The 57,671-nt window shown below is 46.2% G+C and carries 43 protein-coding genes, 3 tRNA genes, 1 rRNA gene and 1 pseudogene (1 of these 48 running past the window's edge); 15 read left to right on the top strand and 33 right to left on the bottom strand.

Annotated elements, in window-relative coordinates; translation table 11 throughout:
- The 4 genes and pseudogenes from ispG to ndk form a co-directional block, all read right to left on the bottom strand.
- On the bottom strand, positions 1–383 hold the 5' portion of the coding sequence (gene ispG, locus Q335_RS0106835; protein ID WP_038369626.1) for a flavodoxin-dependent (E)-4-hydroxy-3-methylbut-2-enyl-diphosphate synthase. 874 nt of this gene lie to the left of the window's left edge; the window shows 383 of its 1,257 coding nt (coding positions 1–383); it begins with the start codon at positions 381–383; its stop codon lies beyond the left edge, outside the window.
- A complete protein-coding gene (locus tag Q335_RS0106830; protein WP_028357979.1) occupies positions 383–907 on the bottom strand; it encodes a helix-turn-helix domain-containing protein in 525 nt (174 codons plus the stop codon). Before Q335_RS0106830 ends, ispG begins: the two co-directional genes overlap by 1 nt.
- The gene (gene rlmN / locus Q335_RS0106825) at positions 904–2,031 is read right to left on the bottom strand and encodes a dual-specificity RNA methyltransferase RlmN (RefSeq protein ID WP_028357978.1); all 1,128 of its coding nucleotides are present in this window, start codon (positions 2,029–2,031) and stop codon (positions 904–906) included. The genes Q335_RS0106830 and rlmN overlap by 4 nt, the downstream gene beginning before the upstream one ends.
- Positions 2,025–2,476 (bottom strand): annotated as a pseudogene (gene ndk / locus Q335_RS0106820) (nucleoside-diphosphate kinase). Before ndk ends, rlmN begins: the two are co-directional and overlap by 7 nt.
- 248 nt (positions 2,477–2,724) lie before the next feature.
- Between ndk and Q335_RS0106815 the strand changes: the two are divergent.
- Entirely contained in the window at positions 2,725–5,562 is a 2,838-nt protein-coding gene (locus Q335_RS0106815; protein ID WP_028357976.1) for a valine--tRNA ligase, read from the top strand.
- 354 nt (positions 5,563–5,916) lie between these two features.
- On the opposite strand, the gene ppa is transcribed toward Q335_RS0106815, so the two are convergent.
- The 9 genes from ppa to purN all read right to left on the bottom strand — a co-directional run bounded on the left by ppa (position 5,917) and on the right by purN (position 16,572).
- Positions 5,917–6,444 (bottom strand): inorganic diphosphatase, encoded by a 528-nt coding sequence (ppa, locus tag Q335_RS0106805; protein WP_028357975.1) that lies wholly within the window; start codon positions 6,442–6,444, stop codon positions 5,917–5,919.
- Entirely contained in the window at positions 6,441–7,850 is a 1,410-nt protein-coding gene (locus Q335_RS0106800) for a heme biosynthesis protein HemY (RefSeq protein WP_028357974.1), read from the bottom strand. Before Q335_RS0106800 ends, ppa begins: the two co-directional genes overlap by 4 nt.
- The gene (locus Q335_RS0106795) at positions 7,851–9,992 is read right to left on the bottom strand and encodes a uroporphyrinogen-III C-methyltransferase (RefSeq protein ID WP_028357973.1); all 2,142 of its coding nucleotides are present in this window, start codon (positions 9,990–9,992) and stop codon (positions 7,851–7,853) included.
- Between the two features lie 136 nt (positions 9,993–10,128).
- The gene (locus tag Q335_RS0106790; protein WP_169733506.1) at positions 10,129–10,917 is read right to left on the bottom strand and encodes an NUDIX hydrolase; all 789 of its coding nucleotides are present in this window, start codon (positions 10,915–10,917) and stop codon (positions 10,129–10,131) included.
- Positions 10,918–11,065: 148 nt separating this feature from the next.
- A complete protein-coding gene (rplS, locus tag Q335_RS0106785) occupies positions 11,066–11,437 on the bottom strand; it encodes a 50S ribosomal protein L19 (RefSeq protein WP_028357971.1) in 372 nt (123 codons plus the stop codon).
- 136 nt (positions 11,438–11,573) lie between these two features.
- On the bottom strand, positions 11,574–11,816 hold the full coding sequence (locus Q335_RS0106780) for a hypothetical protein (protein WP_028357970.1): 243 nt from the start codon (positions 11,814–11,816) through the stop codon (positions 11,574–11,576).
- A 16-nt stretch (positions 11,817–11,832) separates the two neighbouring features.
- Positions 11,833–14,085, bottom strand: coding sequence for a UvrD-helicase domain-containing protein (locus Q335_RS0106775; protein ID WP_028357969.1), 2,253 nt, complete (start codon positions 14,083–14,085; stop codon positions 11,833–11,835).
- Positions 14,086–14,444: 359 nt separating this feature from the next.
- Positions 14,445–15,761, bottom strand: a complete 1,317-nt coding sequence (locus tag Q335_RS09630; protein ID WP_051532377.1) for an RsmB/NOP family class I SAM-dependent RNA methyltransferase — start codon at positions 15,759–15,761, stop codon at positions 14,445–14,447.
- 130 nt (positions 15,762–15,891) lie between these two features.
- Positions 15,892–16,572: a phosphoribosylglycinamide formyltransferase gene (purN, locus tag Q335_RS09625; protein WP_038369624.1), complete on the bottom strand. Its 681-nt coding sequence runs from the start codon at positions 16,570–16,572 to the stop codon at positions 15,892–15,894.
- 444 nt (positions 16,573–17,016) lie between these two features.
- Here purN and Q335_RS0106760 point away from each other — a divergent pair, with 444 nt between their 5' ends.
- The 6 genes from Q335_RS0106760 to dut are packed head-to-tail and all read left to right on the top strand — an operon-like array spanning position 17,017 to position 23,742.
- Complete coding sequence (locus Q335_RS0106760; protein ID WP_425393518.1) at positions 17,017–17,991, top strand: bifunctional riboflavin kinase/FAD synthetase; 975 nt, start codon at positions 17,017–17,019, stop codon at positions 17,989–17,991.
- Positions 17,981–20,851, top strand: a complete 2,871-nt coding sequence (gene ileS / locus Q335_RS0106755) for an isoleucine--tRNA ligase (protein WP_028357967.1) — start codon at positions 17,981–17,983, stop codon at positions 20,849–20,851. Before Q335_RS0106760 ends, ileS begins: the two co-directional genes overlap by 11 nt.
- Positions 20,844–21,389 carry a signal peptidase II gene (gene lspA, locus Q335_RS0106750; protein WP_051532376.1) on the top strand — a complete coding sequence of 182 codons (546 nt, stop codon included), beginning with the start codon at positions 20,844–20,846 and terminating at the stop codon, positions 21,387–21,389. The genes ileS and lspA overlap by 8 nt, the downstream gene beginning before the upstream one ends.
- Positions 21,382–22,593: a bifunctional phosphopantothenoylcysteine decarboxylase/phosphopantothenate--cysteine ligase CoaBC gene (gene coaBC / locus Q335_RS0106745; protein WP_028357965.1), complete on the top strand. Its 1,212-nt coding sequence runs from the start codon at positions 21,382–21,384 to the stop codon at positions 22,591–22,593. Before lspA ends, coaBC begins: the two co-directional genes overlap by 8 nt.
- 7 nt (positions 22,594–22,600) lie before the next feature.
- Positions 22,601–23,260, top strand: a complete 660-nt coding sequence (locus Q335_RS0106740) for a DedA family protein (RefSeq protein WP_028357964.1) — start codon at positions 22,601–22,603, stop codon at positions 23,258–23,260.
- Between the two features lie 35 nt (positions 23,261–23,295).
- Complete coding sequence (gene dut, locus Q335_RS0106735) at positions 23,296–23,742, top strand: dUTP diphosphatase (RefSeq protein ID WP_028357963.1); 447 nt, start codon at positions 23,296–23,298, stop codon at positions 23,740–23,742.
- A 78-nt stretch (positions 23,743–23,820) separates the two neighbouring features.
- Here the strand turns inward: dut and tenA are convergent, their stop codons facing one another.
- Positions 23,821–24,492, bottom strand: coding sequence for a thiaminase II (gene tenA, locus Q335_RS0106730; protein WP_028357962.1), 672 nt, complete (start codon positions 24,490–24,492; stop codon positions 23,821–23,823).
- Between the two features lie 451 nt (positions 24,493–24,943).
- On the opposite strand from tenA, the gene Q335_RS0106725 reads away from it, so the two are divergent.
- The 5 genes from Q335_RS0106725 (at position 24,944) to Q335_RS09615 (ending at position 29,952) form a co-directional block, all read left to right on the top strand.
- A tRNA-Met gene (locus Q335_RS0106725) sits at positions 24,944–25,020 on the top strand.
- A gap of 364 nt (positions 25,021–25,384) precedes the next feature.
- Positions 25,385–26,581 carry an ABC transporter substrate-binding protein gene (locus Q335_RS0106720; RefSeq protein ID WP_028357961.1) on the top strand — a complete coding sequence of 399 codons (1,197 nt, stop codon included), beginning with the start codon at positions 25,385–25,387 and terminating at the stop codon, positions 26,579–26,581.
- An 8-nt stretch (positions 26,582–26,589) separates the two neighbouring features.
- Entirely contained in the window at positions 26,590–28,473 is a 1,884-nt protein-coding gene (locus Q335_RS0106715; RefSeq protein ID WP_028357960.1) for an ABC transporter permease, read from the top strand.
- A complete protein-coding gene (locus Q335_RS09620; RefSeq protein ID WP_051532375.1) occupies positions 28,470–29,261 on the top strand; it encodes an ABC transporter ATP-binding protein in 792 nt (263 codons plus the stop codon). The genes Q335_RS0106715 and Q335_RS09620 overlap by 4 nt, the downstream gene beginning before the upstream one ends.
- A complete protein-coding gene (locus Q335_RS09615) occupies positions 29,254–29,952 on the top strand; it encodes an ABC transporter ATP-binding protein (RefSeq protein ID WP_051532374.1) in 699 nt (232 codons plus the stop codon). The genes Q335_RS09620 and Q335_RS09615 overlap by 8 nt, the downstream gene beginning before the upstream one ends.
- An 82-nt stretch (positions 29,953–30,034) precedes the next feature.
- Here the strand turns inward: Q335_RS09615 and clpB are convergent, their stop codons facing one another.
- Positions 30,035–32,635 (bottom strand): ATP-dependent chaperone ClpB, encoded by a 2,601-nt coding sequence (gene clpB / locus Q335_RS0106700; protein ID WP_028357959.1) that lies wholly within the window; start codon positions 32,633–32,635, stop codon positions 30,035–30,037.
- Between the two features lie 249 nt (positions 32,636–32,884).
- On the opposite strand from clpB, the gene Q335_RS0106695 reads away from it, so the two are divergent.
- Entirely contained in the window at positions 32,885–33,496 is a 612-nt protein-coding gene (locus tag Q335_RS0106695; protein WP_028357958.1) for a PIN domain-containing protein, read from the top strand.
- Between the two features lie 15 nt (positions 33,497–33,511).
- Here Q335_RS0106695 and ftsB read toward each other — a convergent pair whose 3' ends face one another.
- The 7 genes from ftsB to Q335_RS0106660 all read right to left on the bottom strand — a co-directional run bounded on the left by ftsB (position 33,512) and on the right by Q335_RS0106660 (position 42,742).
- Complete coding sequence (gene ftsB / locus Q335_RS10160; RefSeq protein ID WP_084493577.1) at positions 33,512–34,024, bottom strand: cell division protein FtsB; 513 nt, start codon at positions 34,022–34,024, stop codon at positions 33,512–33,514.
- A gap of 14 nt (positions 34,025–34,038) precedes the next feature.
- Positions 34,039–35,328 carry a phosphopyruvate hydratase gene (gene eno, locus Q335_RS0106685; protein WP_028357957.1) on the bottom strand — a complete coding sequence of 430 codons (1,290 nt, stop codon included), beginning with the start codon at positions 35,326–35,328 and terminating at the stop codon, positions 34,039–34,041.
- 77 nt (positions 35,329–35,405) lie between these two features.
- Complete coding sequence (gene kdsA / locus Q335_RS0106680; RefSeq protein ID WP_028357956.1) at positions 35,406–36,260, bottom strand: 3-deoxy-8-phosphooctulonate synthase; 855 nt, start codon at positions 36,258–36,260, stop codon at positions 35,406–35,408.
- Between the two features lie 8 nt (positions 36,261–36,268).
- Positions 36,269–37,936, bottom strand: coding sequence for a CTP synthase (locus tag Q335_RS0106675; protein WP_028357955.1), 1,668 nt, complete (start codon positions 37,934–37,936; stop codon positions 36,269–36,271).
- 109 nt (positions 37,937–38,045) lie between these two features.
- Entirely contained in the window at positions 38,046–39,512 is a 1,467-nt protein-coding gene (locus tag Q335_RS09605; RefSeq protein WP_084493576.1) for an efflux transporter outer membrane subunit, read from the bottom strand.
- Positions 39,499–40,911, bottom strand: coding sequence for an HlyD family secretion protein (locus tag Q335_RS09600; RefSeq protein ID WP_156929901.1), 1,413 nt, complete (start codon positions 40,909–40,911; stop codon positions 39,499–39,501). Before Q335_RS09600 ends, Q335_RS09605 begins: the two co-directional genes overlap by 14 nt.
- Before the next feature lie 172 nt (positions 40,912–41,083).
- Complete coding sequence (locus tag Q335_RS0106660; protein ID WP_028357954.1) at positions 41,084–42,742, bottom strand: MFS transporter; 1,659 nt, start codon at positions 42,740–42,742, stop codon at positions 41,084–41,086.
- A gap of 419 nt (positions 42,743–43,161) precedes the next feature.
- Here Q335_RS0106660 and Q335_RS10155 point away from each other — a divergent pair, with 419 nt between their 5' ends.
- Positions 43,162–43,323 (top strand): DUF1328 domain-containing protein, encoded by a 162-nt coding sequence (locus tag Q335_RS10155; protein ID WP_028357953.1) that lies wholly within the window; start codon positions 43,162–43,164, stop codon positions 43,321–43,323.
- A gap of 114 nt (positions 43,324–43,437) precedes the next feature.
- On the top strand, positions 43,438–43,773 hold the full coding sequence (locus Q335_RS0106650; protein ID WP_028357952.1) for a hypothetical protein: 336 nt from the start codon (positions 43,438–43,440) through the stop codon (positions 43,771–43,773).
- 593 nt (positions 43,774–44,366) lie between these two features.
- Here Q335_RS0106650 and Q335_RS0106645 read toward each other — a convergent pair.
- The 11 genes from Q335_RS0106645 to rrf all read right to left on the bottom strand — a co-directional run bounded on the left by Q335_RS0106645 (position 44,367) and on the right by rrf (position 57,493).
- Positions 44,367–44,442 (bottom strand) — tRNA-Asn (locus Q335_RS0106645).
- Positions 44,443–44,610: 168 nt separating this feature from the next.
- Positions 44,611–46,437: a translational GTPase TypA gene (gene typA, locus Q335_RS0106640; protein ID WP_028357951.1), complete on the bottom strand. Its 1,827-nt coding sequence runs from the start codon at positions 46,435–46,437 to the stop codon at positions 44,611–44,613.
- Positions 46,434–47,189, bottom strand: a complete 756-nt coding sequence (truB, locus tag Q335_RS0106635) for a tRNA pseudouridine(55) synthase TruB (RefSeq protein ID WP_028357950.1) — start codon at positions 47,187–47,189, stop codon at positions 46,434–46,436. The genes typA and truB overlap by 4 nt, the downstream gene beginning before the upstream one ends.
- 6 nt (positions 47,190–47,195) lie before the next feature.
- On the bottom strand, positions 47,196–47,621 hold the full coding sequence (gene rbfA / locus Q335_RS0106630) for a 30S ribosome-binding factor RbfA (protein ID WP_028357949.1): 426 nt from the start codon (positions 47,619–47,621) through the stop codon (positions 47,196–47,198).
- An 11-nt stretch (positions 47,622–47,632) separates the two neighbouring features.
- The gene (infB, locus tag Q335_RS0106625) at positions 47,633–50,545 is read right to left on the bottom strand and encodes a translation initiation factor IF-2 (protein ID WP_211248253.1); all 2,913 of its coding nucleotides are present in this window, start codon (positions 50,543–50,545) and stop codon (positions 47,633–47,635) included.
- Positions 50,546–50,596: 51 nt separating this feature from the next.
- Positions 50,597–52,066 (bottom strand): transcription termination factor NusA, encoded by a 1,470-nt coding sequence (gene nusA, locus Q335_RS0106620; protein WP_028357947.1) that lies wholly within the window; start codon positions 52,064–52,066, stop codon positions 50,597–50,599.
- Complete coding sequence (gene rimP, locus Q335_RS0106615) at positions 52,063–52,557, bottom strand: ribosome maturation factor RimP (protein ID WP_028357946.1); 495 nt, start codon at positions 52,555–52,557, stop codon at positions 52,063–52,065. Before rimP ends, nusA begins: the two co-directional genes overlap by 4 nt.
- 629 nt (positions 52,558–53,186) lie before the next feature.
- Entirely contained in the window at positions 53,187–54,593 is a 1,407-nt protein-coding gene (locus tag Q335_RS10150) for a pseudouridine synthase (RefSeq protein ID WP_084493575.1), read from the bottom strand.
- A gap of 100 nt (positions 54,594–54,693) precedes the next feature.
- Positions 54,694–55,458: an SMC-Scp complex subunit ScpB gene (gene scpB, locus Q335_RS09590; RefSeq protein ID WP_084493574.1), complete on the bottom strand. Its 765-nt coding sequence runs from the start codon at positions 55,456–55,458 to the stop codon at positions 54,694–54,696.
- 722 nt (positions 55,459–56,180) lie between these two features.
- Positions 56,181–56,257 (bottom strand) — tRNA-Met (locus Q335_RS0106600).
- Between the two features lie 1,123 nt (positions 56,258–57,380).
- Positions 57,381–57,493, bottom strand: a 5S ribosomal RNA gene (gene rrf / locus Q335_RS0106595).
- Positions 57,494–57,671 lie beyond the last annotated feature (178 nt).

The raw sequence follows: 57,671 nt of genomic DNA, 5'->3' as shown, positions 1-57,671 counted from the left end.
ATATTGCCAGGGTTGATTCGGTATTTAGAGAGTGCTTGCGCGCATTCAGGAAATTGTGTCAGTAATTTATGACCATTGAAATGAAAGTCCCCCACTAAGGGCACAGAGCACCCCATACGATCTAATTGCTCGCGAATAGCAGGAACCTCTTTGGCAGCGTCGGGACTATTGACCGTGATGCGCACGATCTCCGAGCCGGCTTGTGCTAATTGTTTGACTTGAATGGCTGTGGCTATGGCATCGGCCGTATCGGTATTGGTCATGGACTGCACCACAACGGGCGCATCACCACCAATCTGTACTTGATTATTGCCCCACTGCACGGTGACTTGGTGGGTTTTGTGGCGGGGGTTAGGACCCACAGGAAATGCGTCTGTGTTCATTATTTAGAGGTGTTCAACCAATCATTTAAAAAATCTAAATGTAAATCAGCTGGATCGATTTTGCCTTGAAAAATCGCAAACGCCAAGATCGCAATTACGATAAGCCCAGCGATCAAGAGACATAAGCCCCAACTAAACCCATGGGCCGCTTCTGGGGTGGCGGCGACAGGATTCATTTTGTGGTCTAACGTGCTGAGCATTTCTGGCGAGCGTTTATTTTTGGGGGCACTCACCTTGCGTTCTTGCTCGAGCATCGCCAAGGCTTTTTCGACGTCAAGATCGAGGGTCTGAGCGTAGCGACGTACCATAGCGCGCAAGGCAAACGCCACTGGTAACTGATCCCAATCTTGTTGCTCTAGGTGTTTGATTTGTTTCCAACTGTATTTGGTTTTTTGTTCGATGTCTTCTAGGCTCCAACCTTTTTTGAGGCGTTGCGCATAAAACCAACTGCTAAGCGTTGACTGATCTTCTGGTAAAGGTGCCGATTCACGGGTAAGGTCTGGACTATTGGCATCTAAATTCAATTTCTGATCTCCATGATAGGAATGGCTTTGTTGGCTTGCATTTTTTGGCTAATTTTGGTGCGATCCTTAATGTCGCCCGCTAATTGACCACAGGCTGCATCAATATCGTCACCACGCGTTTTGCGCACCGTGGTGACAATGCCTGCATCTAGTAGCATACCAGTAAAACGGTGGATTCTATTATTGGAAGAACGATACAAACCAGACTCTGGGAATGGATTGAACGGGATTAAATTAAGTTTACAGTTCACCTGTTTGGCAATCTCAATGAGTTCTTTGGCGTGCTCTGGCGAGTCATTGACTTCTTGCAACATGATGTATTCAAAGGTGATGAAATCGCGCGGAGCAAACTCAAGATAACGTTGACAGGCCGCGATTAATTCTTTGAGGGGGTATTTTTTGTTGAGTGGCACCAAACGATCACGTAAATCGTCATTAGGGGCATGCAAAGACACGGCAAGTGCCACTGGACAGTCTTGCGATAACTTATCCATGATTGGCACCACCCCTGAGGTGGAGACCGTCACGCGCCGTCTGGATAGCCCATAAGCGTTATCATCGAGCATGAGCTTGAGCGCCGGCAAAACTTGGTGATAATTGAGCAAGGGCTCACCCATACCCATCATGACCACATTACTAATGATGCGCTCATCGGTATGATCAGGATTGGCCGCTTGCAGCGCCGCGCGAGCATGCCAGAGCTGACCGATAATCTCGGCGGTGGTGAGATTGCGATTAAAGCCTTGATGTCCTGTAGAACAAAAGCGACAGGCGACAGTGCAGCCAGCCTGACTGGAAATACAGAGTGTACCGCGATCATCCTCTGGGATAAAGACGGTTTCGATGGCGTTGTTTTGACCAATATTAAAGAGCCATTTACGAGTGCCATCTTTGGAGGTTTTGTCAATGAGGACACTAGGGGTGCTGAGTTCGTAGTCATTGTGTAAAAACTGACGGAAATCTTTGGAGAGATCCGTCATGGCATCAAAATCAGCTTGACCGCGTTGATGTACCCATTTGAGTAATTGCTTGGCACGAAACGGCTTATGGCCGTGCAGCTTGAGCTGCGCGACTAATTGTTCGTTGTCAAAATCGAGTAAATTTTGTTTTTCTGACATTAACATCCTTTTCGTGCCAAGTTTAAGTGGCGCTGATGGCTAGTTACTTCTTGAAGAAGTAAGCGATTTCAGTAGCGGCAGTTTCTGGAGCGTCTGAACCGTGAACCGCATTGGCGTCGATGCTTTCTGCAAAGTCAGCACGGATGGTACCTGCATCGGCTTTTTTGGGGTCAGTGGCACCCATTAATTCGCGGTTTTTGGCAATGGCGTTTTCGCCCTCTAGCACTTGAATGAAAACAGGACCAGAGATCATGAATTCAACTAAGTCATTAAAGAAAGGACGCTCTTTGTGAACAGCGTAAAAACCTTCGGCTTCTTCGCGGCTAAGTTGTTGCATGCGAGCTTCTACGACTTTAAGGCCAGCTTTTTCGAAGCGAGAGATGATTTCGCCAATCACGTTCTTAGCAACGGCATCAGGTTTAATGATAGATAAAGTGCGTTCTACAGCCATTTAAGACTCCAATTTAATTAATAAAAACAAAAGTAACGCAATGATTTTGCGCAGCTTCTTATTTTAACATGCAAAAACTCGCTTTAACATCTTAAAATATAGGCTTATCAAGAAACAAAAGCCGTCGTATAGTAGGTATTTACAACTTTATACGGACGATACAATTCTTTTACAATAAGACATTTTCGCCGCTCATGCCTTGTCTTTCTCAGGCGAGGATATAGCTATAGCAAAGGTTTTTAGCAATAATGAATCAAAAAATTCTGAGTCAAGAATTATCTAAGAGTTTTGACCCCAAAGCCATCGAAAATAAATGGTATGACAAATGGCTCGATATGGGGATCTTTGATGTCGGTCAGTATGTTCAAACCGCCTCCCCCATGAGCGGTCATTCCTACACCATCCAATTCCCACCGCCCAATGTCACCGGCACCTTACATATGGGGCATGCCTTTAACCAAACGATTATGGATGGTTTGGTCCGCTATCACCGCATGCAAGGTTGCAACACCGCCTTTATTCCGGGTACCGACCATGCGGGTATTGCTACGCAGATCGTGGTTGAGCGGCAGCTAGATGCCCAAGGCATCTCGCGCCACCAATTGGGTCGCGAAACCTTTGTCGATAAGGTCTGGGCCTGGAAACAAGAATCAGGTAGTACTATTACTAGCCAAGTTAAACGCCTGGGGGCCTCTGCCGATTGGTCGCGTGAGTATTTCACTATGGACCAACAAATGTCGACGGGCGTGATCGAGAGCTTTGTGCGGTTATACGAACAAGGCTTGATTTACCGTGGCAAACGTCTGGTTAACTGGGATCCGGTCTTAGGAACCGCGGTCTCTGATCTTGAGGTCGAAAGTGTCGAAGAAGACGGAAGTCTATGGCATATTAATTATCCATTGACTGAGCCTTGTAATGGTTTGACCCACCTCGAAATCGCGACGACTCGCCCCGAAACCATGTTGGGTGACGTTGCCGTCATGGTGCATCCAGAGGATGAGCGCTATCAAGCCCTGATTGGCAAAACGGTGCATCTGCCCCTAGTCGATCGCACCATTCCGGTGATTGCCGATGAATATGTCGACAAAGATTTCGGGACCGGTGTGGTTAAGGTCACGCCTGCGCACGATTTTAACGATAATCAGGTTGGCCAACGTCATCAGCTCGAATCGATTAGTATCTTGACGCTAGACGCCAAGATTAACGACAACGCCCCTGCGGCCTATCGTGGCCTGGATCGTTTTGAGGCCCGTCGTAAAATTCTTGAAGATCTAGATAAACTCGGGTTATTAGTGGCCACCAAACCACACAAACTGATGGTGCCTCGTGGTGATCGCACCAAATCAGTCATTGAACCTATGCTCACTGATCAATGGTTTGTGGCGATGAGTAAACCGGCCCCTGAGGACACCTATAACCCAGGCAAAAGCATTACCGAAGTGGCCCTCGAAGTGGTCAATCAAGGACGCATTAAATTTTATCCAGATAACTGGAAAAACATTTACAATCAATGGCTTAACAATATCCAAGATTGGTGTATCTCGCGTCAACTGTGGTGGGGTCATCAAATTCCTGCCTGGTATAGTGAGGATGGTCAGATCTTTGTCGCTCATTCCGAAAAAGAAGCGCTCAAGCAAGCTCGCAAGGCTGGCGTGCAAGGCGATCTCAAACGCGATCCCGATGTCTTAGATACCTGGTTCTCTTCTGCCCTCGTGCCTTTTACCACCATGGGTTGGCCCGAAAAAACCAAAGATCTCGCCCGCTACATGCCTTCTAATGTATTAGTGACAGGCTTTGATATTATTTTCTTCTGGGTGGCACGAATGGTCATGATGAGCATGCACCTAACGGGCGAAATCCCCTTCAAAGATGTGTACGTGCATGGCCTGATCCTTGATGACGAGGGCCAAAAAATGTCCAAATCCAAGGGTAATACCTTGGATCCCGTCGATATTATCGATGGCATTGAGCTCGACTATTTAGTCAAAAAGCGTACTTACGGTCTGATGAATCCGAAGATGGCTGACAAAATCAGCAAATCGACTCGCAAGAAATTCCCAGACGGGATTCAGGCCTATGGCGCCGATGCCTTACGCATGACCATGGCCGCTTACGCCACCTTAGGCCGTAATATTAGTTTCGATTTGCAACGCGTCGGTGGTTATCGCAATTTCTGCAATAAACTCTGGAATGCCACGCGCTTTGTCCTCATGAATCTCGAAGGACAAGAATTCCTCAGTGGTGATGCCGAGTTTTCTTTTGTCGATAAATGGATTGTTTCCGATTTACAAGTTCTCGAGAAGAATATAAATAAAGCGTTTGCCGAATATCGTTTTGATTTTATCGCTGATCAACTCTATCACTTTATTTGGGACGAATATTGTGACTGGTATGTGGAACTTTCTAAGGTACAAATTCAAAACGGTACTGACGCCCAAAAACGCGGCACGTATCGAACCCTAATTCAGGTACTCGAAACCCTATTGCGTCTAGCTCACCCTGTCATTCCATTCATCACAGAGGAGTTGTGGCAAACCGTAGGTGTTGTCAGTGGCAAATTATTCAAAGGCAATAGCACGTCCATTAGTGTCCAGCCCTACCCACTTCCGGATGATAAGCTTATCCACGAAGACGCCACAGAGAATATGACGCAACTCAAGCAACACGTCAATGCGGTGCGTGCGCTCCGTGGTGAGATGAATCTCTCACCCGCGCTCAGAGTGCCTTTAATTGCTACTGGAGATGCCCAACAATTAGAGGATTTTTCGCCATACCTCAAAGCGCTAGCCAAACTCGAAGCGGTCGAAATTATAGAGCGCTTGCCTGACCTGGGGGCTCCTGTACAAAGCCTTGGCAAAAATCAACTCATGCTGAAGGTTGAGATCGATAAGGAAGCAGAACTCAAACGCCTCAACAAAGAACTTAGTCGTCTTGAGGGAGAAATTGCCAAAGCCAATGGCAAGTTAAATAATGAGTCCTTTGTGGCCAAGGCCCCTGCAGCGGTGGTTGAACAAGAAAAAGAGCGTCGACATAAATTTAACGAATTGGCCAACCAAGTCCGTGAACAGATTCGTAAGTTGTCCTAATTTCTGACGCTACCGCATAAACCTACCGCCTGCTATGCAGGCGGTTTTTTATGAGAAGCGCTTGTATTTGCTAGTACTTATCAGCTTAGAATATGCTATAGACTGGCGGTTTGTTGTTTAGTAACGGCATGCAAAGTCATACCTTGGATGTTTGTCTAACCCGGCTACCTCTATACAAGCGTCTAATGGCCTCGTTCATGGCTGCTACGCTTAAAGCGCCTAATCTTCAGCTAAACCCGCTGGGACTGTCATTGATAGCTTTCCAACAAAAAAGGTCTTCGATCATGATCGAAGACCTTTAGATTGACCAAGAGGCCGTGTAAAACGACTAAGCGCTTACACTATGCAGTTTGCTTATTTAGAGAAGCGTTCCACACTGGCATTGATTTCTTTTTTGGCAGCTTCTGGACCTTCCCAACCAGTGACTTTAACCCACTTACCTTGCTCTAGGTCTTTATAGTGCTCAAAGAAATGCTTGATTTGTTCAAGCTCAAGTTCAGGTAAATCGTCAATTGATTTAATGTTTTTGTAAACTGGGAAAAGCTTGTCAACAGGCACGGCAAGTAATTTAGCATCCTTACCCGCTTCATCTTCCATATTCAGTACACCAATTGTGCGGCATTTGATCACACTACCGACTACTACCGGGAACGGTGTTTTTACCAAAACGTCAACTGGATCGCCATCTTCAGATAGTGTTTGTGGAATATAACCATAGTTATATGGATAATGCATTGCCGCCGTCATAAAACGATCAACAAATACCGCTCCGCTTTCTTTGTCGATTTCGTATTTGACAGGCGCTGCGTTGGCAGGAATTTCAATAACAACGTTGAATTCTTCAGGTAATTTAGAACCTGCTGGGACATTTTTTAAGCTCATTTATCTTCCTTTTGCTTACTAGTTTGGTTGTCTTCTATTTCTAGACCTGGAATGGGCGCACTATCAAAGTATTCGTCATCGGCATCCTGATAAACCACTGTGCTAGAGTTACCCTTAGGCTTAACGGTTTTAACAGGGGTTTGCATAGATTCAGCACCACCAGGAAAATCTTTAAGATCATCGGGTTCAGCTGGCAAAGGCAACTGCATATCGGGCACATTAAAGACCTGGCCAGAACTTTGGCGCCAGTGCAATTGCGCTTTTTTCTCTTCGCCAATTTTGTCATAAAGTGCCCCTAATAAGGCGTGGGTATGACTGGACGGCTCAAGCGCCAGGCTTTTTTCGAGATAGCTTTGCGCTTGCCCCCAGAGTTTGGAGAGCATGCACAAATAGGCGGCTGCATTCAGTAACTGTGGATTATTGCGCTCGATACTGAGCCATTTTTGGGCTTTTTCGAGGCGATGCTTAGTTTGACTCTCTGGGCAATGTTCAGCATACGCCGTGAGTAAGCGCGGATCCTTATGCTCTTTGAGCGCAGCCTCTAAGATTTTGGACTCTTGAGCGTAATCTTGTTTGTGATGGTAACGCTGTGCGGCCGCCAAGGCGACAGGTGCAGCTGTTTGCTCTTGTGATTTGAGACTTAGGAACAAAGACTCCCATAATTGGTCTTCTGGATCTGCAATGATTTGCGCCGCGGACTGCTCAATCAATTGCTCAGCCTCAAGCTTGTCCATTTTTTTCTTCTTGAGAAGATAACGCGCCAATTTAATGACTTCACGTAACTGCCCAGCTTGTTTATGAGCGCGCAGTTTGAGTTTGAGGATATTAAGCTGATTAGGGTTGTCGGCGTTGAGCTTCTCTAGGAGCGGCAAGGCCTCACGGCCACGACCATCTTCGACCAACATTTCGGCCTTGACAGTCAGACCCGCATCATACAGTTGTGGTGTCTCTAGGCTTTGGGCGATGGCATCATCAACTAGCTTATCTCTATCCTCGGTATTGCCATTAACATGGGCCATTTTGGCTTGCGCTAGCATCGCCACGGTTTGGCGGCTTTTACTGTTGGACGTAGACTGTAATTTTTTGAGGTCTTTTTCGGCTAAGGCATGTCGCCCTTCTAACCATACCACCCAACCCTGTTCGAACAAGTCCAACTCTTTGTGGACACGTCGTTTGTGGCGCCAACTACGGAAGTTATCAGGGGTATTGGTAATGCCTTTGTAGAGGCGAATCAAAAAGTATAAGACAGCAAATGCCAACACCAACAAAATAACTGCCGCTAACAGTGACATGGTGCGACGTTCGTCACCCGTGACAATGCTGACATAGCCATTACTCTGTTTGAGATAGACTGCCATCAGTACTGCCACGAACAATAAAATAACCAGTTTTATGAGTGATTTCATTTATTGCTCCTGTGCTTGTTGACCAGACTGCAATTGATGCAAGGTTTCTTCGAGCGCGGCATGCGATTGTTTGAGTTTAGGTAGATTACCTTTGACATTTTGTTGGGCTAACTGCTTGATGCGCTCAAGTACTTTTTGAGCCTCTGGCTGCTCACTATCGTAATAACGCTCAATGCCTTGTGCCACTTGTTGGAGGGCATCTTGCCAGATTTCTTGTTGCTGACTTAATAAGGCCTGAGTCGCAAAATTCAATTGCATTTGCAAGTTTTTGCGAGCTAGACCCGCTTGATCTGCAGTTAATAGACCAAGTTTAGGGTCATTAAGTTTTTCAACGCGGATAAAGCCATTGAGATCACCTGAGACAGCGCTGTAGGCACTATTGCCCCAGCCCTCGACTGTCCGCCATGTTTTTTTGTACCAAGGGGCTTGTGGGTCAGCCGCGGCCTCAGGCGCTTGCGCCTCTTGATTAGCCTGCGCCTGCTGTTGTTGAGCTTGCTGCTCAGCTATGTCTTGATCATGTTTTTGCCAAGCCGCTTGCTCTTTGTCCTTGAGTTGAGAGACGGTATCTGGCGTTTTAAGGGGCGCAGACTCTAAGAAGTCAGCGATTTGCTGCGCTTGCTTATAGAGCTCAGAGGTAGCCCCTGATTGGCTTGATTTGAGCGTGACAATATCGGCGCTGATGGCATCTTGTAGGGCAGCAAAAAGACGACTATGTGTGGTACTGACGGCCGCTTTGGCTTGTTCAAGAATATTGACGGCATTAGCCACATTGCCATTGATTTGTAATTCGTTATCCGCAAATTGCAAATAGCGCTTAACATCATTCAGTACAAAGCTGTCTTCACGCGAGCGTTGACTGTTTTTGACCTGAGCGCTCAGTGCCTGCACTTGTTGACGCAGTTCTTGGAGCTCTTTTTCGGTATCTTGGGAAGGCGTGCCCGAAACGTTCGAATCTGCAGTCGCTTGCTGAGTTTCCTGAGTCTCACCTTCGACAGCGCTCTGAGAACGCTCATCGGAGGCTTCTGAAGCCTCTGGGTCATCAGACTCAGTAGTATCCTCGGTCGATGCAGCCGTCGCCGTATCTGGATTGTTCTCGTCCGCCTCAGAAGCATTATTATCGGTATTTTCTGTGGCGCTATTAGGGTCTGTGCTCTCGGCCTCTGTAGCCTCAGATGTGTTGTCTGACGTGCTGGCTGCATTATCATCAGCGGCAGCGGGTTGGCTAGCTGGGTCGGCATTATCAGGATGGTTAGACTCGGAGTTATCGGCGGCTGACGTGGTGCTTTCTGATTGTGATTGACCGGTCAAGCCCTTAGCCCAATGACTAATATCATCTGCATAATAGTAACCAGCACCTGCCAAGCCTAAGACCACGACCAAAGCAGCAATCCATGCGGCACTACTGCCGCCACTTTTGGATTTGTGATTAGATTTGTTGGGTGGCGGCGTCTGACCACTCTTAGGTGCGTTCGCGCTGGCTTTGTTTTCGGCATTGATTTTGGCCTGAGTATCCGCCTTGGCGGTATTGACACTGGCCGTTTTGGAAGCGACTTTGGAGGCGCTTTTAGCAGCAGCGTTAGGCGCTGATTTAGCGGCGGCGTTAGATGCTGACTTAGCGGCGGCACTAGGTGGCACCGCACTTGCGCTCTTAGAGACATTACTCGTCGGGCTCGGCGCGCTGGGTGCATTGCTGGACTTAGCGGCGCTTGCAACGCTGCTAGCACTCGCTGACTTAGCGGCGGCAGCGGCTGGCGCACTAGTGCCAGGCTTAGGCGCTGGTGGGTTGACACGGTTTGAGCTGGAACTGCTAGCACTGCTTGAACTAGCGCTACTAGCAGATGGCTTGACCGTTGCACTGCTCGGTTGTGCACTACTACTTACAGTGCCAGACGTACTCGCTGATTTAGCAGGACTCGCTGGGTTGGACGGTATGCTTGGCTTAGGTGTTTGACTTTTTTGGATATCGGCACCTTTGCCTGCGGCTGTTTTGGAGACAGCAGAAGAGCTGGCTGATGGATTAGCCGCTGGCGCAGTCGCTTGAGTGCTATCTGCTCTTGAGGATTGGCTAGATTGGTTTGGCGTTTTTGCAGCAACATTAGATTTGGCTGGGTTAGGAGTGCCATCGGCGTGCTTATCATCCATATGCTGTTCCCTTTGTACTTGAATTGAATTAAGCGTACATTCTAGCATGGCTATTATTTTGTAACAGACGCATGCATGTACTCATATCCAATTATTGTAGATGATTTAAGCCGAATTTGCCTATAAAGTTAGCGTGCTAAGGCGCATTATGAATTTGCTGTTGGGCCATGCCTTGGCGCAACCGTTGATAGAGATTGCGCAAAATGGCCGCTGTAGCCCCCCAGATTAAAAAGCGGTTACCCTCCGCATCTTGCCACTCAATTCCATAATAATGTTGAATTAATTTGGGTCCCAATTCAGTGCTGTAATAACGGTGGTTGTTGGGATCCAAAATATAATCTAAGGGCACGAGAATTGTCTTTTCGACTTCATTGGGGTCAATGGTATAGGCTTGGGTAGGTTTAATATAAGCAATATAGGGTTTGATGACAAAGCCCGTGCCTGTCAAAAACTCCGGCATTTGGCCGAAAATTTCGATGTTTTCTTTGGCGACGCCAACTTCTTCGTAGGTTTCTCGAATGGCAGCTTCCTGATTACTCAAATCAGTACTCTCGACACGCCCACCCGGAAAGCTAATTTGACCACTATGGTTTTTCAGACGTTTGGAGCGCAGAGTTAGCAGTACCTCTGTTTGCCCTTGGGCGTTGATGACTAAAGGAATAAGCACGGCGGCTTGAATGTAACGACCCAAATTACCACTATGACGCTTGTCATAATTCCACTGCCTAACATTGACATCTTCGTGCCAAATAAAGCCAGCATTGAATATTTGATCGATTAAATCGCGATTAAAATCTTGGCTATGTAACGCTGGTAATAGGCTCGAACTGCCATCTGGATGTTGTAAGGTATTGGCGACAACCCAGGGTTGAGTGCTGGGATCAAATTGCACCGATTTGGGGCTGGTGGGAGGTTTCGTATTCAAGCGATTGGCATCCATAAGCGTGTATATTAACCTGTTTGTTTCGATTATAACGGCTTTACTGAATCACTGAAGTCATGCACCCACACAAACAAAAAAAGCATTGGGTCAGCACCCAATGCTTTTTGGATCTGGAATTAAAAGCAGGTATTTATACGGCTTTACGTACCAATTTTTCTTTGATGCGAGCGGCTTTACCAGAGCGGTTACGCAAGTAGTAAAGTTTAGCGCGACGCACATCACCACGACGTTTAACTTCGATAGAAGCAATTTGTGGTGAATACAATGGGAAGGTACGCTCGATCGCTTCACCAGAAGAGATTTTGCGAACAATAAAAGATGAGTTTAAACCACGGTTACGTTTAGCGATAACCACGCCTTCGTAGGCTTGTAAACGTTGGCGATTACCCTCGACCACTTTTACGTTAACGATCACTGTATCGCCTGGGTTAAATTCGGTAGGTTTGTTGCCACCAGTAAGGCGGTCAATTTCTTCCTGTTCTAGTTGTTGAATTAAATTCATTTGAACTCCACACTCATCATACGTAACGAAACACTCCATGTAGCTATGCTCACATGTATCAAGCACCCAACTTGATAATTACCAGAGGATGAATAAGCTCACTATATTAGCTTATAAATCCTTATAAGTCAATAGCTTAATAGGCATAAACACCTGTTTGTTTAGACTGGTTTGAGCGGCTAGGTAACTTAGCGTTAGAGGAACGATGGCTACGTCGCTCTTGGATGCCGTAACCCGCATCCACTGTACCGTAGACTTGGATGCCTGAGTGCTGATCAATCGATTTATCTGAACCTCGCGGGGCACAAGCACTCAATAAACATACAGCACCTAAGCCCAATAGGAGTGCAGCGCTTTTACAACAAAAGTTAGCGTTCATAGACAAGCCACGCAATTTATAAAATCTCCAATTTAGCAATACTCAAGGATATGTTTTTTTCACCAACTTGCGTAAAAAAGATTCTGGCAAAAACATCTGCCGCTTGGTGAGAAATCTGCATAATCACTCCCTGACCGAAATGACTATGTCTGACGGTCTGCCCAACCTTAAAGAATTGACCGTTAACCTCCACGCCAGAACTTGCATGACTACGACTGGCTGACGTTGTTGACCGGGAAGACGACGCTGAAAATTTACTAAAGAAATCATCACTATTCATGCCCTGACGACCGCTGTGACCCGTGTATTTGGGTGTCAGCCATTGCAGTGATGACTCAGGTAACTCTTCAAAAAACATAGAAGCTTTACTATAGCGTGATTGCCCATACAACATACGGCAATGAGCCCAGCTCATATATAACTGCTTGCGCGCTCGGGTAATCGCCACATACATCAGGCGTCGCTCTTCGTCTAAGGCTTTAGGATCTTCGACCGAGAGACTATGAGGGAACAAGCCTTGCTCGAGGCCCACCAAAAACACCACATCAAACTCCAGGCCTTTAGCGGCATGGATAGTCATCAGTTGAATGGCATCCTCATGAGCTTCGGCTTGATTGTCACCGGATTCTAATGACGCATGTGATAAAAACTCAAGCAAAGCATTGCTTTGTTCGGGCTCTTGTTCGGCATCAATTTGATAGGCAATGTTTTCTAGGGCTTTAGCTTGACCAAAGCCTTCTTCATTTTGGAAAACCATACCCGCATTGATCAGCTCCTGTAAGTTATCGAGGCGCTCTTGCCCCTCTCTTTGCGATTGATAATAATGCTTAAGACCACTGACCTCTATGGCGTGCGCAATCAATTCATTGAGTGGCAGTTCCTGGGCGGCGTCACGGATCTCTTTAATGATTTTTAAAAAAGGCGCCAGTTTATTTTTGACGGCATTTTCACTATCGGCAATCGCGGCGGCGAGACTCGATTGTTTGTGTTCGGCGAGCGTTTGCAAGTTCTCTAAGGTGCGCGTACCAATTCCTCGCGCCGGAAAATTGACGACGCGCATAAATGAACTATTATCGTTAATATCGGCCGCTAGTCGCAAATAGGCCATGGCATGTTTGATTTCTTGACGTTCATAAAAGCGCGTACCGCCATAAATCTTATAAGGAATACCTTGCTTGGAGATGACATGCTCTAGGGCACGAGACTGTGCATTACTGCGATACAAAATCGCTATCTCACGACGTGGTAGAGCCTGCTCCACTATCCAGCGTTGGATTTCAGCGACCACGGTTTTGGCCTCGTCTTGCTCGTCTTCGAGTTCAAAGATTCGAATCGGCTCGCCCTCACCTTGTGCCGTCCACAGATCCTTACCCAATCGCGTACTATTGTTTTTGATTAAGTGATTGGCACTATTAAGAATATGCGCGGTCGAACGGTAGTTTTGTTCAAGGCGAATCACTTGCCCTTTGGCATAATTACGCTCAAAGGCAATCATATTACCGACATTCGCGCCCCTAAAAGCATAAATCGATTGATCGTCATCACCAACGGCAAAAATACTATTTTGGGTTCCTGCTAATAATTGCAACCACTTGAATTGCATATCATTGGTGTCTTGGAATTCATCTATCAAAATATGTTTAAAACGCTCTTGATAGTGCTCGCGCAAAATATGGTTATTCTGGAGTAACTCATAACAACGTAACAGCAACTCCGGAAAATCCACCACGCCTTCATTAAGGCATTGCGCTTCATAATTGGCATAAAACTCAATCTCTTGCTGTTCATGCGCATTATGTGCCGTGAGCGCTTGCGCTCTTAGCCCCTGTTCTTTTTGGCGATTAATAAAATGCTGTAGCGATTTGGGCGCCATGCTCTCGTTGTTGAGATTCATGGCTTTGTGTAGGCGTTTAATGGCTGAGAGCTGATCAGTACTATCGAGAATTAAAAAGTTACGCGGCAGCCCCGCTTCTTGGGTATGTGCTCGCAACAGGCGATTGCAGAGCCCATGGAAAGTGCCCACCCACAGGCTGCGCGTATTAATCGGCAGCATGGCGGCTAAACGAGCTCGCATTTCTTTGGCGGCTTTATTGGTAAAGGTTACCGCTAATAATCCACTAGCCGGGCAGCGACGTGTTTGCATCAACCAGGCCATGCGACTGGTGAGTACTCGGGTTTTACCACTGCCGGCGCCTGCCAGCACCAAGGTATATTGCCAATCCGTGGTAACCGCTTGCAATTGTTGTGGATTTAAATTATCTAAGATCATACAAAAATTAAAGACAAAAACTATTAACGGTATATGTGGTTAAGATAAAGGCAAAAGAGCAATAATTAAAGACAAATAACGAAAAATAATCAAATAATACTGACGACAATCAAGTCTTGCAGGCTAACTATTTGGCTTCAAGTATCCTACGCTGAGATGTTGCACACTCGATTTTTAGGGTGCGCTTAAGAAGCAATTAAGAAACGCTCAAGCAACGTTTAAAGATCTTCATGCGCATGTTGGCTCTGCCAGTATTTAGTACTTCTCTGTGCTCTGAATTACATGCCTCTATTGCCCTCTTTTGCCATTAATGGCTTCTGCTGCGCGTGAAAGTGGCACAGACTCTGGCCAAGCATCGCCTATTTGCTACGTTCTAAGACCGCCGCAAAAAAGCCATCCGTACCGTGTACATCTGGGCGCAATTGTAAAAAGCCATTATTATCGCTTTGTAATGACGCGGCTCTATCGCCCAAGACATCACGAATATCCAAGATCGTAAAGTCGGGATGATTGGCTAAGAATGTCTTGATTTGTTCTTGATTCTCTTGCGCCAGCAAACTACACGTTGAATAAATCAAACGGCCACCCGGCATCACGCAACGGCTAGCACTTTGCAAAATACTCTGCTGTAGTTCAAGCAGCTGTTGTAGTTTTTCTGGGGTTTGGCGCCATTTTAGATCAGGGTTACGACGTAAGGTGCCAATACCAGAACAAGGGGCATCAACCAAGACCTTGTGCGCCTTACTGGCCAAACGTTTTACGCGGGTGTCGTTTTCATTTTTGATCAGCACTGGGGTGACATTTGAGAGACCACTGCGTGCCAACCGTGGTTTGGCTTTGGCGAGGCGTTTTTCGTCGACATCAAAAGCGTATAAGCGCCCTGTCGAGCGCATCATGGCGCCCAATAACAGGGTCTTACCACCCGCACCGGCACAGAAATCAATGACAAGTTCATTGCGTTTCGGTGCAGTCAACAAGCATAATAATTGACTGCCTTCATCCTGAACTTCAAGACTACCGTTTTTAAAAAGTGGCCATTGCTGCAGACCTGGATTAGTGGTCAAGCGAACGCCCCAAGGTGAAAACGGGGTGGCCTGAGCCTGCTGGTCATATAACTCTTGAATTTGTTGAAGCGCCTCGTCACGCGTCAAGCGCAAGGGATTAACACGTAAATCCAAGGTGGCTTTTTGATTGAGTTGCTGCATTAACGCATCGCTCTGCTCAATATCTTGTAAATATTCGGCTAACCAATCAGGTACGCTATAGCGCAGCGCCCACGGTAGACTTTGGATATCTTGGTGCGCAATATGTTGCAGCCATTCTTGTTCGTAAGGGCTCAACCCCTCAGTACTAAAGGCCTCGGCTTGACTGGCCTGCCAGCCTAAAATAGCCAAGCGACGATTTTGTGGACCCTGACCACTGCTCGCTAGATAACGATAAAGTTTAAGATGACGCAAGACATCAAATACGGCTTCGGCCACCTCGGCACGGTCACGACCGCCCAGTTTTTTGTGTTCACGAAACCATTTTGAAAGGACACTATCCGCCGCAAAACGAAATTTAAGAATTTGCTCGAGCACATCGCTAATTTGCTCAAGACGTAACGCCGTTTTAGAGCGCGGCTCTGGGTTCGCTTTATGCTGTTTTTTAGGAGCAGAAGAATGTTGTTTGGTCATATGACATCCAAATATAAATACGTTGAGAGCTAGGTAGAGGGTGCGTGTTTATCTGTCTAAGGATGGTATGCGGCGTTTATAGACTTAGGATAGCTTATGCGACGGATACTGTGCAGACACATACTGAACATTAACGCGCGGGTGTTGCTTTGCAAAGGTCAGGATGCATAAACAAAGTTTGCTCGGCTCTATGCCAATGCGTACGCCCCTCGATTAGACTACAACTGCCTTTTGCTAAATAATTAACCACGGCTGCGTACATCGTATGTTCGGTGGCTAGCACACGTTGCGCGAGAGTCGAGACAGTATCGTCGGTCTTAACTGGAACCACCGATTGGCAAATAATCGGCCCTGCATCGAGTTCGGCAGTGACATAATGAATGGTGGCCCCATGCACTTTGACGGCGCTTTGGATAGCACGTTCATGGGTGTTTAGCCCGGTGAAGGCCGGCAAAATGGAAGGATGAATATTAATTAATTTGCCGGCATAATGCGCCACAAATGCGGCACTTAAAATACGCATAAAGCCCGCTAACAACACATAATCGACCTCATACTTATCGATTAACTGCATTAGCGCGACATCGTATGCTTGGCGAGTGGCATAGTCTTTGTGCGATAACACGGCTGTCTCTAGCCCCTGCCCTTGGGCCCAATGCAACCCCGAAGCGTCGTGCTTGTTGGCAATGACTACCGTCGCTTGTAACTGAGGATTTTGTTGGCATTGCTGCACAATCGCCTGCATATTGGAACCACGACCAGAAATCAAAATAGCAAATTTAAGCGGCGAAGTAGAGTTGGCAAACGACATGGGAAAACTAAAAAGAGAGACAAATCACATTAATCTGTTAATTATAAAATAAGTCACGCGGTCGCTAGCCTATGTCTCGTAGCTTAGTCTTAAATTTATGTAAACCTTAGTGGCGAAATGCGCTGTAGAATGCCTAAAACGATTGAATACGTGGTTGAATACCGGGGTGAATACGTTTTAGTGAAATCGGTGCGCTATGGATGAGACTATGGGCACTATGGTGCTATGGGTAGCGAGATTGCAGCAACAGCAGAGCGAGACTTCAACTGCGTATAAACAGCCAATAAACAACCAATAAACAGCCAATAGATAGCCAATAGCTAGCGCATAGATAGCCAATAACCAACTCCCCTTTTGGCCACAATACCAAACCGAAAAGTTTAATCAAGCTTTTAAGGCAATTATCTATTATAATTGATAACTATTACTTTAAAAAAATTTTTTGTGGCTAGTTCTTGTCTACTTCCCTCTACTTATTTTTTGCCCAAGCCCAGTGCCGTGGCCTTTAGAGACGGCTGTGCGCTGACCATTGGCAATTTTGATGGCGTTCATATCGGTCATCAGGCTTTGCTCGCCCATCTCAAACGCATCGCTCCGAATTTGCCTACCTGTGCCATGACGTTTGAGCCACATCCGCGCGAATACTTTGCCAAACTCCACAAGCGACCAGAGTTTATTCCCACAAAAATCAGCACCTTACGCGATAAAGTCGAGCGCTTAAGACAAGCAGGTGTAGACTATGTAGTGCTGAGTCGTTTTAATCAACTAATGGCACAACTGAGCCCAGAGCAGTTTGTCCAAAAACTGCTTCTTGAGCGCCTTAATATCAAACACCTCATTGTTGGCAGAGACTTTCGTTTTGGCCATAAGCGTGAAGGCAATTTGGCTTATCTTCAAAAAGCCAGCCGTATTCATGGTTTTACGATTCATTGTCTTGAAGATATTCTGGACCAGCACAAGCAACGAGTCTCTAGCTCTGAGTTACGCAATGTCCTCGAACAAGGCAACTTGGCCCAAGCGAGTTATCTACTCGGACAACCGTATCGCATCACGGGACGGGTGATTCGTGGAAAGCAATTGGGACGGCGTATTCAAGTACCGACGATGAACATTAAGGTCATGCCGCACTGTGCGGTGCGTTCTGGTGTGTATGTAGTTCGCGTGATTGATGCTCAGCATCGTTGTTATGCGGCAGTCGCCAGTTTAGGGGTGCGCCCAACGGTCGAAGACAATGGCCAAGTATTACTTGAAGTGCATTTACTCGATGCCAGTATCAATGCTTATGGCCAGCTCATATGCACTGAGTTCCTGCAATTTCTCAGGGACGAAGAAAAATTTCCTTCTTTAAAAACTATGCAGATCGCGATTCAAAAAGACATTCGCGAAGCGCAACATTATTTTGATATTCATGGACTATAAAAATACTCTTAACCTACCTAGCACCGCGTTTCCTATGCGGGGCAACTTACCAAAACGTGAACCTAAATGGGTTGAGGAATGGCAAGAAAAAAAAGTTTATGAAGCCATCCGTCGTGCCAGTCAGGGTCGCCCTAAATTCATTTTGCATGATGGCCCTCCGTATGCCAACGGTAATATTCACATCGGGCACGCCGTTAATAAGATTCTCAAAGATATTATTCTTAAAAGCCGTAATATGGACGGTTTTGATGCTCCCTACATCCCAGGCTGGGATGGCCACGGCATGCCCATTGAAATTCAAATTGAAAAAAAATACGGCAAAAATTTACCCGCCCGTGAAGTCATGGCCAAAGCCCGCGCATACGCTAATGAGCAGCTTGAAAACCAACGCAAGGACTTCAAACGCCTGGGTGTTTTAGGTCAATGGGACGATCCTTACTTTACGATTAACCACAAAAATGAAGCCACGGAGATCCGCGCCCTCGCGGCCATTCTCGAAAAAGGCTATGTATTCCGTGGTCTCAAACCCGTGAACTGGTGTTTTGACTGTGGCTCTGCCTTAGCGGAAGCTGAGGTTGAATATGCCGATCGTAAAGATTCAGCTATCGATGTGGCGTTTCCATTTGCCGAAGCGGACAAAATCGCTCGGGCCTTTGGTCTAGAACAAGCCCCAAGTGGTGCTGTTGTGATTTGGACCACGACGCCATGGACGATTCCTTCTAACCAAGCACTTAATGTTCACCCAGAGGTCGAATATGTCTTGGTCAAACTAGAACAGCCTATCGCCAGTGGCGAACATTTATTACTGGCCAAAGACTTGTATCAAGGGCTTCTCGAAAAATGGGGGCTAAATGGTCAAGTTGTCGCTAGCTGTTTAGGTCAAGCGCTTGAGCATATTCGTTTTCATCACCCACTTTATCAAGCGGATGCAGGCTACGATCGTTTATCATCGATTTACTTAGCAGACTATGTCAGCGTTGATGCTGGTACGGGGATTGTGCACTCGGCGCCTGCCTATGGTGTAGATGACTTTATTGTTTGCCGTAAAAACGGCCTCGCCGATGCGGACATTATCAATCCTGTGATGGGTAACGGCCAATATGCCAGCAGCTTACCGTTATTTGGTGGCCTAAATATCTGGAAAGCCAATCCATTAATCGTCAAAGCGCTCGAAGAAGCAGGCAATTTACTGTCAGTCAGCCCGCTCAACCACAGTTATATGCATTGCTGGCGCCACAAAACGCCTGTCATTTATCGCGCGACCAGTCAATGGTTCGCGGGCATGGATAAAACCCCTAAAGATGGTGGCGAAACACTGCGTGAGACCGCCCTCAAAGGGATAGAAGCCACTAATTTCTACCCGGCTTGGGGACGCGCCCGCTTACACGCCATGATTGCCAATCGTCCCGACTGGACACTCTCTCGCCAACGCCAATGGGGCGTGCCGATGGCATTTTTTGTGCACAAAGAAACTGGCGAGTTGCATCCCAATACCGTCGAGTTGCTCCATAAAGTCGCGGATCTCGTCGAAAAAGACGGCATCGAAGCTTGGCAAGACCTTGAAGTTGCAGACTTATTAGGTGATGAAGCTGACCAGTACGAAAAAAACCGCGATACCTTAGACGTTTGGTTTGACTCTGGTACCACCCATATTCATGTCATGGGTGGCAAAGACGGTCAATTTGATGGTTCCCACGCGGCGCAATTGCGCTGGCCCGCTGATCTATATCTCGAGGGCTCTGACCAACACCGAGGTTGGTTCCACTCGTCTTTGTTGACCTCTTCGATGTTGTTTGGCCGTCCCCCTTACAATAGTCTCTTGACCCACGGTTTTGTGGTTGATGGTCAAGGGCGCAAGATGAGTAAGTCCGTGGGTAACGTCATCGCTCCACAACAAGTTTCCGATAGTCTAGGTGCCGAAATTATCCGTCTTTGGACGGCGGCGACCGATTATTCAGGCGAACTCTCCATTTCCGATCAAATTCTGAAACGCGTCGTTGAAAGCTATCGTCGCATTCGTAACACCTTGTGCTTTCTTTTGGGCAATCTCAACGATTTTGACGCTAGCAAAGACTTACTAGCTGTTGAGCAATGGACCGAAGTGGATCAATTTGCCTTAGTCTTTACTAAGGAACTACAAGACTATATCTTGCAACAATATCGCAAGTATGAATTCCATACAGCCGTTTCCCGACTCCAAATTTTCTGCTCAGAAGATTTAGGGGCGTTTTATTTGGATATTCTCAAAGATCGCTTATACACTACCGCAACCGATAGCCGTGCTCGTCGCTCAGCTCAAAGTGCTTTGTACTATATCACGATGACACTGCTCAAATTATTAGCGCCTATTCTCTCCTTTACGGCTGAAGAGGCCTGGGCACAACTGCGGGCGACGACTCTTAAACACCTTCCAGCGTTGCAAGACAATATCACTATCTTTAGTGAGCTCAATGAAGACTTGCCAACTGTAGAAAATGCCGAGCAATTAGCGCAAAAATGGCGCATTATCTTGCAAGTGCGTAGTCTACTCAACAAAAAACTTGAAGAAGCTCGCTCCGAAGGCGCCATCGGCTCATCGCTGCAAGCTGAAGTCGATATCTATGCTGAAGGCGAGGAATACGAGGCGCTCGATAGTCTAGGTGAAGATTTAGGTTTTGTCTTTATCGTGTCTAAGTGCACCTTGTACCAAGCGATTCCGGGTGAGGGTTTGAGTTTCCATATTGCATCGTCTGACAAACAAAAATGTGCGCGATGCTGGCATTATCGCGCAGATGTTGGTCAAGATCCTGAGCATCCAGAATTATGTGGCCGCTGCGTCAGTAATCTCTATGGTGAAGGTGAGGCACGCCGCCATGTCTAAGGCGACCTCGGTAGACGTAGCACCACCCGCCCGAGCCAACACGACTGAGCGCCGTATTGTGCCCTATTGGGGTTGGCTCCTGCTGGCGCTGGTCTTGATTGCAGCAGATCAACTGAGCAAGATGACGATTGAGCATTCTTTTGAGTATTTAGAGCGCCTCAATCTATTGCCGTTTTTCGACTTTATTTTGGTCTATAACCAAGGCGCGGCGTTTAGTTTTTTGTCGTCTGCGGCGGGTTGGCAACGCTGGTTCTTTTTGATTTTGGGCATCGGTGCCACCCTCATCATCCTGAAAATGTTGCGCAGTCATAAGCAGCAAAAGCTCATGTGCTTTGCCATGACCTTGATTATGGCTGGCGCTATAGGCAATGTCATTGATCGCATTGTGTATGGACATGTCATCGATTTTTTGTTGTTCTACTATAACGATTGGTATTTCCCTGCTTTTAATTTAGCGGATAGTTTTATCACTGTGGGCGCTGCGCTCTTGATTATCCAAGAAGTTTTTAAATCATTTAAAGGTGGCTCTCATGCATAAACCGCTAGCCAACAAACAGATCGTCCTAGGCATTACTGCAGGTATCGCCGCCTACAAAAGTGCAGAGTTTCTTCGACGCTTGCAGGATTTGGGAGCGACAGTACATGTCGCTATGACGCCCGCGGCCTGCCAGTTCATGACGCCTACGACGTTTCAGGCTTTATCAGGTCGTCCTGTGTTTACCGATACTATCGATACGCAGCTTCAAAATAGCATGGCGCATATTAACTTAAGTCGTCAGGCTGATGCGATTATCGTGGCACCAGCCAGTGCTGATTTTATGGCTAAACTCACCCATGGTTTAGCCGACGATATTTTGTCGACCTTATGTTTAGCCCGTAACTGCCCGCTCATCATTGCTCCGGCGATGAATCGAGAGATGTGGGCCAATGCCGCCACACAGCGCAATGTCAAACAGTTGCAGGCCGATGGAGTACACCTCTGGGGACCTGGTTATGGCTCCCAAGCTTGCGGCGAAATTGGTAGTGGTCGTATGCTCGAACCCGCTCAATTACTCGCCGAGAGTCTGGCCTTTTTTACTCCTAAAATCATGCAAGGATTACGTGTGCTGGTAACCGCTGGTCCCACCGAAGAAGCCATTGACCCGGTTCGCGTCATTAGTAATAAATCGTCAGGCAAAACGGGTTATGCGATCGCTCAAGCTGCACAACGGGCGGGTGCCCAAGTGCAATTAGTCTCAGGCCCGACAGCCCTAGCTCAACCTTATGGCGTGGACTTTACAGCGGTGACCAGTGCTCGAGATATGTATGCAGCCGTCATGCAACGAGCGCCTCAAGCCGATATCTTTATTAGTGTGGCTGCCGTTGCCGACTGGTACATCAAAAACGCCAGTGATCAAAAAATCAAAAAACATGTGGTCAATCAATTACCGCAACTCGATTTTGCCGAAAATCCTGATATTCTTGCGCAAGTAGCCAGCCTCGACCATGGCCCTTGGTGTGTCGGCTTTGCGGCCGAAACTGAAGGCTTAACGGAGTATGCGCAAGCCAAACGCAAACGCAAAAATATCGATTTATTAGTGGGTAACTTGGTCCAAAAAGTCTTGGGTCAAAATCAAACCGAGCTGATTTTGTATAGCGATGCTGGCGCCGAGCACCTTGCCAAAGGTGATAAGCAAGAGGTTGCACCATTATTGATCAACAAGATCATGCAATACTATCCTGGTCGAACTCAAGAAAAATAGGACAACCGTGAGTCACTATACCCAACTGATCATGGAGTTTATCCAAGAGCAGCAAATGTGGGCCGGCCCCATCATGGGCGTAGCGGCGTTTGCCGAATCACTGTTCATTGTTGGCTTATTCGTGCCTGCCACCGTTTTGTTAACGGCCTCAGGGGCACTCATTGCCACCGGCGTATTAGATCCCTGGTCTTTAGTGATTTGTGGCGTGATCGGGGCCATCTTAGGCGATGCGGTCTCATATATGTTGGGGCTTCGTTATGGACCCCGTCTACTCAAAAATCCCTATCTCAAAAAGCATCATAATCTAGTGTTGCGATGCCGTTTGTTATTCGAAAAATACGGAATCTGGGCGATTTTTGCAGGCCGTTTTATGGGACCTTTCCGCGGTTTTATGCCAGCCATTGCGGGGATTTTCGAATTTGCCAAATTCCCCTTTATGATGGCGACCATAGCCTCGGCTTGCCTGTGGTTACCCCTGTGGTTAGCGATCGGTTACTTTGGCGGTCGTATCACAGAAAAGATTACCCATCTCAGCGGCACAGAACTAGCCGTCGCTATTGCCCTCATTATTTTGCTGATTGTCGTTATTTTAAGTATTGCACTGTATTGGCGTGCACGCCGCAAAAAACAACAACACCATCGCCATCATCATCATCATCATCACTAAGCGCTGCTTTTAGTTTTTCCAAAAAAGGATCTCTCATGCAAGTCGACTTAAAAATTTTAGACCCTCGCATTCAAGAATTTATGCCAAGTTATGGCTCAGCAGGCGCTGCGGGTTTAGACCTTAGAGCCTGCCTTGAAGAGGCTATTACCCTTGAGCCTAATCAGAGCTATCTCATGCCAACGGGTATTGCCATCCACCTGGCAGATGCAAATTATGCTGCCATGATTTTGCCGCGCTCAGGCCTAGGACATAAACATGGTATTGTGCTTGGGAATCTGGTCGGTCTCATCGATTCCGATTACCAGGGTCAACTCATGGTTTCGGTTTGGAATCGCAGCCGCGAGCCCTATAGAATTGAAGCCATGGAACGTATTGCACAAATGGTGATTGTGCCTGTTGTGCAAGCGCAATTTAATATTGTTGAAGAATTTCCCGCCAGTGCCCGCGGTGAAGGAGGTTTTGGTAGCACGGGAAAACACTAAAAAAGAACAATATCTAACGCCAAAAGCGAGCCTTAATCGTGCTCGCTTTTTTTGTGCATCTCTCCCGACTTGGCGGGTTTATTTAGTCATGTCAGGCCAAGTCCGTTCATGGTAAGCGGAATCCCAAAACAACCATTCAAGTTCAGCGGCACGCTTATAAGCTTGATGCATTTTTTGGCGAGTTAAATCGTCCGCTTGCTCGGCCACTCTGTCAATCGTTGCCAAGACTTTGCGGACAGCCTCTTGAAACTCCTCACCTGCATACGTATCAATCCATTTTTGGTAAGGATTATCCTTGACGCTTTGCGCCAAGATCGCGTTACCCACCTCGGCATAAATCCAAAAGCACGGCAAAATTGCCGCGAGCGTGACCGCATAGGGTTGGCTCCAAGCGCATGCTTGTAAAAATAAGGTGTAATGATCGCAAGCTTGAGTCAGCGGCGTTTCTGTAAAGGATTGCTTAGTAATTCCAAAATCCTGCATAAAGCCATCGTGTAAACTGCGTTCAACCACAATGGCTTCTTGAGCCGCGTTTGTAAATTGGATCACATCTTCGGGTAAATCGGCCTTGGCGCCCGTAATCGCCAACGCCCGAGCATAAGCGAGCAAATAATGAGCATCTTGAATCACATAATGTTTGAATGCGGATAACTTCAGCGTGCCCTGCGCTAATGCTTGATTAAAAGGATGTTGCACCGTGGCCTCAAATAAAGGCAGATTCGCCTGCCATAATTCTTTTGTAAACGACATTACCCCTCCAAAATAAAGATTTGTAAAGTGCTTTCATTATAACTAAGGATGCTTAGTCGCTATAAATACTCGCCCTCAGCAAGCTTGCTTTAGTCTGATCTGAGGTCACAGAATCGCCGTTCATTAAGGTCGCGCCATCCTTTATAATCGCTGATGAACTGTCTGAAAGTGACGACAGGAGAAAAAACACGACAAAAAATTGTAAATTTTCCAAAAAAAAGCAGTCGGAATACTTGCATTATTATGCAATCAAATATATAATTTAATACTTACTGCATGATGTGTATTACCGTTATGCGTTTGTCTAGTCAGCTTATGTCTGAATAGATCATGGGTTTATGACATAGAATGATATATGGTCATTAATTACATGGCTTATATAGATAGTCATTCATAAATTACCCATAACATAGTACACACATAATAGTACACAGTAAGTGCTTCAATTAGTGGCTCTTTAGCTCAGTCGGTTAGAGCGACGGAATCATAATCCGCAGGTCCCCCGTTCGAGTCGGGGAAGAGCCACCAATTTTTCTTTATCGACTTCCAGTCTCCTCTACTTTTCCTTTTCTGGCTTCTCTCTTCTCTTTTTCTAACGCTTTTCTATCTTCTTGCGTTTTAAACGTTTTAACATAAACGCTTTACCGCCAATTTTTCTGCTTGATTGCCTCCCTTTTTTTAAATTTTTCATCCTTGAGATCGCCCGCCAGGATAAATACGATTTCTCTTATCTTAGTTATTTCGTGTTTATCGCTAGCCTCACTTAAATTCAGCCAACGTATTGGATCACAGGGGTTTATATCTAGGTATTAATACTAGTATGTGCTTTTTCAAATAGTGAATCATGTAATAACGTGTTAAAGATATAACAATATATTTTTGGACACGCATTATGAATCTCAAAAAACTCAGCCTTACACTTGGTGCCTGTGCATATTTTCTTGGTAGTTCCTTAGCCCTGGCCGATACCATCAAAATTGGTGAAATCAATAGTTATAAAGCCATTCCCTCTTTCTTGGAACCCTACAAAAAGGGCATGGACTTGGCGATTGAACAAATCAATCAACAAGGTGGCATTGACGGCAAACAGCTCGAACTGCTTATTCGTGATGATGGCGGTAATCAAGGCACGGCGGTGCGTGAAGCCCAACAATTGCTAAGTAAAGACAAGGTCGATGTGCTCGCAGGTAGCTTTTTATCAAATATTGCCTTGGCGCTCGCTGACTTTGCCAAACACAAAAAAGTGTTTTATTTAGCTGGAGAGCCGCTCAGCGACAAAATGACTTGGGAGAAAGGGAACCGTTATACCTTTAGGCTGCGTGACTCCACTTATATGAAAGTTGCCATGCTGTTACCCGAGGCACTCAAATACCACAAAAAGCGCTGGGTATTGGTTTATCCCAACTATGAATACGGGCAATCTGCGATCAAAACGTTCAAGCAATTACTCAAAGAAAAACAGCCCGATGTCGAATTTACAGAAATTGCGGTCCCTTTTAATAAGATTGATGCCGGCAACACAGTTCAAGCCGTTTTAGATGCTAAACCAGATGCCATGTTTAATGTCTTATTTAGTACCGATTTAACTAAATTTGTGCGAGCTGGTAATACTCGCCATCTGTTTGAGAATTTACCTACGGTGAGTGTGTTAACTGGTGAACCTGAATATCTCGATACCTTAGGCGCCGACACTCCTAAAGGTTGGTTTGTCACGGGGTATCCTTGGTATGCCATCAATACGCCTGAGCATCAGGCGTTTTTACACGCCTATCAGGACAAATTCCATGATTATCCACGCTTAGGCTCTATTGTTGGCTATATGATGATTCAATCCTTAGCCGCAGGTCTGCAAAAAGCGGGCTCCTCTGATCCCGAAAAACTCATCACGGCTTTCAATGACCTAGAATTTACATCGCCACTCGGTCCTATCCACTATCGTGAGATTGATCATCAATCCACCATGGGCGCCTATGTCGGCAAGCTAGATCTCAAAGATGGTAAAGGGGTCATGACAGATATCAAGTATATTGACGGCGCTGCCGTACAACCCAACGATGAATTAATTCAAAAACTACGTCCTAACGACTAGGCATCATCATGGATTTATACGGTTTGGCCATTCAATTACTCAATGGTCTAACTAATGCATCTTCTTTGTTTATTATGGCCGTGGGCTTGTCACTGATTTTTGGGGTAAGTCGTATTGTCAATTTCGCTCACGGCTCCTTTTGCATGCTGGGTTTATATATAGCTTATAGCCTCACGCATGCATGGTCTCTAAGTGTTTGGACGTATTGGCTAAGTATATTGGCGGCGGCCTTCTTAGTCGCTTGTCTAGGCGCTCTTTTAGAAATCTTAATACTACGTCGTATCTATCAAGCCCCAGAAATTTTTCAGCTCCTGGCGACTTTTGCTATCTTACTCATGATTAGCGATGCGGTACTGGCTTATTGGGGACCCGAAGACTTACTCGGTCCACAAGCACCAGGTTTAAGCGGTTCTGTGTCACTCTTGACGAGCCAATTTCCTAGCTACGATTTATTTCTCATTGTCTTGGGGCCGTTTTTACTGCTACTGCTCTGGTGCTTACTGAAGTTCACCCGCTTTGGCTTGTTAATTCGCGCGGCTACGCAAGACCGAGAAATGTTAGCCGCCTTAGGGGTCAATCAGAAGCGACTGTTTACCGAGGTGTTTTTTCTGGGGGCTTTTTTGGCGGGTTTAGGGGGTGCCATCCAATTACCACGAGAACCCGCCAACTTAGCCTTGGATCTAAGCTTAATCGGCGAAGCCTTTGCCGTCGTGATTATTGGCGGTATGAGCTCCATTCCCGGTGCTTTTTTGGCCGCCTTGATTCTCGGTGAACTCAAAGCCATCTGCCTCTGGTTAGGGACACAAACTATTTTTGGTATCACCATCGAATTTAGTCAACTGACGCTAATCGTACAATTTCTAGCCATGGCGTTGGTCTTGATTTTGCGGCCATGGGGACTTTTAGGCAAAAAAAATCAGCACCCTAATCCAGAGCTTAGACTGAATAAACCACTCTATCCTGCCCCGCTTTTCGTTAAGTGTTTAGGACTGCTCTGTTTGCTTATTTTGTGTTGTCTGCCCCTACTCGCCGATACTTATCCTTATGTCATGATTTTGGCGATCGATATTTTAATCGCTATCCTATTTGCCAGCAGTTTACACCTTATCATAGGCACGGCAGGATTAATATCCTTTGGCCATGCGGCCTACTTTGGCCTAGGTGCTTATACCGCCGCTATTTGTGCCCTTAACCTAGAGGTTCCGATGTGGTTAGGACTGCTACTGGGCCCCTTAGGAGCGTTTGTCGCCGCCATTATTCTTGGTTGGTTTAGTGTTCGCCTGACAGGTATTTATATGGCCATGTTAACGCTGGCATTTGCCGAATTGATATGGTCCACCATTTTCCAGTGGGACGGCTTTACTGGCGGTTCAAATGGCCTGATTGGCGTATGGCCCGATGGCGTATTCGGTGACGCTACTTATTTTTATTATTTAGTCTTATTTATTGTCACCCTGGCAATTTTATTGATTCGCTGGCTGAACTTTAGTTCTTTGGGCGCGGCCATTCGTGCCACTCGAGATTCAGATTTACGCAGCCAAGCGCTGGGCATTGGCGTCAAACAAACTCAGTGGTTGTGTTTTGCTTTAGCAGGATTATTTGCGGGTTTAGCCGGCGCTCTTTTTGTCTACAGTAAAGGCAGTGTTTCACCCGAGGAATTAGACGTCGCACGCTCAGTGGATGGCCTGATTATGGTGTTACTCGGCGGCATGCAATCCCTTATCGGTCCATGGTTAGGGGCCGCTGTGTACACGGCTTTACATGATTATGTGACCAGTGCCACCGAGCATTGGAAAGCCTTATTAGGGGCATTAATTCTGCTATTGGTGTTTGTTCGACCGAAGGGGCTGATGAGTTTATTTGAGCGCTTGCACACGAGGTCTACATCATGACATCAACACCTGAAGTGGTCTTAGAACTACAAGCAATCAGCAAACGCTATCAGCAATTTATAGCAGTTAAAGACCTATCCTTCAAAGTGCACAAGGGCCAACTGCTGGCCTTAATTGGTCCCAATGGCGCCGGTAAATCCACGACTTTCAATATGATTGGTGGTCAATTGGCGCCCAGTAGCGGGCAAATTCTCTATCAAGGCCAGCCACTCAAAAAGCATAATGTTTTGCATCGCTGGCAACGCGGCATCGGCCGCACCTTTCAAGTGGCTGAATGTTTTTGGTCAATGACGGTGGCAGAGAATGTGCGAGTCGCTTTATTGAGTGCCGCCAAACAGTTATTCAAGCCTTGGCGTAAAGCCTGCGCTTCACTTGAAGCAGATTGTGATCGCCTACTACAGTGGGTGGGTCTACTAGCTTTGCGCCAGACGCCCTGCAGTCAGCTGGCGTATGGCGATATTAAGCGCCTTGAATTAGCCCTCGCTCTCAGCAATCGGCCACAACTGTTATTGATGGATGAACCCACTGCAGGCATGGCCGAAGCCGAAAGACATGAACTAATGCAATTAGTGCGCCGCTTGGTCAAGCAAGAACAATTGGCCGTATTGTTTACCGAACACAGCATGGATATGGTGTTTAATTATGCCGATGACATCTTAGTCATCGCTGAAGGTCAATTGATTGCCCAGGGTGAGCCGCAACGCATTCAAAAGGATCCCAAAGTACAGGCACTGTATCTAGGCCAGTCACTTCGTCAGTGGCAAGACACGGAGATGGAGCATGTCTGAACGTTCATGTACTGACTCTGAACAAACTGTCATTTTAGATATTCAAGGACTCCAGGCCTGGTATGGCCAGGCACAAATACTTTTTGATCTTAATTTACAGGTTCATAAAGGCGAGGCAGTGGCATTGATGGGCCCTAATGGGGCAGGCAAAAGTACCACCATGAAAGCCATTATGGGCTTAGTCAAGCACCAAGCGCATACGTTGGACTTTCTGGGCAAAGATATTCTGGCCTTGAGTACTCATCAAATCGCACGTCGAGGCCTAGCTTATGTCCCAGAAGAACGACGCATATTTGCCGACCTCAGTGTCGAAGAAAATCTCCAATGCGCCTACCAAGCCCCCAGAAAATGGCCGGATGGCAGTCCCGTGCATACCTGGACCCTAGAAGAATTATTTAGCCTTTTTCCCAATCTCGCTAAGTTGCGCAAGCGTTTGGGAGGCCAAATGAGTGGTGGCGAACAACAAATGCTTAGCATTGCTCGAAGCCTCATGGGCAATCCTTATGTGGTCTTATTAGATGAGCCCTCCGAAGGCGTCGCCCCCATTATTATTGATCAGCTCGCACAGAGTTTGATTACCCTCAAACAAAAAGGACTGACGATTTTACTCTCTGAGCAAAATCAGTTTTTTGCGCAACAAATCTGCGATCGTCGTTACTTCTTAGCCCAAGGACAAATGGTGCAAGCCTAACAAAAGCCGCAGCCTTAACGGTCTGCGGCTTTTGAGTATGCTTATCAGTCTGGAGAAAAGACTGATGAGCAGTTCGCGCCCCTTATGAGGTAGCTTGATTGGCTTGCTTAGAAAAGCTTAAGAGCTCCTCATCTGGTTTTTTGTCGACTTTGATGATGTCTTTAGGAGCAAAATCGCCTTCCAGAATCATATTCGACAATGGATTTTCAAGCAATTGTTGAATGGATCGTTTAAGCGGTCTAGCCCCATAAACAGGATCAAAACCTGCTTGCGCCAAGAAGGCCAAAGCCTGATCGCTGACGTTAAGTTGTAACTCAAAGGGTTCAAGACGTTTTGCCAAGCGATTAATCTGAATTTTGGCAATATTAGCGATTTGTTCTTGATCCAAAGAGTGGAAGACCACGACTTCATCAATACGGTTAAGGAACTCAGGGCGGAACGCTTGTTTGAGCTCTTCCCAAACGGCGGCTTTAACCTCATCATAGGGCTGGTCCGCCATCGCTTGAATATGTTGCGAGCCTAAGTTTGAGGTCATGACGACTACGGTATTACGAAAATCCACTGTTCGGCCTTGACCATCAGTGAGTCGACCATCATCCAGGACTTGTAAAAGCACATTGAAAACATCTGGATGGGCTTTTTCTATCTCGTCTAACAAAATCACGCTATACGGTTTCCGACGAACGGCTTCGGTTAAATAACCTCCCTCTTCGTAACCGACATATCCCGGAGGCGCACCAATCAAACGAGCCACGGAATGTTTTTCCATAAACTCGGACATATCAATGCGAATTAAGTGCTCTTCGGAATCAAACAAAAAGCCCGCCAATGCTTTGGTCAATTCTGTTTTACCGACACCCGTCGGTCCTAAGAACAAGAAGGAACCATAAGGACGACCTGGATCGGATAAACCCGCGCGTGAACGACGGATGGCAGCAGCGACGAGATTGACGGCTTCATCTTGGCCAACCACACGTTTGTGCAATTCTTGCTCCATATGAAGCAATTTGCTGCGCTCCCCTTGCATCATTTTAGAGACAGGAATACCTGTCGCGCGGGAAACCACTTCGGCGATTTCTTCTGCGCCCACTTCTGTGCGTAATAAGCGATTGTTTTTGGTTTCCGAGTTTTCTTCAGCCGCGCGTAAACGCTCTTCTAAGGCTGGCAATTTACTGTATTGGACCTCAGCCAATTTTTCGTACTGACCATTACGTTGGAATTCCGCCATTTCGGCACGGCACTTCTCGATCTCTTCTTTAATCGATTGAGAACTTTGCACGGCGGCTTTTTCGGATTTCCAAATTTCTTCGTAATCATTGTATTTGCGCTGCAAATCTTCAAGCTCATCTTCGATCACGCCTAAACGTTTGCGAGAGGCTTCATCCTCTTCTTTACGTACGGCTTCTCGTTCAATTTTGAGTTGAATGATACGACGATCCAATTTGTCCATGACCTCCGGCTTGGAGTCGATTTCCATACGAATACGTGCAGCGGCTTCATCGATTAAGTCAATCGCTTTGTCGGGTAAGAAGCGATCGGTAATATAGCGACTAGATAATTCGGCGGCCGCCACAATGGCAGGATCGGTGATTTGTACCCCGTGATGTACTTCATAACGTTCTTTGAGGCCGCGTAAAATCGCAATGGTTGACTCTAGATCCGGTTCATCGACAATGACTTTTTGAAAACGGCGCTCGAGTGCCGCATCTTTTTCGATGTACTTGCGATATTCATCCAAGGTGGTGGCACCAATACAATGCAATTCCCCACGTGATAGAGCAGGTTTGAGCATATTACCGGCGTCCATCGCACCTTCTGCCTTACCGGCCCCCACCATGGTGTGAATCTCATCAATAAAGACGATGTTTTGGCCGTCATCTTGGGCCAATTCTTTAAGTACAGCTTTGAGGCGCTCCTCAAACTCACCGCGGAATTTAGCGCCCGCCAGTAAGGCCGCGAGGTCTAGCGAGAGGACTTTTTTGCCACGTAGCGTTTCAGGGACTTCGTTATTGACGATGCGTTGGGCCAAACCTTCGACGATTGCGGTTTTACCGACGCCTGGCTCACCAATCAATACTGGGTTATTTTTGGTGCGACGTTGCAAAATCTGAATCGCGCGACGAATCTCATCATCACGGCCAATTACAGGGTCGAGTTTGCCTAGGCGGGCACGCTCGGTGACGTCTGTGGTGTATTTTTTGAGGGCTTGACGATTGGCATCGGCCTCTGGGTTGTCAACGTTTTGGCCGCCACGAACCTCATCGATAGCTTGAATCAATGCTTGTTTTTGGAGTCCTGCCTCTTTGAGGGCACGACCAGCGGGCCCTTTGTCATCAGCCAGCACTAATAAAAACAGCTCACTCGAAATAAATTCATCGCCACGTTGATAAGCTTGCTTATCGGTTTGATCTAATAAGTGACTCAAGTCTCTGCTGACTTGAATGGCCTGCGTATCCCCTGCAATGGTCGGGAGATTTTTCATTTCGGTGTTAAGCGTATTGCGCAAGGCATTGACGCGAACGCCTGCCCGCGCTAATAAGCTGGCCGCACCGCTTTCTGTATCATTAAGTAGGGCAACAAGTAAGTGAATAGGCTCAATATAGGAATTGTCTTGACGAACTGCTAAACTTTGAGCATCTCCCAATGCTTGTTGGAATCTGGTAGTGAGTTTATCTGCTCTCATGATTTAAAACCTTAAAAAATTAATCTGCTTGATTGTAAGCTTAGATATAACATATATAAGACCAATATCTAAGTTTTCAAGATTCAGCGCTGGGTGATGCGGCGCAAACTATGCCGCAAAAACCCTGTGTCCACCCATTAGTTAGTGCCATTATCAACCCTAGTGATTAAAAATTTATGATGTGCTTGTGATTTTGTTTTTTACCGTTGACTTTGTTTATACTTTTTTTTAATCACAGGTTTTTACACTATGCTCGCCCAACATTTACCCCCTAGCCCTCAAGCCGTCGTGCTCGACACCAATGTCTTAATTTCGAATATTCTCAGACGCTTATTTTTGCGTCTTGCACAACACCAATGTCTAAGTCCTGTTTGGGGTGATTATATTGGCGAAGAATGGCGTCGCAACGCCTGTCGGATCTGGGAAATCCCTGAACTGGAGGCACAACAAGAATGGGATTTTATGCAAAAGCAATTTCCCCAAGCCAATATGGGACGCGTGCATAAATACGAAACCGACCTAAGACAAAGTGATCCTAAAGACTGGCATGTGATTGCTTGTGGCATTGCCCATTTAGAACGCAACCCACAACAATCAACGGCAATCATCACGTGGAACACTAAGGATTTTCATCGTTCCGAACTCCGAAAATACGACTTAAACTTATATACCCCAGACCAAGTCTTATGCCTGTATTGGCGTCACAACAGCGAGCTGATGTTGTCCCTCTTTGATTTTTTTGAAGCGGATTATCTGTTAATCGGCAAAGAACCCTTAAGTATTGCTCAGGCACTCAAGCGCGAACGCTTGTTTCGGCTGAGTAAACTGTATGAGGCCAAGCTGCAAGAAAAGGCTATTTAGAGGCTATTTAGAGGCTTATTGAACGGGCTTTTTGGGGGCGGAACTCGGTTTTTTGGCGGGCTGGGCTGCGGCGTTTTTTGATGAGTTTTTGTTATTGCTCGGTGTGTTTGGTTTTGCGGTCGTGCTGGTTTTTTTGCTAGGGTTTGCCGCTGGCGTTTTTTTGGGCTCGTTGGCCTTAGTGGAGCTGGCTTTTTTGTCGTTCGAGTTCAGCTTGGGTTGTACCTTAGTGGGTGGAATGATGTCTTCTTTGTCTGAGTGCTCACTGAGAATTTGCACTAAAACTTCATTTTTTTTGACCAGGTTTAGTTGGCCACGAGCTTTTTCTTCGAGGGCTTGAGTACCATTTTTCAAGTCCTCGATTTCGGCTTGCATGGCGTTATTACGTAAGGTCAAGTCGATATTCGTCTGTTTAGCCTGAGCTAGCTGCTGCTTGAGCTCGTCAACGCGGCCGTAGCCACCCGTACCGAGCCACAAGGGGTACTGAATCGCCAGACAAGCCAGCAGCAAGATCAAAAGCAACAAACGCATACTATCTACAGCGCTTAGCGACGGAGATTATAGAACGCATTTACGCCTGGAAAATCAGGGACGTTTTCGAGTTCTTCCTCGATACGAAGCAATTGGTTGTATTTGGCAATGCGATCTGAGCGAGATAATGAACCGGTTTTGATTTGCATAGCGTTGGTGGCCACGGCAATATCCGCAATCGTAGAATCCTCGGTTTCGCCAGAACGGTGAGAAATAACAGCGGTATAGCCGGCACGTTTGGCCATTTCGATCGCCGCGAAGGTTTCGCTTAAGGTACCAATTTGATTAATTTTGATCAAAATGGAGTTGGCGATATGTTTGTCGATGCCTTCTTTGAGAATGCGTGTATTGGTCACAAATAAATCATCACCCACTAACTGCACTTTTTTGCCTAGTTTGTCAGTGAGGATTTTCCAGCCTTCCCAATCGTTTTCGGCCATGCCATCTTCGATCGAGATGATTGGATATTTGTCGCACCAAGTGGCTAATAAATTCGCAAATTCTTCTGAGCTTAGGCTTAGGTTGCCTTCGCCAGCTAAGATGTACTGGCCATCTTTGTAGAACTCAGAGCTGGCGCAATCGAGCGCCAGGGCAACATCGGAACCTGCGGTATAACCCGCTTTGTCGATCGCTTGTAAAATTAATTCAATTGCCGCTTCATGGTTGTCGACATTGGGAGCAAAACCACCTTCGTCGCCTACCGCGGTAGACATTCCTTGGTCATTGATGAGCTTTTTGAGGGCATGAAACACTTCTGCGCCCATACGCAAGCTCTCACGGAAGCTGCTTGCCCCCAGCGGTACAATCATGAATTCTTGGAGATCGAGGCTGTTATTGGCATGCGCACCACCGTTGATGACATTCATCATAGGTACTGGCATGCTCATCGGAGCGCTGCCACCAAAATAGCGATACAAAGACAAGCCAGACTCTTCGGCAGCGGCTTTGGCAACGGCCATACTCACGGCCAAAATCGCATTTGCACCTAAGCGGCTTTTGTCTTCCGTACCGTCTAAATCGATAAGGGTTTTGTCAATAAACGTTTGTTCCTGAGCATCCAAGCCCATGATGACTTCGGAAATTTCGGTGTTGATATTTTCGACAGCTTTGAGAACACCTTTGCCTAAGTAACGTGATTGATCCTTATCACGCAATTCGATGGCTTCACGCGCGCCGGTAGAAGCTCCAGAAGGCACTGAAGCACGACCCATTACGCCTGATTCCAATAAGACATCACATTCTACAGTTGGGTTGCCGCGAGAATCTAAAATTTCGCGACCAATAATATCAACGATAGCACTCATATAAAAATCCTAAGTTTTAAGTGTGTTTTTGATAACTAATGCGCCATTGTACCGAAGTCTAAGGAGCATCAGTCAATTTACGTAAATTGCTGTTCTAAAAAGCCTTGCGATTTGACACTCGCATCGATGGTTTTAAGCACCGTCAATAGGCTTTGCATATGGTGCAAAGGCACTGCATTGGGGCCATCAGATAGCGCTTTATCGGGGTCAGGATGGGTTTCCATAAAAATCCCACTCACCCCTGCCGCTATCGCAGCCCGTGCTAAAACGGGTACGAACTCTCTTTGGCCTCCGGAGGAACTGCCTTGACCACCCGGTAACTGCACCGAATGCGTCGCGTCGTACACAACCGGCACTTGCGTTTGGCGCATGATTGCCAAAGAGCGCATATCAGAGACTAGATTGTTATAACCAAAACTCACCCCACGCTCGCACACCATGATGTTTTGGCCATCACCCCCCGCCTCCTTAGCCGCGTCTTGGGCTTTTTTGACGACATTTATCATATCGCCTGGCGCCAAAAACTGACCTTTTTTGATGTTGACGGGTTTGAGACTTGCCGCACACGCGCGAATAAAATCGGTTTGACGGCACAGAAAAGCTGGGGTTTGCAGAACATCGACGACAGCCGCCACAGGCTCAATCTGCGACGTTTCATGAACATCCGTCAGGACGGGTAAGGCAAAGGTTTTTTTGACCTCGGCGAGGATATCTAGACCTTTTTCGAGACCAGGCCCCCTGAAAGAACTGCCTGAGCTGCGATTGGCCTTATCGAATGAACTTTTGTAGATAAAGGGAATGCCTAACTGCTGGGTAATTTCTTGTAAGCGCCCAGCCGTGTCGAGTGCCATTTGTCTTGATTCGATCACGCAAGGACCCGCAATCAAAAAAAATGGCTGTGTCAGACCCACATCAAATCCACATAACTTCATATCGGTACTCACTCAGATTGCGCAGACTGGGCCGCGGCACTTTCTTGATTGTGGATCGCGGCTTTAATGTAGCTAATAAATAATGGATGACCATCGCGTGGCGTAGAGGTAAATTCAGGGTGAAATTGCACACCTAAGAACCATGGATGATTTGGGATTTCCATAATTTCAGGGAGATTTTCAGAAGGTGTACGAGCGCTAATGACCAAACCAGCCTCTTCTAAGCGAGGTACATAAACATTACTGACCTCATAACGATGTCGATGCCGTTCATTAACAGTATCACCGTAAATGCTAGCCGCTAAGGTATCTGGTTTGACTGGACAACGTTGGGCCCCCTTACGCATCGTACCGCCCAAGTCTGAATCTTGGTTACGTACTTCGATCTTGCCTTCTCGGTCTTTCCATTCGGTGATAAGGGCTACCACAGGATGTGGAGCGGCTGGATCAAGTTCGGTACTGTTGGCGCCACCTAGGCCCGCAACATTGCGCGCAAACTCGATGGTAGCTAATTGCATGCCTAAGCAAATCCCTAAAAAGGGAATATTATGCTCGCGAGCGTATTGGATGGTTTTGATTTTGCCTTCGGTGCCACGAATACCAAAGCCCCCTGGCACGAGGATGGCATTCAGGCCTTCCAGGCACTCTACGCCCTCTTTTTCGACTTGTTCGGAGTCAATATAATGCACATTGACACGACATTCGGTATGAATGCCTGCATGCACCAAGGCCTCTGTGAGTGACTTGTAAGATTCGGTTAAATCGACATACTTGCCGACTAAGCCAATCGTGACTTCGTGTTTTGGATGCTCAAGCAAATGCACCAAACGATCCCAATTAGATAAATCGGCAGGTGGTGCTTGTAAATCGAGGGTATGACAAATAATGTCGTCTAAGCCCTGTTGGTGTAACATCGCCGGAATCTTGTAGATAGAATCAGCATCCCACACCGAAATCACGGCATCGAGTGGCACATTCGAGAACATCGAAATTTTGGCACGTTCATCGTCTGGGATTTGTCTATCGGCACGACATAAGATGGCGTTAGGGATGATACCGATTTCGCGTAATTTTTGGACAGAGTGCTGGGTCGGCTTGGTTTTGAGCTCGCCAGCCGATGGGATATACGGCAATAAGGTCAAATGTACAAAGGCCGTTGCATTGCGGCCGAGCCGTAAGCTCATCTGTCTGACGGCCTCAAGAAATGGCAGAGATTCAATATCACCGACGGTGCCACCGATTTCTACAATGGCGACATCGGCGTTGCCATCGTAAGCTTTTTTGGCACCGTTAATAATGAAGTCTTGGATCTCATTAGTAATGTGAGGAATGACCTGTACGGTTTTGCCTAAATAATCGCCTCGACGTTCTTTTTTTAGGACACTTTCGTAAATTTGACCCGTAGTAAAGTTATTAGCCTTGTGCATTTTGGCAGAAATAAAACGCTCGTAATGCCCCAAGTCTAAGTCAGTCTCGGCACCGTCTTCGGTCACAAAGACTTCGCCGTGTTGTAAAGGACTCATGGTACCTGGATCCACGTTAATGTAGGGATCCAACTTCAGCATGGTGACCCGCAAACCTCGTGATTCCAAGATGGCGGCCAAAGAGGCTGCTGCAATTCCCTTACCGAGGGAGGAAACCACACCACCCGTTACAAATACGTATTTTGTCCTCATTTTGTTCGCTTCTATATGACTATTTCAAAAATAAAATTATATCTAACATTGACGGCCTAATTCAGACGCCTGGCTCGAGTCTCAAAAACAAGCCCAGGCCTCGTAGCACTTAGCGCGTCGTAGGTAAAGTTGGTACTGTGCTAGGAGCCGCTGGCACCGTAGCTGTTGTTGGCGTCACTTTGCCTGCATAGTGTTGGCCGGTTTGCCAACCACCGCCAAGCGCCTGGTAAAGTGCCACGGCCGCATTGAGCCTTTCGGCGCGCGTTTGAATAATGCTGCTCTGAATCGCTAAATGGCCACGCTGCGCATCCACCACCTCAAAGTAATCAGTGTAACCCGCATGATAACGTCGCTCAGCATGATGCAATTGGTCAGCTGTGGCCTTAAATTGATGTTGTTGTTGCTCATCTTGTAAGCGCAAATAATGCACCGCCGAGAGCTTATCTTCAACCTCTTTGAAGGCATTCAAGACCGTGTCTTTATAGGCAATCGCGGCTTGAAGACGACGAGCTTGAGCGCCTTCAAATTGCCCTGTCAACTGGCCACCTGTAAATAGCGGTGCCAAGATACTACCGCCCACCGACCAAAGATTATAAGGATCGTCGATCAGATTGGAATTCCACAGACGACTCACTGAGGCCGTGATGTTGATTGAAGGCAAAAACTCCTTGCGGGAGGCACTTAAGGTTTTATCGGCAGCCGCCAATAAGTATTCAGCCTGAGCAATGTCTGGACGACTATAAAGCAAGCTTGAAGGTAGACTTTCTGGGGTAGCTGGAATTAATAAATCCTCAAAGGCTAAGCCACGTGGTATGCTTTGGGGCGCCTCGCCCACCAAGACACTGAGCGCATTCTCGGTTTCAGAGATATTCTTTTGAATGGCAGGAATTTGCTGGGCAGTCGCCGCATATTGTACCCGCGCCTGATCCAATTCAAGCTGGGGTGAATAACCAGCTTGTACCCGAGAACGCACGCGCTGCAAGGATTGCTCACGCGCCTTGAGAGTTTTTTGCAGTACTTGCAAATTCGCATCTAAGGCTCGAAGCGTGATATAGGTTTGCACTGTGGCACTGATTACAGAGACACGCGCTGCCTCGCTCGCCGCCTGCATAGCCGCCATAGAACGCTCAGCGGCGGCGCGTTTATCGATGTTTTTGCCCCAAATATCAATTTCGTAGGATGCCACAAAGCCAGGATCACCGGTGCTAGAGTAGCTTGGTTGACCCAAAGGGCTGAGTTTACGCTCACGTTTGCCTGCTACATCCGCATGAATATTGGGGAATAACAAGGATTGCGCCTGCATCACTTGAGCACGGGCTTGGTCGACGCGAGCTAATGAAGTCGCAATATCCGTATTATTAGCCTCGGCGCGCGCCACCAATTCGGTGAGCACTGGATCACCAAAAACCTGCCACCATGAAGGTGAAATATTGGCGGCCACCGCATTTTCGGGGAGTACTCGCCATGACTGCGGCGCCACTACTTGCGTGTTTTCTGGGAGATCTCTTATCGCTGGCATACACGCACTCAGACAGCAAGTGGCGAGCACGCTTAGGACAAATTTATTCTTGTTCATCTGCATCTGCCTTTGAATCTGTCAATACATTTACCTCTACAGACATGCCTGGAGCGAGGCGATCAAAACCTTCTTGATTGGTATCAAGCATAATTTTGACAGGGATACGTTGCGCGACTTTAACGAAGTTACCGGTACCTGGATCTGGACGAACCGCGCTAAACTCGGAGGCCGCTGCCGGTGCAATATCAGACACCCAACCATCAAGACGCTTACCATTGAAAGCATCCACCGTGATATAGGCTTTTTGACCAATATGCATATCGTTCGTTTGGTGCTCTTTGTAGTTAGCAATGACCCATTTAACCGGTGGCACAATAAAGGTCAATTGTGTACCCGCACTAACTAATTGGCCTAACTTAACGCCTACCTGGCTAAGTTTCCCGTCCCGAGGCGCGCGTACAACGGTGTTATTGAGGTCATCGATGGCGGCGGCTAAATTCGCTTTGGAGCCTTCAACAGCGGCAATTAGTGATTCACGATTCACATCGGCACTAATAATATCTTGTTGCGCTTTATGGTATTGCGCATTCGCTTGTTGCAATTGTGCTTGCGAAGAAGAAAGCGTGGCTTTGGATTGGTCACGCTCACGGACAGAGATCGAGCCATCCCCTACCAAATCAGCGGCACGACCATAATCCGCTCGCGCTCTTTGTAGTTGCGCTTGAGCACTGGCGATAGACGCGCGTGCCACCTCAGCATTCGCTTGCGCGGATTTCTTTTGTTGATCATTGTTGTTCAGTGCTGCAATATTGGAATCCAATTGAGCGCGAATCTGTTCGACCTTGGCGGCATATTGCGTATCGTCAATCTTAAAGAGCGGCTGACCCTCGATCACATTGTCATAGTCTTGTACAAGCACTTCTTCGACGTAACCGCTAACTTTAGGGCTGATCAAGGTAGTATCACCACGGACATAAGCATTATTGGTATTTTCTTTGGCAAAAGAAAACGGTGGTAAATCCCAGCTATAGAGAATCAAACAGACACCGATCAGGATGAGCAGACCAATCAACAAAGACACAATAAAGTTGTGACGTTTGGGCTTCCAACCACTTTCGGTGTTTGATTTGTTGCCTGAATTTTCGCTGGATTTAGACGCGCTTTTTGAACTGCTTTTAGAGGCGCTTTTAGTGGATGCAGAGGCTTTCTTTTTGTCTTTGTCTGCCCCTGGATTATTATCATCCGCTGACCACACGGGTTTAGAATCGTCGGCTTTGGCACCCTCTTTGGCCGTCGACTGATCGGAAGTGCTGCCCTGCTCAGAGTCTTTGAGTTGTTTGAGCGGATCATCATCGCGGGTCTGCATCACATTATCTTGCATGTCGTCAGAGCCAACAATCTTAGTGCCCTCGTCAGAGGCATGGGCTGTTTCGGTGTGATCTTTTTTATCTGGCATTTGATTACTATAAAATTAAATTAAATGATTAAACGCAGAAAGCCGCGTCTTCTGCTTAAAAATTCTGGTTTACCCTTAGCGAATGCTTTCACATTATACGCTGCCAAACGGTGTCATATGAGGCAAGATTCCCCCCTAATCATTATGAACGAAGATAGGGCTAAACTGTGCATTATTTTTGTGCCATTTTCAGCATGGCTTTGATTTCGTCACCAATAATATTGTGATTACGATAGTAACGGTTAATCCAAGCAGAGGCTGCAAACACAAACGCCAAGGTGGCAAGAATCCCCATCAACATAAATAAATCGTTATAAGCCGTCACGGTCGCATCCTTTTGGGCTTCTGAGGCCATGGTGCTCACGGCATAATAGGATTGCAATATCGGATCCAATGTTTGGCTTTGGGCGGCTTGATGCAGTTGCTGAAGCTGCAAAGCCACCTGAGGATCCATGGCTGTCAGATGCGCGCTAGACTCCGTAAAGTGGGCCATGGTGCGATAACGAATAAACGTATTAGACAAGGCATTGCCTGCTAAGGCACCAATAATTTGCGAAAAACCAAAAATCGCAGAAAAGCTCATAATCACCTCGACGCCACGGGCCAGCGCACGGATCAGCCCCTCAAACATCATGGGCAGCATAAACAGTAAGGCGCTAAAAGAAATCATGGCCTGTGTGAGGTAGAACTGATTCGGTCTGGATTCGGTACTTTGGCCCACATCGATAAAAGAAGCGATGGCAATAATGAGCATGGCAAAGATCACACCCCGACGAATATCCGCGAGATTGACAGAAAATAACCCCACTAAAGTACCAAGCGTTGAAAAGATCACAATGACGGCATTAAAGCCAATCATTTCAAAGAGCGTCAACCCCTGACTGGTGAGTAAACCATAGGCCCCTACGTTTTGTTCTGAGGTTAAGAGGCGCACCACAGCGGCGGTTAGGCCAAACACAATAATATCGCTGGTCGCAAACCAACTAATATACAGCATCGGTCTTTTACGATGGCGCTCAATCACCACACAAATCCCGGTAAAGAGCAAACTCCCTGCAGCTAAATAGCCCAGCCACCACGTATCCCACCAAACAATTGGCCCTAAGACCCAGAAGGCGCAGGCCAAAGCAATCCCAATAATGAGTGAACCCAAAGAAAAAATATCAATCCATTCAAAGGCCTTACGGGTAATCGTAGGTGGCAACGGGAGGCGGATCATCAGCGCCAAACTAATGATCGCTAAGGCAAACTGCATGATATAGACCGCTTGCATATCACCGTCAATATACATAAACGGCACCAGCACCCGCGCTAATGGTAAACCGAGTTGGAACATACCGATAGAAATCAATAGTCCCATCGGTTTTTTGGGGCCAGGGAAACTTTGCATCATGTAGAAGCTGCCCAAGAGCATTAACCCATTGGCGACTAAAGCACTAATCCCGCGTGAGATCAAGGCAATCACATAATTATGCGTCAAGATATCCAAGCTATTGCTAATCATGAGCATGAGTAGCGTGGTCTTGATAAACGGCGTAAGCCCCATATGCTGTCGCAGCTTAAAGTGGTAAATACTCATACAGGCATAGACCATGTAGTAGCTTACCTGTAGCCAGCCGCCTTCGGTTCTAGATAGACCTAAGACCCCTTGCAATAAAGGCAGTGAAGCCAGAGTAAAACCATTGATCAGCCCCGCATAAATCGCGAGAAAAACCCCAATAAGAAAATACGCTAAGCGACGTCGTTGTGGATGATCAGGTGAGGCAGGCGAACCCGCCATGAAGGGAACTTCATGCGGTTTAAAGACATAACCGTTAGATTCTAAGGCCATAGACGATTTATTTACTTAATAACTGCTTAGCGATACCTGTGCTGCGTACTTGCGATAATTCGCCAACTCAATTAACAGCACTTTGGAAGATGGCTATACGCCTGTTAGGCGCAAGAAATGACAGCCTATTTTAGCGCAAGCTGGCTTTAAATTCAGTAACAAATATTGCTGAAGCCTTACTTTAGTGTTAAAACAAAAATGCACGTTAGGACTACCTCTCGGTCATCCTAGCGAATAGTAAGATTTAGGTGCGAGGCGTCAGTACGAATGCTGACCTTAAGGTTCAACTGAGTACTACCTATGGCAAAAAAGCCACAGGCGCTAGCTTAAGCAAGGTTTAAGTAGTTGCCCAATGATTTATTTTGTTATGATTGCCATTAAATCGTACTTCAACTTTTATTCCTCATTTGGAGAATCTAATGATTAGCTTAGCTATTCTATTTTTTGTATTAGCCGTGATTTCTGGTATTTTGGGTTTTGGCGGCTTTATCCTAGGCGCCGCTGCCTCCATCTTTAAAGTTTTATTGTTTGTCTTCTTAGTAATCGCTGTCTTTTCAATTTTCGGCAAGAAAAAATCCTAAAAGCCAGTTAACGTTACAAAACCGCCTGACAAAGGCGGTTTTTTATCGTCTCTCGATCATTCCTCATAAATTTTGCTAAACTTAATAGAATGTAACTAAAAAAGTGAGTTTAAGATGAGTGAAAATACTTCAGAACAAGACAATCGATATACAAGTAGTCACTTTATTAATTACTTGGAGGTCATCAGTAATCAACCGCCCTCTTGCCCCATTTGTCAGGGACAAGAGTATTCGGTCAATGCTAATGAGGACGGGACCTTAGCCTACTACACCAGCCTCAAGACTGATTACTGTAATAAGGACCATACCTTTGGCGAACCTAGTGTCGACGAAGCCGTGCACTCTGTGATTGTAGTGTGTAATCAATGTGGTTTTAAGCTCATGTTTGCCGTTGATCGCTTTTTACAGTGGGCTAATGAAAATGTCAATATTGATCGTAGTGACGCATAGGTATAGAGACTTATAGACACTGATAAATGGCGTAAAGTTACTTCATTTAAACGAATCATTTTTACTGAATCAAACCAAAAAAAGCTAGCCCATCGTGTGGCTAGCTTTTTGCTTATCTCTATGTGCTTTAAAGTTTTTTGAGCGTATTTTTTGTTTTTTTCAGTTAAAAGCGTTAAGGTCGTTAAAAGCTTTAAACGCGTTTTGTGCTCTTTGGTCAGAGTTATTCGTATAAAAGTGAGTCGAATAAAGTCAGCAAATTTATCTACGGTTAGCAAGACTGCCACGCTTAAGTTTGGTATGCTGGCCTTGATACCATGGAGCAGCCATACTAAGTGGCCTGCTAATCAGTCTCGCCTTTATGGATCTCTTTATAGATCCCATATTTATTCTTATTCTATTATTGGATCCTATTAATTATCACCCTGATCTATCTTATTTACCTATCTTATTTACCTATCGCATTAACCTAACGCACTTGTCTCTTATTAGTCTGCAATTAAACTCACATTAGGTTAATTAAGTGATCTAATTAGCTGCGCTACAGGCATAAAAAAGCTCATTTAGTCATAAACTAAATGAGCTTTTGAAATTCTTGGCTCCCCAAACTGGGTTCGAACCAGTGACCTGCGGATTAACAGTCCGTCGCTCTACCGACTGAGCTATTGGGGAATATTTAATCAGTTAGATTACGTAGCGATTTAAGTTTTTATTAATTTCTTAAACCTTGTTAATTGCTAACTGCTTAAAAATATAATTATGCACTAAGTATTCCATTAATGCAAGCCTTTTTTGAAAATATTTTAATATTTTTTTAAAAAAGGCTAAATTTGCCACATATTACTTGGCTGGATTCTCACGAGCCGCTTTTTTGCGCTCATGTTCGAGCAAGTAACGCTTACGCAAACGAATACTTTTTGGCGTGACTTCAACTAATTCATCGTCATTGATAAATTCAACCGCATACTCGAGATTTAGCTCAATTGGAGGTACTAGGCGTACGGCCTCATCGGTACCCGAAGCACGAATATTGGTTAATTGTTTCCCTTTGATAGGATTGACGACTAAATCGTTATCACGACTATGAATACCGATAATCATGCCTTCATAGAGCGGATCACCTGGAGAAACAAAAATACGGCCACGATCTTGCAGTTTCCATAAGGCATAGGCCACGGCATTACCGTTATCTTGGCTAATCATTACGCCGTTTGGACGACCGCCAATAGCACCTTCTTTGACTGGGGCGTAAGAATCAAACACATGGCTAATGAGGCCAGTACCACGCGTCATCGACAAGAAATCAGTAGAGAAACCAATGAGGCCACGGGCCGGGATACGGTATTCTAACCGCGTACGACCACGACCATCGGATTGCATATCGAGTAATTCACCCTTACGACGACCTAACTCTTCCATGACAGAGCCTTGATGCTCGTCTTCAAGGTCAATCGTGACGGATTCCATTGGCTCACACATGACGCCGTCAATTTCTTTGTAGACGACACGAGGTCGAGAAACCGCCAACTCGTAGCCTTCACGACGCATATTCTCTAGCAAAATGGTTAAGTGCAATTCACCTCGACCAGAGACTTCAAAGACCGTATCGTCATCGGTGTCCTTGACGCGTAAAGCCACATTCGATTTCAGTTCAGTATCAAGACGATCACGTAATTGACGACTCGTCACAAACTTACCTTCCCGCCCTGCTAATGGTGAGGTATTAACCATAAAGTTCATCGTGAGCGTAGGCTCATCAATGCTCAGCATCGGTAAGGCTTCGGGATTGGCTGGATCACACAATGTACAACCAATACCAATATCCTCAATACCATTAATCAAGACAATATCACCCGCTTCGGCCATATCGACTTTTTCGCGTTCAAGACCTTTGAATTTAAGTACTTGATTGACTTTGGCATTGAAGCTTTCGCCGTCTTCACCAAATTTAACCGTAACATTTTGGCCGGGTTTAAGAGTACCGCGATTGATACGACCAATACCGATCTTGCCAACGTAACTGTTATAGTCCAAAGAAACAATTTGCAGCTGTAAAGGACCATCTTTATCATCGTTGCGTACGGGGACGTATTTAATAATGGTTTCGAATAAAGGACGTAAGTTTCCTTCACGAACGTCTTCATTTAAACCCGCATAACCAGAGAGACCTGAGGCATACACAATAGGAAAATCTAACTGCTCTTCAGTGGCTCCTAACTTGTCAAAAAGATCGAAGGTCGTGTTGATTACATAATCAGGACGTGCACCAGGTCGGTCGATTTTATTAATCACGACGATGGGTTTAAGACCTAAGGCTAAGGCTTTTTTAGTCACAAAACGGGTTTGTGGCATAGGACCCTCAACCGCATCAACCAATAAAACCACGCCATCAACCATGGAGAGCACACGCTCTACCTCACCACCAAAGTCGGCATGTCCGGGGGTATCGACAATATTGATATGTGTATCTTCATAGTCGACAGCACAGTTTTTGGAGAGAATGGTGATGCCACGCTCTTTTTCGAGATCATTGGAGTCCATGACTCGCTCGACCAGCTGTTGGTTATCACGAAAAATACCTGATTGACGTAACATTTGGTCAACCATGGTGGTTTTACCATGGTCAACGTGCGCAATAATCGCAATATTTCGGAGCGCTCGGCTCATAATTCATCTATCCTTTTTAAAAGTTTTTCTGGCATGACTGCGTGCGGTAAATGCTGCAGAGGTATCAGCATTTCGCAAGGATTTGGGGAAGCTTTAATGGTTTTGAGGCTATGGGCATGACTTAGCTCAAAAGGGCCTACAGAAAGCCGTCTAAGTGCCGTTAAATGTGCAAAACACCCTAAGCGACGGCCAATATCTTGGGCGAGTGTGCGAATATACGTACCTTTACTGCAGTGCACATCGATCACTAAACTATCGTGCGCATGTTCAAGCAAGGCTATATTGTAAATAGTGACCTTACGCGGCTCGCGTTCGAGCTCAATACCTTGCCGCGCATATTCATACAATGGCCGCCCATCCCGTTTAAGTGCAGAGTACATGGGCGGCAGCTGTTCTATATCACCGGTAAATGCTTGCAGCACAGCTTGCAATTGCTCTGGGCTTATCGCCAACGGCGCCTGACTTTGCTGCGTCACCGTTCCCGTTAAATCACCTGAATCTGTTTCTGTTCCCAGTTTAAGCGTGGCTCTATATCGTTTGTCAGCCTCCAACATATGGCCACAAATCTTGGTGGCCGCGCCAAAGCAGCAGACTAATAATCCTGTCGCAAAGGGGTCTAAGGTCCCCGTGTGTCCACCTTTGCGTGCATTAATGGTGTGTCTAAGGCGTTGCAGTGCCTGATTACTCGACATATCCTCTTCTTTATCTAAGAGGATGACACCGTTAATGTCTAAACCTTTTTTTTTGGCCATCCAACCCTAGCCCTTGATTTTGGTGTGATTTAAATCATCGTCTTCGGCGACGACGGGTTCAGCCTCGGTATGATTATTCGCTTGATCAATCAATCGATTCATTTTCATGCCATGAATCAGTTGATCATCATGCAAAAACTGCAGGGTGGGCACGGTATGTATATGCAAAATTTTAAAGAGCAGCGAGTGCAAATAACCTGCTTTTTCGTTGAGCGCCGCACTGGCCTGCTCAGGTTCGGCGCCAATCACCGTAAAGTAGACCTTCGCATGGGCATAGTCAGCACTTAAGTCCACATGGCTTAAGGTCACCATACCCGCTTTACTAATAGGTATCTCACGTTGAATGATAAGCGCCAAATCCTTTTGAATTTGGTCCGCTAATCGCGTATTTCGATTAGCGGCGTTCTTAGTAGAAGACTTATGTCGACTCATAATCACTACCCTTAAAGCGTACGGGCGACTTCTTGGATACGGAAGACTTCAAATTGATCACCCACTTCAATGTCGTTATTGTTTTTGAGCGTGATACCACAATCAAAACCAGCACGAACTTCTTTGGCATCGTCTTTGAAGCGTTTGAGTGAGTCTAAATAACCCGTCCAAATCACCACATTATTACGTAATTGACGAATTTGTGAATCCCGTTGTACAAAACCTTCGGTGACCATACAACCCGCCACTTTACCGATGCGGGAGATAGAGAAGACTTCTCGAACATCAACCATACCGATGATTTCTTCGCGTTTTTCTGGCGTTAACATACCAGACATGGCGTTTTTCACATCATCGACAACATCATAAATAATGTTGTAGTAACGGATATCAATACCGTTGTTTTCGGCCGTTTTCTTGGCGGCTTGATCAGCACGAACATTAAAGCCAATAATCACGGCATTGGAAGCCACGGCTAAGTTAACGTCACTTTCGGAGATACCACCCACGGCGGCATGCACCACTTCGACACGAATTTCATCGGTAGATAACTTGAGTAAGGACTGTACCAGAGCCTCTTGTGAACCTTGGACATCGGTTTTGACAATCAAGGACAGGGTTTGCATACCTTCCTGTACGTTATCAAACATAGACTCCAGTTTAGCGGCCTGTTGTTTCGCCAATTTGACATCACGGTATTTACCTTGACGGAACAAGGCAATTTCGCGGGCTTTTTTCTCTTCGTTGAGCGCTAACAAGAGATCACCGGCTTGAGGCACATCGGATAACCCTTGAATTTCTACTGGGAAAGACGGACCTGCAGAGTCGAGATTTTTGCCAGTTTCATCGACCATGGCACGTACGCGACCGAAACTCGCCCCCACGAGGACATTGTCACCTTTGTGTAGCGTACCACTTTGTACTAAAACGGTTGCCACAGGACCACGACCCTTATCGAGACGCGCTTCAATCACTAGACCTTTAGCTAGCGTCGCAACAGGTGCCTGTAGTTCAAGAATTTCGGCTTGTAATAAGACGTTTTCAAGTAAATCGTCAACACCTTGACCCGTCTTGGCGGAGACTTCGATAAATGGCACGTCACCACCGTATTCTTCTGGTACGACTTCTTCGGCTAACAGCTCTTGTTTGACGCGTTCTGGATTGGCTTCTGGTTTATCGATTTTATTGATAGCCACGACCATCGGTACTTGAGCGGCTTTAGCGTGACTAATCGCCTCTTTGGTCTGTGGCATCACGCCATCATCGGCGGCCACCACCAAAATCACAATATCCGTTGCCTGAGCACCGCGGGCACGCATCGCTGTAAAGGCCTCATGTCCTGGCGTATCAAGGAAGGTCATGACGCCATTATCCGTTTTTACGCGATAGGCACCAATATGTTGGGTAATACCCCCAGCCTCTCCCGTTGCCACTTTAGTGCGACGGATATAGTCCAGCAGGCTAGTTTTACCATGGTCAACGTGACCCATTACCGTAACGACTGGGGCGCGTGGTTTAAGCTCAGCATCTTCTTGATCTTGCTCTTCGTCAAGGAAGGCTTCAGGATCATCTAACTTAGCGGCGACGGCTTGGTGCCCAAACTCTTCGACCACAATCATGGCGGTTTCTTGGTCCAAGACCTGGTTAATGGTCACCATTTGACCCAACATCATCAGTTTTTTGATGACTTCAGCCGCTTTAATGGACATTTTGTGCGCTAAATCTGCCACTGTAATGGTTTCAGGGACGTTGATTTCGCGAGAAATAAATTCTGGCTCGGCTTTAACTTGTGGTTTGTGATGTTGTTTGTTGCGTTGTTTATTGCCGCCACGACTACGCCATCCATCCTCTTGCGCCGACGCATTGCGTCTATCGTTACGACGTGAGGAGCGGTTGTTACCATCATTAAATTCGCTATCGCGATCACCTTTGCGCGGGGCTGAACCTTTTTCAGCTTTGCTGCCTTTTTTCGGAGCATCAGTACTTTTGTTGACGGGCGCGCGTATCACTTTGGCTGGACGGTTAAGCATTTCTTGAATCGCACGCGCTTCTTTTTGGGCACGACGTTTCGCTTCAGCACGCTCTTTTTCTGCGGCTTCATTGCTCTTCTCTGCGTCAGCGGATGACTTGGCCTCTGGCCGCGACTTAGCTTTAGTGTCGCTGTCTTTTTTGCTGGCTTTCGTCTTGTCTGATGGCTTCGCCTGGTTAGCTTTTGCTGTCGTTTCTTTGGCAGTACTGGCTTTAGGCGCCTGTTCAGCAGTCGCACTCGCCGTCACAGATGAGGTCTCAGAGGCAGCGGCTTTGTCGCTATCACTGCTTGGTGTTGACGCAGTGCTTTCTGACTTGGCTAGGGTATCTGACACGGCGGCGTCTTTAGTGTTCTTAGCGGGGGCTTGCGCGTCCGCAGGCACCGCCACCGCTGATTTGGCTTTTTGGGCCGCTTTGTGACGTGCATCATTCAGTGCACGAGCCTCAGCTTCGGCTTTTTCTTTGGCACTTAAGGCAGGCTTGGCCTGTTTGGCTTCAGCCTTAGTCTCTGGGCTAGCCTTCACTGCGTTCGCGGCTGCGCTTGACTTCGGCTGCTCAGTCACAGGTGTAGCCGCGGCCGGCGCTTCTGTCGTAGTTTCAGTGGCCGACTTATGTCGATGAATCTGACCTTTGCTGGCTTTTGCGGCCTCACCTGACGTTTTTTTGCTGTCCGCCTTTGCAGATCCAAGTGCATCAGGCTTAGGCACAATCGTACGTTTTTTGCGGACCTCAATTTGCACACGGCTGCCGTCTGCCTGGCGCAATTCAGAACGTTGCGGACGACGGATTGAAATCTTTTTGCGTGATTGTGGAGCGGCCGCTTGCTCGGTTGCTTTATCCGTATCGGCCGTCACTTTTTTATCTTTTCCTAAATCTGACTCAGTACTTATAGACATTAATTTCTCTTTAATAATTTATATGTAATCAAAAGCGGTTAAACAGCAGAATTATTCAAACCAATGGGCACGCGCTTTAATAATGAGTTCACCTGCTTGCTTTTCGTTGAGACCTGTAATTTGCACCAGCTCATCAGTGGCCAACTCCGCTAAATCGTCACGCGTTTTGACATCTTGAGCGACAAGTTTGGCAATTAACTCAGGCGTCAACTCTGCAAATTCAGCTAATTCTGGTGCAGCATCTAACTGCTCTTCACGTTTTTGGGCAATCGCCATTAAGGCATTTTTGGCCCGATCGCGTAACTCTTCGATCGTCTCATCATCAAAACCAATTGCTTCGAGTTCTTCACTCGGTACGTAAGCGATCTCTTCGAGACTAATAAAGCCTTCATCAATGAAAATATCAGCCACTTCGTCATCTACGTCTAACTCTTGCATGAATAAATCGCGTAGTTTTTGACGCTCTTGTTCTTTTTCGGCCTGGCTCTCTTCTGGCGATAGAATATTGATTTGCCAGCCCGTGAGCTCAGACGCCAAACGGACGTTTTGGCCACGACTACCAATGGCTTTAGGTAAGTTTTCTTCGTCAACCACCACGTTCATGGATCTGCTTTCTTCGTCAATTAAAATTGACTCAACGGTGGCCGGCGCCAAGGCATTAATCACAAATTGCGCTGGCTCATCAGACCATAGAACGATATCGATGAGTTCGCCACCGAGTTCATTACGTACCGCCGTCACGCGCGAACCACCAATGCCTACACATGTACCAATTGGTTCAATACGTTTGTCATAAGCAACGACGGCAATCTTAGCGCGCATTCCTGGTTCCCGAGCGACTTCTTTGATTTCAAGTAGACCTTGCTCTATTTCAGGGACTTCGACCTCAAACAACGCTTTGACAAACTCAGGAGCGGTGCGCGACAAGGTAATAAATTGACCACGCGCTTGTGGGTCGATTTTGGAAATCCAAGCACGAACGCGATCACCTAAGTGCAAATTCTCTTTGGGAATCATTTCGCTGCGCGGCAAACGAGCTTCTATTTTGCCACTTTCAAGAATGGCATCGCCCTTATCGAGACGTTTAATTGTGCCCGAGAAAATCGTATCACCACGTTGAATAAAGTCCTCGAGCATTTGACTGCGTTCGGCATCACGAATTTTTTGGAGGATGGCTTGTTTGGCAGCTTGAGCACCAATGCGACCAAATTCCTCTGGTTCTAAATGCTCTTCAATATATTCTCCGACCTGGATCCCGGGTTGAATTTCTTGGGCATCTGTGTAGAGTTCTTCACGATCTGGCTGCTGCAAGCCAGCTTCATCAGGCACCACCAACCAACGACGATAGCCCTCGTGTTCACCAGTACTGCGATTGATGGTCACCTCGACATCGGCGTCTTCTTTGAAGCGTTTTTTCATGGCAGAGGCTAAGGCACTTTCTAATGCCGAAAAGACTACGTCAACACTTACAGCTTTTTCGCGCGCTAAGGCGTCTACCAACAGAAGAATTTCACGACTCATTTGTTTTTACCTTTGAAATCTAATACGGGATCAAGCTTGGCTTTTTCGAGATCAGAAAAAGCAAACTGGATTGTTTGGCTAGTTTTATTTTTGTTATTGACTGTATACGTCAGACGAAAAGCCGCTTCATTCGGGTCCTCTACGATAGCATCTGCCTCATACACACCGCTAAAGACCTTTTGGTTGTCAATGGCGTTATACAGTTTGATCTGGATTTGCTGACCCACAAATCGATTGAGGTCTTGCAGGGTTTTTAGGGGGCGATCCACACCTGGAGAGCCCACTTCAAGACGTTTATAGTCAATTTCTTCAACTTCGTAGACGCGAGACAATAGTCGAGACACCTGTTCACAGTCTTCGATTTTGATACCCTCTGGTTTATCGATGGTTACGACCAAAAGCCCTAAGGCGGCACGTTCGACATCGACTAATTCGATGTCAGCATCGATACCAGCAATCGCTGATTGTGTGAGTTCAAATAAATCTGTCATACCTTAAATAAAAAATGGGCTTTAAAAAGCCCATTTATTCTTTTAATTACTGAAATTTTCAGTATATTTCGAAAAAATAAATAAAATATTACAATTTAGTGGCCAGCCAGCTAGCTAATATGACTAGTAAGATAAGCCAGTAGATATCTATAAATTCGATAGCTAACTAGTACCTAATTAGATAATGTAATTAAATTATCTAATGATTCGCCTAAGGAACATTAGAATCTAGTAAATTAGAATCTAACAATACGCGACCCGAGGACGGCTATAAATACTAGGCACTCGTGTGTACACTCATATATGCGCTCACAAATGCAGTGATGTAAGCAGTGATATAAGCAGTCATATATGCACCCATAAAAGCACCCCAAGGCACCTGTATGACAAATCGCATAAGGCTAATCCAGGTACCACTATCTGGCACCACTGACCATGCACTAAGTTCTGTAACATTTACTCATTCGATTATAGCAAACTAATTAATCACTTGCCACATTTATACCGAGTTAAGTAATTTAAGTCATTGATAGTTAGTAGCTTTTACTCAGTTTAGCGAGCTCAGATTAAGCGCATCAATAAAAGCCAATACGTAGCGAATCCAGAACGCAGGGCTTTCTTAGATGATCCTAACCTTGGCGCCGCCGAGCCATAATCCCTAAGTGCGACTCATGGGCGGCACCACTGGGTTGCGCATCGCGTCGTCCGATACGTCCGTTACGGTACGGACCGCGTTTGCGCCCGTAAGCACTTGGTGACTGCGCAGCGCCCTTGTCATTGCTAAAATGATTGCCATTATTGTGTCGGCGCGAGCGTTTAGACTGAGCGTCAAGCTTGCTTTTGTGGCGAGATGCTTGATGAGAACGCACCTTGGAACCACGCGTCTCACCGTATAATTGCGATGGCGAAAAAGGCTGCGCGACTTTGCTTTGTTCAAACCCAGGTGGCATGGCATTCGCATTTGAAATCGGCTGACGGCTACGGCCTTGACGACCTTCAGCGTTATCGCGCGTCAAACCCAAATGCGACATGAGTGAAAGAACTTTTTCGGCGTCTAACTCTTGCCAACGTCCACGTTTGAGATTGCGTGGCAAGCTGACTTCACCAAAGCGTGTCCGTATCAAGCGACTCACAGTAAGGTCAAAGGCCTCAAAAAGACGTCGTACTTCTCGGTTGCGCCCCTCTTGCAAGGTCACACGGTACCAACGGTTACTGCCCTCACCCCCTAAAAACTCAACGTCGTTAAAATGCGCTAGGCCATCATCCAGTTCAATCCCTTGTAGCAATTGCTGCTGTTGCTCGTCGCTCAGCTCACCTAAGATACGTACAGCATATTCGCGCTCATAACCGTAACGCGGGTGCATAAAACGGTTGGCAATATCCCCAGAAGTTGTAAAAATTAATAAACCCTCGGTGTTTAAATCAAGACGACCCACAGAGACCCATTTACCGACTTTCATTTTGGGCAAGCGAGCAAACACCGTATCTCGACCTTTAGGGTCATCATGAGTGACAATTTCTCCTGCGGGCTTATGATAAAAAATCACACGGGGTGGTTTTTTGTGATTGGGTGTTGTCACGACACGTGCATTGACTTTGACCACATCATTATAGCCCACGCGTTGCCCAATGTGCGCTGGTTCACCATTGACAGAAACACGACCTGAGATAATCAACTCTTCCATGTCTCGACGAGAGCCCACACCTGCTTCTGCCAGAAATTTATGTAGCTTAGGTCGTATTTCTTCGGGATTGCCTAATTTATGAAGACGCTGGTCGTGATCTTGTTCGCTTTCAATCCACATCGGGTTAAATTGATCATCTCTGGGGGTATGACGTAGATTGGATTTTTGATGCGGTTTCTTAAATCCCCTTTTGGCTAACACTGATTGTTTAGGCGCTTTGCCTTGACTAGGCTTTTCAAATTGGGCATCAGCGCGGCGACGGCGAAATGGTGTTCTAAGCTTACGACCCTTTTTGGACGAATGCTCGGCGAGATGATTGTGTTCGTCCGGTGCTGAGTTTTCAGTAAACATGAATAAGTTGAATCCTAAATTTTTTTGTATTGATTAATGATTAAAAAATTGTTCTAGCTGTTAACCAGCGCTGTCTCAAAGACGCTACGAGAGTGCCTGCTCATATCGAAGACTTGGGCGATGATGCATCCGCCGCTAGCTCCTTATCCACAGTTAAGGTGGTACTTGCTGCCTGGCTGTCAGGCACTTGATGCGTAGCGCTCTCGTCACTCCTCGCGGTCTGATCCGCTTGGCTAGCCTCAGAGTCGCTTGCAGACAAGGCCTGATCTACATTTTGGTCTGATGCTTGCACGGGGGCTTGGGCTAATAATTGCGACAGCTCAGGGCTATCGTCCAGTGTAAGATCCGCTTCAGAACTCAGCTCAGGCAAGTCACTCAGCGTTTTTAGCCCCAAATCATCTAGAAACTGTCTGGTGGTCCCTAATAATGACGGCTTACCGGGTGCATCACGATAACCGACAACCTCTATCCAACCACGATTTTCTAGCGTTTTAATAATTTGTGACGAAACGGTCACCCCCCGAATATCCTCTATATCGCCCCGACTTACTGGTTGCTTCCATGCAATAATCGCAAGCGTCTCTAGTACTGCACGCGAGTATTTAGGTGGTTTTGCTTGGGTTAAGCGCTCCAAATACTTCTGCATATGCACTTGACTCACAAAACGCCATCCCCCCGCAGACTCTTGCAACTGCATGCCCTTATCTTGCCATTGAACTTGCAACGCCAATAGCGCCGTTTGAATTTGGGTTTTTCTAATGGCATCTTGCTCTGTAAAAAGCTTAGCAAGATCTGGCACCTTAAGCGGTGTCTCAGAACAAAGTAAAACCGTTTCCAGAATAGTTTCTATATTCTGCTCTTGCATCAGTATGAATAAGTGAATTAGGTTAAGTTGTTTAATTGACTTATTAGTGTTTGTGCTAAACAACTGTGACTGTGTTTAAAGGCGGGTACTCGCTAAGAATATGAATGATAAGTACGACGCTAAACAAATCTTTTTGGTGTGAATTATTATACTAAAGCCCCTAGTTTCTACAATAAGAAATGGGGATTTACTTGATATTTGGTAAGCTATTACTCGTTCTAAAACTCGGTAATGCTGTGGCACTGCCTTTATATAATTTACGGGCTTAGATAATACGCTCATGGCGTAACTATTAAGCACGATATTAGAACCATTTGAGAGCTCGTTTGGCCTATTTATTTTCTATGTATATCGCTATTGACTAACAATGAGACATTGTCGATCAGCTTCGCTATAGTCTATGCGTAGAGATAAGTCCGATAAGTTCTTTAGCTGGCTAAATGCCTTAGCAATGCTTAACAACGCCACTTGAGTTTATTAATTTTGCTGTTTTGAGATCTAAAAAGAGCCTATTGAAATATTAGGACGTGCAAACGATTTTGTTTAAAGCTAAATCTTTAGTAGATGAATTTTTATGAATAAATCTTTAGTGCCGAGCTAGGTATCTGCAATAAGTGCAAATTATTAAGCAAGGGGTTCAGCAAAATAAGCAAAAGTTAAAAAAAAACGCTACCAATGTAGCGTCTTACTCTATGAACTTTTTAATGACTTGATAAATTGTGTGGTTGCGGAGGCAGGATTTGAACCTACGACCTTCGGGTTATGAGCCCGACGAGCTACCAAACTGCTCCACTCCGCGTCAGAAGTTATTATTATAGGTAAGATTACCTACTGTGTCAAGACTTTTTCAAAAAACTTTCATAATTTTGTGTTATTTGTCTTGTTTTTTATAAAGGTGTGGCGTAAATCCCTATGCCTTTGATCTCATTGACAATCTAACTGTAACGGCGCTAGCACACAGTACAGGCCATAACCACATTGACTTGAAAAACTCGTCTGTATGGGCAAAAACCGCCCCTAATGAGTTAACTACAGGTATAAAAAGTGCAGCACGCAGGTAAGGCTGATTACACCTGAATGTCTTTACTTTTTAGCAAACTAAAAACTTGTACGTCGTCTGTTTTGGCGCTGGCCGAACAATACAATGAGTTTAAAAAAATGTTGGATCAGACGATGACTTAAAAGTCCCTTTAATGAAAAGTATAAAAAGTTGCCATTGATGCAATGACTAGTACCACAAGTCGACATAATCGCTTTTGAGTCACTCATCCTGCAAGTAGGGACAAAACTATCAGTGTGATCAAAATATGACGTAAGAGGCGTCTTTAAGCAAACACGTCACGAACTGCTGCCCGCTTAGGCTGACTATGAAATGGTTAGTAGCTCAATCACTCAGTGATCACTATATTCAGCAAGCAAAGGCTTGGCTATTAGCTAAAAAATAAAAAAATAAAGAATTAACTAGCCAAACCGCTATTTCAGCTATGCAAATTAATACTTGCTGTAGATGTATCGTTTACAGACAAAGACTAGTCTAAATGCAGCAGGTTCTTTAGGCGATCTATGTTGTTGCACTCAATTCCCTAGCAACGGCTATAGCACTTGGCTTGATGCGAATTGTAAAAATCTTTATTAGGCAATATGCTGGCTACGCACTTTACCTATCTTTATACAAGGTGTTATTTTGTAGATCCCTTGTTAGGCGTATCGCCATGCAGTGATTGGCAAGCCTCACCGCTACTTAGCTGACTGCTTTGTGTGTTATCTTGTAATCGCAATCAAGGTATTACATTGCTAAGACTGCTTAGATTGTTTAGATTGCCTTAGATCACTTAGTTCGCTGTGCTGCTTGGCAGTGACTTGCTATATTTTTTAGGCAATAAAAAACCCCGTCTGTATAAGACGGGGTTTAGTAATAAATAGTCTGACGATGACCTACTTTCACGGGTGTCCACCAACTATCATCGGCGCAAAAGCGTTTCACGGTCCTGTTCGGGATGGGAAGGCGTGGGACCACTTTGCTATGGTCGTCAGACTTAAAGCTCGTATGGCTCAGTCTTTGAGCAATTAGAAAGAAGCACAACACTGATTGTGTTTGTAGTAGAACGTGTTGACGCACACGTTTGTTTGTTTCTTTGTTCAGCCTGATCAGTTATAGGATCAAGCCTCACGGGCAATTAGTATCGGTTAGCTCCACACATTGCTGTGCTTAT

The sequence above is a fragment of the Brackiella oedipodis DSM 13743 genome (genome assembly GCF_000621025.1).
GTDB lineage: Bacteria > Pseudomonadota > Gammaproteobacteria > Burkholderiales > Burkholderiaceae_B > Oligella > Oligella oedipodis.
Note: the sequence above shows the minus strand (reverse complement) of the source record. Positions and strands in the feature narration are given on the sequence as shown.

Excerpts from the sequence above, each read along its gene's own strand:
- rlmN (WP_028357978.1), bottom strand. The coding sequence starts at position 2,031 with ATGTTAATGTCAGAAAAACAAAATTTACTCGATTTTGACAACGAACAA.
- Q335_RS0106815 (WP_028357976.1), top strand. The coding sequence starts at position 2,725 with ATGAATCAAAAAATTCTGAGTCAAGAATTATCTAAGAGTTTTGACCCC.
- ppa (WP_028357975.1), bottom strand. The coding sequence starts at position 6,444 with ATGAGCTTAAAAAATGTCCCAGCAGGTTCTAAATTACCTGAAGAATTC.
- Q335_RS0106800 (WP_028357974.1), bottom strand. The coding sequence starts at position 7,850 with ATGAAATCACTCATAAAACTGGTTATTTTATTGTTCGTGGCAGTACTG.
- Q335_RS0106795 (WP_028357973.1), bottom strand. The coding sequence starts at position 9,992 with ATGGATGATAAGCACGCCGATGGCACTCCTAACCCAGCCAAATCTAAT.
- rplS (WP_028357971.1), bottom strand. The coding sequence starts at position 11,437 with ATGAATTTAATTCAACAACTAGAACAGGAAGAAATTGACCGCCTTACT.
- Q335_RS0106780 (WP_028357970.1), bottom strand. The coding sequence starts at position 11,816 with ATGAACGCTAACTTTTGTTGTAAAAGCGCTGCACTCCTATTGGGCTTA.
- Q335_RS0106775 (WP_028357969.1), bottom strand. The coding sequence starts at position 14,085 with ATGATCTTAGATAATTTAAATCCACAACAATTGCAAGCGGTTACCACG.
- Q335_RS09630 (WP_051532377.1), bottom strand. The coding sequence starts at position 15,761 with ATGACCAAACAACATTCTTCTGCTCCTAAAAAACAGCATAAAGCGAAC.
- purN (WP_038369624.1), bottom strand. The coding sequence starts at position 16,572 with ATGTCGTTTGCCAACTCTACTTCGCCGCTTAAATTTGCTATTTTGATT.
- ileS (WP_028357967.1), top strand. The coding sequence starts at position 17,981 with ATGGACTATAAAAATACTCTTAACCTACCTAGCACCGCGTTTCCTATG.
- lspA (WP_051532376.1), top strand. The coding sequence starts at position 20,844 with ATGTCTAAGGCGACCTCGGTAGACGTAGCACCACCCGCCCGAGCCAAC.
- coaBC (WP_028357965.1), top strand. The coding sequence starts at position 21,382 with ATGCATAAACCGCTAGCCAACAAACAGATCGTCCTAGGCATTACTGCA.
- dut (WP_028357963.1), top strand. The coding sequence starts at position 23,296 with ATGCAAGTCGACTTAAAAATTTTAGACCCTCGCATTCAAGAATTTATG.
- tenA (WP_028357962.1), bottom strand. The coding sequence starts at position 24,492 with ATGTCGTTTACAAAAGAATTATGGCAGGCGAATCTGCCTTTATTTGAG.
- Q335_RS0106720 (WP_028357961.1), top strand. The coding sequence starts at position 25,385 with ATGAATCTCAAAAAACTCAGCCTTACACTTGGTGCCTGTGCATATTTT.
- Q335_RS0106715 (WP_028357960.1), top strand. The coding sequence starts at position 26,590 with ATGGATTTATACGGTTTGGCCATTCAATTACTCAATGGTCTAACTAAT.
- Q335_RS09620 (WP_051532375.1), top strand. The coding sequence starts at position 28,470 with ATGACATCAACACCTGAAGTGGTCTTAGAACTACAAGCAATCAGCAAA.
- Q335_RS09615 (WP_051532374.1), top strand. The coding sequence starts at position 29,254 with ATGTCTGAACGTTCATGTACTGACTCTGAACAAACTGTCATTTTAGAT.
- clpB (WP_028357959.1), bottom strand. The coding sequence starts at position 32,635 with ATGAGAGCAGATAAACTCACTACCAGATTCCAACAAGCATTGGGAGAT.
- Q335_RS0106695 (WP_028357958.1), top strand. The coding sequence starts at position 32,885 with ATGCTCGCCCAACATTTACCCCCTAGCCCTCAAGCCGTCGTGCTCGAC.
- ftsB (WP_084493577.1), bottom strand. The coding sequence starts at position 34,024 with ATGCGTTTGTTGCTTTTGATCTTGCTGCTGGCTTGTCTGGCGATTCAG.
- eno (WP_028357957.1), bottom strand. The coding sequence starts at position 35,328 with ATGAGTGCTATCGTTGATATTATTGGTCGCGAAATTTTAGATTCTCGC.
- kdsA (WP_028357956.1), bottom strand. The coding sequence starts at position 36,260 with ATGAAGTTATGTGGATTTGATGTGGGTCTGACACAGCCATTTTTTTTG.
- Q335_RS0106675 (WP_028357955.1), bottom strand. The coding sequence starts at position 37,936 with ATGAGGACAAAATACGTATTTGTAACGGGTGGTGTGGTTTCCTCCCTC.
- Q335_RS09605 (WP_084493576.1), bottom strand. The coding sequence starts at position 39,512 with ATGAACAAGAATAAATTTGTCCTAAGCGTGCTCGCCACTTGCTGTCTG.
- Q335_RS09600 (WP_156929901.1), bottom strand. The coding sequence starts at position 40,911 with ATGCCAGATAAAAAAGATCACACCGAAACAGCCCATGCCTCTGACGAG.
- Q335_RS0106660 (WP_028357954.1), bottom strand. The coding sequence starts at position 42,742 with ATGGCCTTAGAATCTAACGGTTATGTCTTTAAACCGCATGAAGTTCCC.
- Q335_RS10155 (WP_028357953.1), top strand. The coding sequence starts at position 43,162 with ATGATTAGCTTAGCTATTCTATTTTTTGTATTAGCCGTGATTTCTGGT.
- Q335_RS0106650 (WP_028357952.1), top strand. The coding sequence starts at position 43,438 with ATGAGTGAAAATACTTCAGAACAAGACAATCGATATACAAGTAGTCAC.
- typA (WP_028357951.1), bottom strand. The coding sequence starts at position 46,437 with ATGAGCCGAGCGCTCCGAAATATTGCGATTATTGCGCACGTTGACCAT.
- truB (WP_028357950.1), bottom strand. The coding sequence starts at position 47,189 with ATGGCCAAAAAAAAAGGTTTAGACATTAACGGTGTCATCCTCTTAGAT.
- rbfA (WP_028357949.1), bottom strand. The coding sequence starts at position 47,621 with ATGAGTCGACATAAGTCTTCTACTAAGAACGCCGCTAATCGAAATACG.
- infB (WP_211248253.1), bottom strand. The coding sequence starts at position 50,545 with ATGTCTATAAGTACTGAGTCAGATTTAGGAAAAGATAAAAAAGTGACG.
- nusA (WP_028357947.1), bottom strand. The coding sequence starts at position 52,066 with ATGAGTCGTGAAATTCTTCTGTTGGTAGACGCCTTAGCGCGCGAAAAA.
- rimP (WP_028357946.1), bottom strand. The coding sequence starts at position 52,557 with ATGACAGATTTATTTGAACTCACACAATCAGCGATTGCTGGTATCGAT.
- Q335_RS10150 (WP_084493575.1), bottom strand. The coding sequence starts at position 54,593 with ATGTTTACTGAAAACTCAGCACCGGACGAACACAATCATCTCGCCGAG.
- scpB (WP_084493574.1), bottom strand. The coding sequence starts at position 55,458 with ATGCAAGAGCAGAATATAGAAACTATTCTGGAAACGGTTTTACTTTGT.